The organism is Streptomyces hiroshimensis (genome assembly GCF_014650335.1).
In the GTDB taxonomy this organism is placed as follows: Bacteria; Actinomycetota; Actinomycetes; order Streptomycetales; family Streptomycetaceae; genus Streptomyces; species Streptomyces hiroshimensis.
Genome location: NZ_BMUT01000006.1, coordinates 111414 through 166662 on the forward strand (window position 1 = coordinate 111414; position 55249 = coordinate 166662).

The 55249-nt window shown below is 71.3% G+C and carries 56 protein-coding genes, 1 tRNA gene, 2 pseudogenes and 1 riboswitch (1 of these 60 running past the window's edge); of the genes and pseudogenes, 26 read left to right on the forward strand and 33 right to left on the reverse strand.

All coding sequences use genetic code 11. The features are described 5' to 3' along the window. Nucleotides 1-45: 45 nt before the first annotated feature. Nucleotides 46-1320 carry an RNA-guided endonuclease InsQ/TnpB family protein gene (locus IE241_RS15520; RefSeq protein WP_229899295.1) on the reverse strand — a complete coding sequence of 425 codons (1275 nt, stop codon included), beginning with the start codon at nucleotides 1318-1320 and terminating at the stop codon, nucleotides 46-48. 168 nt (nucleotides 1321-1488) lie between these two features. Here IE241_RS15520 and IE241_RS15525 point away from each other — a divergent pair. Further along, nucleotides 1489-1561: transfer RNA gene (locus IE241_RS15525), tRNA-Thr, on the forward strand. 87 nt (nucleotides 1562-1648) lie between these two features. Here IE241_RS15525 and IE241_RS15530 read toward each other — a convergent pair. After that, nucleotides 1649-3823 (reverse strand): MMPL family transporter, encoded by a 2175-nt coding sequence (locus IE241_RS15530; RefSeq protein WP_190022320.1) that lies wholly within the window; start codon nucleotides 3821-3823, stop codon nucleotides 1649-1651. Between the two features lie 267 nt (nucleotides 3824-4090). On the opposite strand from IE241_RS15530, the gene IE241_RS15535 reads away from it, so the two are divergent. Further along, nucleotides 4091-5236 (forward strand): aminopeptidase P family protein, encoded by a 1146-nt coding sequence (locus IE241_RS15535; protein ID WP_190022321.1) that lies wholly within the window; start codon nucleotides 4091-4093, stop codon nucleotides 5234-5236. A gap of 44 nt (nucleotides 5237-5280) precedes the next feature. Here the strand turns inward: IE241_RS15535 and IE241_RS15540 are convergent, their stop codons facing one another. Beyond that, a complete protein-coding gene (locus tag IE241_RS15540) occupies nucleotides 5281-6909 on the reverse strand; it encodes an MFS transporter (RefSeq protein ID WP_190022322.1) in 1629 nt (542 codons plus the stop codon). A 209-nt stretch (nucleotides 6910-7118) separates the two neighbouring features. Here IE241_RS15540 and IE241_RS15545 point away from each other — a divergent pair, with 209 nt between their 5' ends. The 7 genes from IE241_RS15545 (at nucleotide 7119) to IE241_RS15575 (ending at nucleotide 13705) form a co-directional block, all read left to right on the forward strand. Beyond that, nucleotides 7119-7817: a pentapeptide repeat-containing protein gene (locus IE241_RS15545; RefSeq protein ID WP_190022323.1), complete on the forward strand. Its 699-nt coding sequence runs from the start codon at nucleotides 7119-7121 to the stop codon at nucleotides 7815-7817. Nucleotides 7818-8121: 304 nt separating this feature from the next. Continuing rightward, complete coding sequence (locus IE241_RS15550; protein ID WP_308433696.1) at nucleotides 8122-9018, forward strand: diiron oxygenase; 897 nt, start codon at nucleotides 8122-8124, stop codon at nucleotides 9016-9018. A gap of 132 nt (nucleotides 9019-9150) precedes the next feature. Further along, the gene (locus IE241_RS15555; RefSeq protein WP_190022324.1) at nucleotides 9151-10062 is read left to right on the forward strand and encodes a class-II aminoacyl-tRNA synthetase family protein; all 912 of its coding nucleotides are present in this window, start codon (nucleotides 9151-9153) and stop codon (nucleotides 10060-10062) included. Beyond that, nucleotides 10059-11114: an NAD(P)H-dependent flavin oxidoreductase gene (locus tag IE241_RS15560; RefSeq protein ID WP_190022325.1), complete on the forward strand. Its 1056-nt coding sequence runs from the start codon at nucleotides 10059-10061 to the stop codon at nucleotides 11112-11114. Before IE241_RS15555 ends, IE241_RS15560 begins: the two co-directional genes overlap by 4 nt. A 41-nt stretch (nucleotides 11115-11155) precedes the next feature. Continuing rightward, entirely contained in the window at nucleotides 11156-12151 is a 996-nt protein-coding gene (locus IE241_RS15565) for a methyltransferase (protein WP_229899361.1), read from the forward strand. 5 nt (nucleotides 12152-12156) lie between these two features. Continuing rightward, on the forward strand, nucleotides 12157-12414 hold the full coding sequence (locus IE241_RS15570; RefSeq protein WP_190022327.1) for an acyl carrier protein: 258 nt from the start codon (nucleotides 12157-12159) through the stop codon (nucleotides 12412-12414). A 67-nt stretch (nucleotides 12415-12481) separates the two neighbouring features. Further along, a complete protein-coding gene (locus IE241_RS15575; RefSeq protein WP_190022328.1) occupies nucleotides 12482-13705 on the forward strand; it encodes an MFS transporter in 1224 nt (407 codons plus the stop codon). A gap of 202 nt (nucleotides 13706-13907) precedes the next feature. Here IE241_RS15575 and IE241_RS15580 read toward each other — a convergent pair whose 3' ends face one another. The 7 genes from IE241_RS15580 to IE241_RS15610 form a co-directional block, all read right to left on the reverse strand. Further along, entirely contained in the window at nucleotides 13908-14720 is an 813-nt protein-coding gene (locus tag IE241_RS15580) for an ABC transporter ATP-binding protein (RefSeq protein ID WP_190022329.1), read from the reverse strand. Between the two features lie 133 nt (nucleotides 14721-14853). Continuing rightward, nucleotides 14854-15489 (reverse strand): 4'-phosphopantetheinyl transferase family protein, encoded by a 636-nt coding sequence (locus IE241_RS15585; RefSeq protein WP_190022330.1) that lies wholly within the window; start codon nucleotides 15487-15489, stop codon nucleotides 14854-14856. Between the two features lie 169 nt (nucleotides 15490-15658). Then, on the reverse strand, nucleotides 15659-16501 hold the full coding sequence (locus tag IE241_RS15590) for an ABC transporter ATP-binding protein (RefSeq protein WP_373300680.1): 843 nt from the start codon (nucleotides 16499-16501) through the stop codon (nucleotides 15659-15661). A gap of 113 nt (nucleotides 16502-16614) precedes the next feature. Beyond that, on the reverse strand, nucleotides 16615-17112 hold the full coding sequence (locus IE241_RS15595) for a hypothetical protein (protein ID WP_190022331.1): 498 nt from the start codon (nucleotides 17110-17112) through the stop codon (nucleotides 16615-16617). Between the two features lie 140 nt (nucleotides 17113-17252). Then, nucleotides 17253-18872, reverse strand: a complete 1620-nt coding sequence (locus tag IE241_RS15600) for a M4 family metallopeptidase (protein ID WP_229899297.1) — start codon at nucleotides 18870-18872, stop codon at nucleotides 17253-17255. A gap of 401 nt (nucleotides 18873-19273) precedes the next feature. After that, nucleotides 19274-19954, reverse strand: a complete 681-nt coding sequence (locus IE241_RS15605) for a response regulator (protein ID WP_190022332.1) — start codon at nucleotides 19952-19954, stop codon at nucleotides 19274-19276. Next, nucleotides 19951-21180, reverse strand: a complete 1230-nt coding sequence (locus IE241_RS15610; protein ID WP_190022575.1) for a sensor histidine kinase — start codon at nucleotides 21178-21180, stop codon at nucleotides 19951-19953. The genes IE241_RS15605 and IE241_RS15610 overlap by 4 nt, the downstream gene beginning before the upstream one ends. A 210-nt stretch (nucleotides 21181-21390) precedes the next feature. Between IE241_RS15610 and IE241_RS15615 the strand changes: the two genes are divergently transcribed. Continuing rightward, a complete protein-coding gene (locus IE241_RS15615; RefSeq protein ID WP_190022333.1) occupies nucleotides 21391-21978 on the forward strand; it encodes a GlcG/HbpS family heme-binding protein in 588 nt (195 codons plus the stop codon). A gap of 122 nt (nucleotides 21979-22100) precedes the next feature. Further along, nucleotides 22101-22649, forward strand: a complete 549-nt coding sequence (locus IE241_RS15620; protein WP_229899299.1) for a GNAT family N-acetyltransferase — start codon at nucleotides 22101-22103, stop codon at nucleotides 22647-22649. Between the two features lie 14 nt (nucleotides 22650-22663). Here the strand turns inward: IE241_RS15620 and IE241_RS15625 are convergent, their stop codons facing one another. Continuing rightward, nucleotides 22664-22861 (reverse strand): antitoxin, encoded by a 198-nt coding sequence (locus IE241_RS15625; RefSeq protein WP_190022334.1) that lies wholly within the window; start codon nucleotides 22859-22861, stop codon nucleotides 22664-22666. 254 nt (nucleotides 22862-23115) lie between these two features. Beyond that, nucleotides 23116-23316: a hypothetical protein gene (locus tag IE241_RS15630; protein ID WP_190022335.1), complete on the reverse strand. Its 201-nt coding sequence runs from the start codon at nucleotides 23314-23316 to the stop codon at nucleotides 23116-23118. A 489-nt stretch (nucleotides 23317-23805) separates the two neighbouring features. Here IE241_RS15630 and IE241_RS15635 point away from each other — a divergent pair, with 489 nt between their 5' ends. Together IE241_RS15635 and IE241_RS15640 are read left to right on the forward strand one after the other, a co-directional pair. Then, nucleotides 23806-24621 (forward strand): helix-turn-helix domain-containing protein, encoded by an 816-nt coding sequence (locus IE241_RS15635; RefSeq protein WP_229899301.1) that lies wholly within the window; start codon nucleotides 23806-23808, stop codon nucleotides 24619-24621. Beyond that, entirely contained in the window at nucleotides 24611-24829 is a 219-nt protein-coding gene (locus IE241_RS15640) for a DUF397 domain-containing protein (protein WP_190022337.1), read from the forward strand. Before IE241_RS15635 ends, IE241_RS15640 begins: the two co-directional genes overlap by 11 nt. On the opposite strand, the gene IE241_RS15645 is transcribed toward IE241_RS15640, so the two are convergent. Further along, the gene (locus IE241_RS15645) at nucleotides 24810-25274 is read right to left on the reverse strand and encodes a 2-thiouracil desulfurase family protein (protein ID WP_190022338.1); all 465 of its coding nucleotides are present in this window, start codon (nucleotides 25272-25274) and stop codon (nucleotides 24810-24812) included. The genes IE241_RS15640 and IE241_RS15645 overlap by 20 nt on opposite strands. A 98-nt stretch (nucleotides 25275-25372) precedes the next feature. Continuing rightward, a complete protein-coding gene (locus IE241_RS15650) occupies nucleotides 25373-25948 on the reverse strand; it encodes a TerD family protein (protein ID WP_190022339.1) in 576 nt (191 codons plus the stop codon). Between the two features lie 237 nt (nucleotides 25949-26185). On the opposite strand from IE241_RS15650, the gene arfB reads away from it, so the two are divergent. Next, the gene (arfB, locus tag IE241_RS15655; protein ID WP_190022340.1) at nucleotides 26186-26614 is read left to right on the forward strand and encodes an alternative ribosome rescue aminoacyl-tRNA hydrolase ArfB; all 429 of its coding nucleotides are present in this window, start codon (nucleotides 26186-26188) and stop codon (nucleotides 26612-26614) included. Between the two features lie 16 nt (nucleotides 26615-26630). Here arfB and IE241_RS15660 read toward each other — a convergent pair whose 3' ends face one another. Together IE241_RS15660 and IE241_RS15665 are read right to left on the reverse strand one after the other, a co-directional pair. Further along, on the reverse strand, nucleotides 26631-27197 hold the full coding sequence (locus IE241_RS15660; RefSeq protein WP_190022341.1) for a MepB family protein: 567 nt from the start codon (nucleotides 27195-27197) through the stop codon (nucleotides 26631-26633). Between the two features lie 67 nt (nucleotides 27198-27264). Continuing rightward, the gene (locus IE241_RS15665; RefSeq protein WP_373300681.1) at nucleotides 27265-27825 is read right to left on the reverse strand and encodes a flavin reductase family protein; all 561 of its coding nucleotides are present in this window, start codon (nucleotides 27823-27825) and stop codon (nucleotides 27265-27267) included. Between the two features lie 331 nt (nucleotides 27826-28156). On the opposite strand from IE241_RS15665, the pseudogene cdgB reads away from it, so the two are divergent. From cdgB to IE241_RS15675, 3 genes and pseudogenes are all read left to right on the forward strand, one after another. Beyond that, nucleotides 28157-29284, forward strand: a pseudogene (gene cdgB, locus IE241_RS34960) (diguanylate cyclase CdgB); the annotation flags it as partial. A 102-nt stretch (nucleotides 29285-29386) separates the two neighbouring features. After that, a pseudogene (locus tag IE241_RS34965) lies at nucleotides 29387-29971 on the forward strand (GGDEF domain-containing protein); the annotation flags it as partial. 128 nt (nucleotides 29972-30099) lie between these two features. After that, nucleotides 30100-31038 (forward strand): carbohydrate-binding protein, encoded by a 939-nt coding sequence (locus IE241_RS15675; RefSeq protein WP_190022344.1) that lies wholly within the window; start codon nucleotides 30100-30102, stop codon nucleotides 31036-31038. A 230-nt stretch (nucleotides 31039-31268) separates the two neighbouring features. Here IE241_RS15675 and IE241_RS15680 read toward each other — a convergent pair whose 3' ends face one another. The 6 genes from IE241_RS15680 to IE241_RS15705 all read right to left on the reverse strand — a co-directional run bounded on the left by IE241_RS15680 (nucleotide 31269) and on the right by IE241_RS15705 (nucleotide 37387). Beyond that, complete coding sequence (locus IE241_RS15680) at nucleotides 31269-31700, reverse strand: RICIN domain-containing protein (protein ID WP_190022345.1); 432 nt, start codon at nucleotides 31698-31700, stop codon at nucleotides 31269-31271. Nucleotides 31701-31956: 256 nt separating this feature from the next. Next, nucleotides 31957-32784: a class II fructose-bisphosphate aldolase gene (locus tag IE241_RS15685; RefSeq protein ID WP_190022346.1), complete on the reverse strand. Its 828-nt coding sequence runs from the start codon at nucleotides 32782-32784 to the stop codon at nucleotides 31957-31959. Nucleotides 32785-32830: 46 nt separating this feature from the next. Beyond that, entirely contained in the window at nucleotides 32831-33763 is a 933-nt protein-coding gene (locus IE241_RS15690) for a 1-phosphofructokinase family hexose kinase (protein ID WP_190022347.1), read from the reverse strand. Nucleotides 33764-34010: 247 nt separating this feature from the next. Continuing rightward, nucleotides 34011-35213: an N-acetylglucosamine-6-phosphate deacetylase gene (nagA, locus tag IE241_RS15695; protein WP_190022348.1), complete on the reverse strand. Its 1203-nt coding sequence runs from the start codon at nucleotides 35211-35213 to the stop codon at nucleotides 34011-34013. Then, a complete protein-coding gene (locus IE241_RS15700; protein ID WP_190022349.1) occupies nucleotides 35213-36166 on the reverse strand; it encodes an ROK family protein in 954 nt (317 codons plus the stop codon). The genes nagA and IE241_RS15700 overlap by 1 nt, the downstream gene beginning before the upstream one ends. A gap of 273 nt (nucleotides 36167-36439) precedes the next feature. Next, nucleotides 36440-37387 carry an SIS domain-containing protein gene (locus tag IE241_RS15705; RefSeq protein ID WP_190022350.1) on the reverse strand — a complete coding sequence of 316 codons (948 nt, stop codon included), beginning with the start codon at nucleotides 37385-37387 and terminating at the stop codon, nucleotides 36440-36442. Nucleotides 37388-37573: 186 nt separating this feature from the next. Between IE241_RS15705 and IE241_RS15710 the strand changes: the two genes are divergently transcribed. The 3 genes from IE241_RS15710 to otsB are packed head-to-tail and all read left to right on the forward strand — an operon-like array spanning nucleotide 37574 to nucleotide 40064. Beyond that, entirely contained in the window at nucleotides 37574-38857 is a 1284-nt protein-coding gene (locus tag IE241_RS15710; protein ID WP_373300682.1) for an extracellular solute-binding protein, read from the forward strand. A gap of 10 nt (nucleotides 38858-38867) precedes the next feature. Continuing rightward, nucleotides 38868-39134, forward strand: coding sequence for a DUF3263 domain-containing protein (locus IE241_RS15715; protein ID WP_190022352.1), 267 nt, complete (start codon nucleotides 38868-38870; stop codon nucleotides 39132-39134). 30 nt (nucleotides 39135-39164) lie between these two features. After that, nucleotides 39165-40064, forward strand: a complete 900-nt coding sequence (gene otsB, locus IE241_RS15720) for a trehalose-phosphatase (protein ID WP_190022353.1) — start codon at nucleotides 39165-39167, stop codon at nucleotides 40062-40064. A gap of 9 nt (nucleotides 40065-40073) precedes the next feature. On the opposite strand, the gene IE241_RS15725 is transcribed toward otsB, so the two are convergent. The 3 genes from IE241_RS15725 to IE241_RS15735 all read right to left on the reverse strand — a co-directional run bounded on the left by IE241_RS15725 (nucleotide 40074) and on the right by IE241_RS15735 (nucleotide 43504). Further along, a complete protein-coding gene (locus IE241_RS15725; protein WP_190022354.1) occupies nucleotides 40074-40874 on the reverse strand; it encodes an RAD23 family protein in 801 nt (266 codons plus the stop codon). 111 nt (nucleotides 40875-40985) lie between these two features. Continuing rightward, nucleotides 40986-42488, reverse strand: a complete 1503-nt coding sequence (locus IE241_RS15730) for an alpha,alpha-trehalose-phosphate synthase (UDP-forming) (RefSeq protein WP_190022355.1) — start codon at nucleotides 42486-42488, stop codon at nucleotides 40986-40988. A 41-nt stretch (nucleotides 42489-42529) separates the two neighbouring features. After that, a complete protein-coding gene (locus IE241_RS15735) occupies nucleotides 42530-43504 on the reverse strand; it encodes a glucosyl-3-phosphoglycerate synthase (protein ID WP_190022356.1) in 975 nt (324 codons plus the stop codon). A 176-nt stretch (nucleotides 43505-43680) separates the two neighbouring features. Then, nucleotides 43681-43824, forward strand: a riboswitch (SAM riboswitch). Here IE241_RS15735 and thrC point away from each other — a divergent pair. From thrC to groL, 4 genes are all read left to right on the forward strand, one after another. Further along, nucleotides 43818-45134, forward strand: a complete 1317-nt coding sequence (thrC, locus tag IE241_RS15740) for a threonine synthase (protein WP_190022357.1) — start codon at nucleotides 43818-43820, stop codon at nucleotides 45132-45134. Its footprint overlaps the riboswitch before it by 7 nt. A gap of 101 nt (nucleotides 45135-45235) precedes the next feature. After that, complete coding sequence (locus IE241_RS15745; RefSeq protein ID WP_190022358.1) at nucleotides 45236-45511, forward strand: MoaD/ThiS family protein; 276 nt, start codon at nucleotides 45236-45238, stop codon at nucleotides 45509-45511. 424 nt (nucleotides 45512-45935) lie between these two features. Further along, nucleotides 45936-46142 (forward strand): cold-shock protein, encoded by a 207-nt coding sequence (locus tag IE241_RS15750; protein WP_030367227.1) that lies wholly within the window; start codon nucleotides 45936-45938, stop codon nucleotides 46140-46142. A 412-nt stretch (nucleotides 46143-46554) separates the two neighbouring features. Beyond that, nucleotides 46555-48177, forward strand: a complete 1623-nt coding sequence (groL, locus tag IE241_RS15755; RefSeq protein ID WP_058045776.1) for a chaperonin GroEL — start codon at nucleotides 46555-46557, stop codon at nucleotides 48175-48177. A 91-nt stretch (nucleotides 48178-48268) separates the two neighbouring features. On the opposite strand, the gene IE241_RS15760 is transcribed toward groL, so the two are convergent. The 3 genes from IE241_RS15760 to IE241_RS15770 are packed head-to-tail and all read right to left on the reverse strand — an operon-like array spanning nucleotide 48269 to nucleotide 51847. Continuing rightward, nucleotides 48269-49795 carry a PTS transporter subunit EIIC gene (locus IE241_RS15760; protein WP_190022577.1) on the reverse strand — a complete coding sequence of 509 codons (1527 nt, stop codon included), beginning with the start codon at nucleotides 49793-49795 and terminating at the stop codon, nucleotides 48269-48271. 7 nt (nucleotides 49796-49802) lie between these two features. After that, nucleotides 49803-50798, reverse strand: a complete 996-nt coding sequence (gene murQ / locus IE241_RS15765) for an N-acetylmuramic acid 6-phosphate etherase (RefSeq protein ID WP_190022359.1) — start codon at nucleotides 50796-50798, stop codon at nucleotides 49803-49805. A gap of 44 nt (nucleotides 50799-50842) precedes the next feature. Further along, on the reverse strand, nucleotides 50843-51847 hold the full coding sequence (locus tag IE241_RS15770; RefSeq protein ID WP_190022360.1) for a MurR/RpiR family transcriptional regulator: 1005 nt from the start codon (nucleotides 51845-51847) through the stop codon (nucleotides 50843-50845). A gap of 54 nt (nucleotides 51848-51901) precedes the next feature. On the opposite strand from IE241_RS15770, the gene IE241_RS15775 reads away from it, so the two are divergent. Both IE241_RS15775 and IE241_RS15780 read left to right on the forward strand, forming a co-directional pair. Next, entirely contained in the window at nucleotides 51902-52270 is a 369-nt protein-coding gene (locus tag IE241_RS15775; protein ID WP_190022361.1) for a DUF8819 family protein, read from the forward strand. A 10-nt stretch (nucleotides 52271-52280) separates the two neighbouring features. Further along, nucleotides 52281-52547 carry a DUF4031 domain-containing protein gene (locus IE241_RS15780; protein WP_168091635.1) on the forward strand — a complete coding sequence of 89 codons (267 nt, stop codon included), beginning with the start codon at nucleotides 52281-52283 and terminating at the stop codon, nucleotides 52545-52547. 17 nt (nucleotides 52548-52564) lie between these two features. Here the strand turns inward: IE241_RS15780 and IE241_RS15785 are convergent, their stop codons facing one another. The 5 genes from IE241_RS15785 to IE241_RS15805 form a co-directional block, all read right to left on the reverse strand. Continuing rightward, on the reverse strand, nucleotides 52565-53239 hold the full coding sequence (locus IE241_RS15785) for an HD domain-containing protein (RefSeq protein WP_190022362.1): 675 nt from the start codon (nucleotides 53237-53239) through the stop codon (nucleotides 52565-52567). Nucleotides 53240-53304: 65 nt separating this feature from the next. Then, the gene (locus IE241_RS15790) at nucleotides 53305-53613 is read right to left on the reverse strand and encodes a hypothetical protein (protein ID WP_190022363.1); all 309 of its coding nucleotides are present in this window, start codon (nucleotides 53611-53613) and stop codon (nucleotides 53305-53307) included. 55 nt (nucleotides 53614-53668) lie between these two features. Next, on the reverse strand, nucleotides 53669-54145 hold the full coding sequence (locus tag IE241_RS15795) for a glycine-rich domain-containing protein (RefSeq protein ID WP_190022364.1): 477 nt from the start codon (nucleotides 54143-54145) through the stop codon (nucleotides 53669-53671). Nucleotides 54146-54315: 170 nt separating this feature from the next. After that, a complete protein-coding gene (locus IE241_RS15800) occupies nucleotides 54316-55164 on the reverse strand; it encodes a helix-turn-helix domain-containing protein (RefSeq protein WP_190022365.1) in 849 nt (282 codons plus the stop codon). A gap of 16 nt (nucleotides 55165-55180) precedes the next feature. Continuing rightward, a protein-coding gene (locus IE241_RS15805; protein ID WP_190022366.1) for a DUF6879 family protein crosses the window boundary here: on the reverse strand, nucleotides 55181-55249 show its 3' end. It continues 453 nt past the right edge of the window; 69 of the gene's 522 nt are visible here — the last part of the coding sequence; its start codon lies off the right edge, out of view; its stop codon occupies nucleotides 55181-55183.

Consider the following 55249-nt stretch of genomic DNA (forward strand, 5'->3'; position numbering starts at 1 on the left):
CAGGCTTACGGCCGACGGCCCGCCGGTCCGTATGGCATCGTCCGCTTATGCCGCCGTCGCGTATCCAGCGAATTCGGCAGCCCGGATCATTGGAGGCGGCGCCTTGCCCGCTGGTAGCTCCCCTGCCACCAGCTCGTACAGCCGCAGTCCCTCCTCGCGGAGGTTGACCGCCGCATTCACGTCCCGATCATGTTCCGCACCGCACATGGCGCAGGTCCAGACGCGCTCGGACAAGCCCTTCGGCCCACTGATGGTGTGGCAGGCGGAGCAGCGCTGGGTGGACGGGAAGTGGCGGTCCACGATGACGAGTGTGCGGCCGTACCATTCCGCCTTGTAGGTGAGCTGCCGCAGCAGTTCTCCCCACCCGCCGTCCGAGATCGCCTCATTGAGCCGGGCCCTCTTACGGGCCTGCATGCCGGACCGGTCACGCTTCATGCCCGCGATATCCAGATCTTCCACCACGAGCACTTGGTTCTCGCGCACGAGGCGGGTGGTGAGCTGGTCGAGCATGTCCTTGCGGACGTCACTTATGCGCGTATACAGCCGGGCTATCGCCAGCCTGACCTTGTTCCTGTTACTCGATCCCTTCTTCTTGCGGTGCAACTGCCTTTGCAGTGCGGCAAGGCGAGCCCGGTAGCGGCGCAGGAGGCGAGGGTGGGCGATCTTGCTGCCGTCGTCGAGCGTGACCAGGTGGGCTATGCCCAGATCGAGTCCGACGGCCTTCGATGTGGGCGTCACGGCCGGAGGTAAAGGGGCTATGCACTCCTCCACCAGAACGAGGAGGAAATAGCGTCCCGCCCGGTCGCGCGTCGCCGTCACCTTGACGGGAAGGGTCCCGGCGGGCAGAGCGCGCGACCAGCGCACATCCAGCGGCTCTGTCTGCTTGGCCAGATGGATCAGCCCGGTGCCGAGGCGCTCCGGGTCCTCGAACCACCGGAACCCGGTACGGACGTACGTCGCTGAGTCCTTCGCCCGGCCCTTCTTCTTCCGTTTCGGATGGCGCGCCCCGCCCCGGAAGAACCGGGAGAACGCCGTATCCAGATGCCGTAACGACTGCTGCAGCACGGCCGACGACACCTCCCGTAACCACGACGTCTCCTCCGCCCGCCGCCAGCCCGTCAGCGCCCGGCATGTCTCCGCGTACCCGATCGAGATCCGGTGCTGTTCCCAGCTTTGGTTCCGCAGGTCGAGGCCCTGGTTGTAGACCCAGCGGCACGCGCCGAAGGTCTTGGACAGTTGCTCGGCCTGGGCGTCGGTCGGATAGAAGCGGTAGCGGTAGGTGCGCTCGCGCGGCCCCGCTTCCTTGGCGCGGCTCTTCATCACCCCTCCCCCTGTGCCGGCGATTGGACCAGCACACCAGTCTCAACGACTCCTATTCGAAAAGGTCACCGATGGCTTGCAGTGGTCCGGGTAACAAGCCTGTGGATGGCCGAACGGGCCGCTGTGTAGAGTGGTGCCGCGTTCGCGGGCAGTGTTCGCGCACGTCACGCCGCCTTAGCTCAGTTGGCAGAGCGCTCCACTTGTAATGGAACGGTCGTCGGTTCGATTCCGACAGGCGGCTCAAGAAAGCGCAGGTCAGCGCACCAACGGCCCTCCGTGAGAGATCGCGGAGGGCCGTTGTCGTTTGCGCTTGCGTACAGCTAACGCCTCAGCGACGGACCTCCTCGCCCGCGCCCAGCTGCCGCCCCGGCTCCCCGTACGGAAGGGCTTCCGTCGCCGGGTCCGGGCGCGGGGCGTCCTGGTGGCCGGGCCACCAGGCCTTGTGGCCCAGGAGGGACGTGATGGTCGGGACGAGGAGCATGGCCATCACGAAGGCCGTGAGCAGGATGCCGAAGGCGACCGCGAAGCCCATCTGCTGGAGCATCGAGTTGTCGGCCAGCAGGAGGACGCCGAAGGTGCCGGCGAGGATGATCGCGGCGGAGGCGATGGTGGGTGCCGAGCGGGCGACGGCGGTGTGGATCGCCTCGCGGGCGGGGACGCCGCGCCGGACCTCCTCGCGCAGCCGGGCGACCATGAGGATGTTGTAGTCGGTGCCGATGGCGACGACGAAGAGGTAGACGATGACCGGCAGCATGAACAGCAGGCCGTTCTTGTGCTGGAGGTCCTGGAAGAGCCAGACCGTGGAGCCGAGCGTGGCACCGAAGCCCAGGGCGACGGAGACCATCAGGTAGAGCGGGGCGACGATGCTGCGGAGCAGCAGGCCCAGGATGATCATGATCGCGAGGCCGGCGATGGGGAAGACGAGCTTGTAGTCGTGGCTGACGGCGTTCTCCACGTCGGCGAGGACGGCCGACGTACCGCCGACGTAGGCCTTGCTGCCGTCGGGTGCGGCCTTGTGAGCGGTGTCGCGCAGGGTGCCGCCGGCGAGCTCGATGGCCTTGTCCTCGGTGGGGCGGTACTTGAGGACGACGCTGTACTGGGCGACGGTGCCGTCGGGGCTCACGACGGGGTCGGAGACCGCGCCGACGCCGTTGACCCCGGCGAGTTCCTTCTTGTACGTGCCGAGGGCGCCCTTGTCGAGGGCGGTGCCGCCGGGTGACTCGACGTAGACCATGGCGGGGTCGGACTGGCCGGCGGAGAAGCCGCGCTGGAGGTCCTTCATGGCCTGGACGGATTCGAGCTTCTGCGGGAGCTGGCTGTCGGTGTCGAATTCGGCCTTGAAGCTGAAGGTGCCGATGGCGAGGACGGCCAGGACGGCGGCGGAGAGCGTGGCGATGGCGGCGGGGCGGCGGGCGACGAGCGCGCCGAGGCCGTTGGAGAGGCGGTTGCGGGGGCGCTTCTTCCAGGCCTTGGAGGGCCAGAAGGCCTTGGTGCCGAGGAGGGAGAAGACGGCCGGTACGAGGGTGAGGGCGGCCACCAGGGTCACGCCGACGGCGATGGCGAGCGAGGGGCCCATGGCCCGCATCATGCCCATGGTGGACAGCAGGAGGGCGAGGAAGGCGACGATGACGGCGCCTGCCGCGGAGGCGATGGTCTCGCCGACGCGGGCGACGGCGTTGGTGAGGGCTTCCTTGGGCTGCTGCCCGGCGCGCAGCTCTTCGCGGTAGCGGAAGAGGAGGAAGAGGATGTAGTCGGTGCCGACGCCGAAGAGGACGACGATGAGGATGGCGGAGATGGAGTTGTCGGCCTTGAGCCCGCCGAGTTCGGCGGCGGTGCCGATGAGGCCGAGGGCGACGGCGAAGACGAGCGCGATGATGAGGACGGGCATCAGCGCTATCAGCGGGCTGCGGAAGATGACCAGCAGCAGGATGATGATCAGCAGGAGCGTGGCCGACATGATCATCGAGTCGGTGTCGCCGGAGGACTCCTGGGCGTCCAGGTTGGTGGCGGCCTGGCCGGTGAAGCCGGCCTTCAAGTGGGTGCCGTCCAGCAGGCCCTTGGCGTCCTGACGCAGATCCTTGACGGCGTTGGGCAGGGTCTGGTCCTGCGCGTTCTTGTTGACGGCGATGAGGTTGGCCAGGGCGATCTCGCCGTTGGGGGAGACGGCCTGGGGGTTCGTCTCGATGCGGGCGACGCCCTTGCGGTGCTTGTCGTTCAGCCCGCTGGTCACCTTGGCGACGTCGGCGCGGTCGGCGGCGGTGAGCTTTCCGCCGTCGGAGCGCTGGAAGACGACGATGGCGGAGGGCTGTTCGGTCTTGGGAAAGGCCTTTTCCTGGAGCTTGCCCGCCTGTACGGATTCATAATGTGAAGGAAGGAATTCCGTTTCATCGGTCGTGGACTTCAGCCCGGGGGCCAGCAGGCTGAGGGCCACCGCGGCGATGATCCAGCCGGCGATGGTGAGCCAAGGTCGGTGGACGGCGAACCGCCCGACTCGTCGGAACATGGTGCTCCTAGCTAGGCGAGCATGAACTGCAGCAGGAAACCGCAGCGCGAACTACAGGCATGAACACGGGCGTGCGCACGGACGTGAAGAACACAGGCGTGCACACCGGGATGCACACGCTAGACATCCCTGAATTGTCCCCACAACGGAATCGCTGGGAAATCGGTCCTGGGTCGGGGTCTCTCTCATCCGGCCGGATGAGGGAGCATCACCCGTGAGGTAGAGAATCACGTCGCCGACCGCCTTCGTCCGGATTACTCTGCCCCCATGAGCGATGCTGGCGCCTCCTCCCCGACCACGCCCGGTGGACCGAAGGGCGGTCCGGCCTATGCCGGCCGTCTGGAACGTGCCGCAGTGGCGGCCGCAGACTCCGGCCTGGCCGGTCTGATCGTCACACCGGGCCCGGACTTGGACTGGCTGACGGGCTACCGCCCGCCCATGACCGAGCGGTTGACCGCCCTGCTGATCTCACCCGGCGCCCGGCCGCAGCTGCTGGTGCCCTCCTTGGAGCGGCCGGATGCCGAAAAGGCCCCGGCGGCCCACTTCTTGTCCGTCACCGGCTGGAGCGACGGCCAGGATCCGTACGCGGCCCTGGCCCCGCTGCTCGACCCCAAGGGCCGCTACGGCGTCTCCGACAACGCCTGGGCGCTGCATGTGCTGGCGCTGCAACGCGCTTGCCCGGGCGTGTCGTACGGGGCGTTCACCGAAGTCATGCCGATGTTGCGGGCGGTGAAGGACGCCTACGAGGTGGACCGGCTCGCGGCTGCGGGCGCAGCGGCGGATGCGACGTACGAGCAGGTCGTGGGGCTGCGGTTCGCGGGGCGGCGGGAGAGCGAGGTGGCGGCGGACCTGGCGCGGCTGCTGCGTGAACACGGCCATAGCCAGGTTGATTTCACGATTGTCGGGTCGGGTCCGAACGGCGCTAATCCGCATCACGAGGCGGGCGACCGCGTCATTGCCTTGGGCGACATGGTCGTCATGGACTTCGGCGGCCTGAAGGACGGTTACGGCTCGGACACCACGCGTACGGTGCATGTGGGCGAGCCGACGGCCGAGGAGCACAAGGTGCACGATGTGGTGCGCGAGGCGCAGCAGGCGGCGTTCGAGGCGGTGCGGCCGGGCGTGGCGTGTCAGGAAATCGACCGGGTGGCGCGTCAGGTCATCCGTGCCGCGGGCTATGGGGAATATTTCATTCACCGTACGGGCCACGGGATCGGGGTGACGACGCATGAGCCGCCGTACCTGGTGGAGGGCGAACATCTGCCGCTGGTACCGGGGATGTGCTTCTCGATCGAGCCGGGGATTTATCTTCCGGGGCGCTTCGGGGTGCGCATCGAGGACATTGTGGTGTGCACGGAATCGGGCGGCCGGCGGCTGAACAATACGTCGCACGGGATGCGGGTGGTGGCCTGAAAGGCGGCGCGGTCCGTCATCCGCGGTCCGTCATCCGCCGTCCGTCATCCGTCTCCGGATTCGGGTTCGGATTCGGGTTCGCGCATGTGGTGCCGTTCCTCGGCTTCCCTTGCGGCTCGCGTGTCTTCGGGAGCGGCCTCGGCGTCGCCGGCAGGGTGCGATTGTCCGGGCGCGCGGGCGGTGACCAGGATCCAGCCGGTGACGCCGGCGAGGAGCATGATGCCCGCCCCCCACCCGATGGCGATCCGGAAGCCGTGGACGATGCCGGTCTTGATCACGCCGGCCCGGGTGGCGGGGGTGAGGATCCCGCCGGCGGCTGCGGTCTTCAGGTGCGCGGTGATGTAGGTGGCGCTGGTGGACGTGGCGATGGTGTTGAGGAGTGCGGTGCCGATGGAGCCGCCCACCTGCTGAGCGGTGTTGACCGTGGCGGAGGTGACGCCGGAGTCGTGCGGGGCGACGCCGGCGGTGGCGGTGGCCATGACGGGCATGAAGATCAGGCCCATGCCGAGGCCGACGAGCAGTTCGGCGGGCAGGACGTGGCTGACGTACGCGGGCTCGACGGGCAGGAAGGTCAGCAGGAACAGCCCTCCGGCGGCGAAGAGCGTGCCGGGCACCATCAGGGCGCGCGGGGGCACGTGGGTCATGAGGCGTGCGGAGATCTGGGTGGAGCTGACGACGATGGCCGCGGTCATCGGGAGGAAGGCGAGACCGGTCTTGACGGGGGAGTAGCCGAGGACGACCTGCAGGTAGTAGGTCATGAACAGGAACATGCCGAACATGGCGATGACGGCCAGGCCCATCACCAGGAAGGCTCCGGCGCGGTTGCGGTCGCGGACGATGTGCAGGGGCAGCAGGGGGTGCGGGGCGCGGCTCTGCCACCAGGCGAAGGCGCCCAGGAGGGCCGTGCCGCCGCTCAGCAGCCCGAGGACGAGCGGGTCGTCCCAGCCGCGCGGCTGGGCCTCGCTGCAGGCGTAGACGATGGCGACGAGGCCGCTGCAGCCCAGCAGGACCCCGGGGATGTCCAGGCGGGGCCGTTCCCCGCGCCGGCGCCGGTCGTCGTGGAGGAAGACCAGGGCGCCGAGCAGTGCGATCAGGGCGATGGGCACGTTCACGTAGAGGCACCAGCGCCAGTCGAGGTATTCGGTGATCAGGCCGCCCGCGATCAGGCCGATGGCGGCGCCGCCGCCGGCGATGGCGCCGTAGATGCCGAAGGCTTTCGCGCGTTCCCTGCCGACGGTGAAGGTGGTGGTGAGGAGGGAGAGCGCGGAGGGGGCCAGGAGCGCGCCGAAGGCGCCCTGGAGGGCCCGGGCGATGAACAGCAGGCCGGAGGTGTGGGCGGCGCCGCCGAGGGCGGACGCGGCGGCGAAGCCGACGAGGCCGGTCATGAAGGTCAGCTTGCGGCCGACGAGGTCGGCGATGCGGCCGCCGAGCAGCAGGAGGCCGCCGAAGGCCAGGGTGTAGGCGGTGATCACCCATTGCCGGTTGCCGTCCGACATGTGGAGGTCACGCTGTGCGGACGGCAGGGCGATGTTCACGATGGTCGCGTCGAGGACGACCATCAGCTGGGCGACGGCGATGACGACCAGGCCCCACCAGCGGCGGGGGTCGGGTTCGGACGCGGGTGTGGTCGCGGCGGTTGCGGGGGGTATGGGGCCCGTGTTCGTCGAGCTCATGGGACCTGCTCTCGCGGCCGTGGCGTGCGGCGGGTACGCGTGTCTGCGCGCGTAACGCGTGGCACGTAACGCGTGGCACGTAACGCGTGGCGCGTGGCATGTAGCGCATGGCGGCGCAGGGCGCGTAGAAGCCGCAATCCAGCGTAGGCCTGCCGGGTGACGGGCGCCTGTCGGGACGGGATGTCAGTGGCGTGTGCCACGGTGGTCGCATGACGACGCACGACAGGAAGCGGGGCGGTACGAAGCGTCCCGTGGTGAAGGTCCCGGAGGTGCGGCTGCCCGGGCTGCGGCCGTACGGCGGCGCGGAGCTGGAGCCGGAGGGGGACTACGACGGCCTCGCGTTCACGGAGGCCGATCTCGCGGGGCAGTCGGGGATAGGCGCCCGCTTCCTGGACTGCGGGCTGTACGCCTGTGGGCTGGACGGGACGGAGCTGGTGGCGGCCCGCTTCACGGACTGCGTGCTGGACGGCGTCCGCGGCGTGGGCACGGACCTGTCGAAGGCGGGCCTTCGGGATGTGGAGATCCGCGACGCCCGGCTCGGCGGGACGCAGCTGCACGGCGCGGCGCTGGAGCGGGTCGTCTTCCGCGGCGGCAAGATCGACTATCTGAATCTGCGCGGCGCGGCGCTGAAGGACGTCACCTTCGAGAGCGTCGTGCTCTCCGAGGCGGACTTCGGCGGGGCGAAGCTGGAGCGCGTCGTCTTCCGTGACTGTGCGCTGCGCCGCGCCGACTTCACGGGGGCCCGGATGAAGGATGTGGATCTGCGGGCGGTGACGGAGCTCGACGTCGCCCGCGGCATCGAGCACCTGTCGGGTGCGGTGATCAGCCCGTCCCAACTCCTGGATCTTGCTCCGGCGTTCGCTGCGCAGATAGGCGTACGCGTGGAGAGTTCGCCCGTGGAGGGGTGAAGCCGCCTCGCCCGCTGCGAATGGCGGGAAACAGGTGTTGCATCCCTCAAGCGGACGCTGGGATTCTGGCAGAACGCCATGCCGTCGGCGCCGGAGAACCGGCGCCTCTTACACCCCCCACCGTGTGCCCCGTGATGCGGCCCGGCATCGGCCCGTCCGGGCAACGCACACATACACAACACACAGGCAGCGCAGAGAACGCAGCGCCACTGACGACGCGTTGCGCGCCGAATATCCGGGCACCGGACATCGGACCCGGACATCGGACATCGCCGAGGAGTCGAGAAGCCGAGAAGGAGATCCTGTGAGTGTGCTCACGCGGGCTCTGGACACGCCGGAGCTTCGTGAACTGCTGGACCGTCTGTCGGAAAAAGCCGCCGCCGACTACTACAACCCCTACCGGACCTTCGACTGGCCCGAATCCCTGCCGTCGGACCGTCTGTGGATGTCGCCGGACCTGCTCTCCGTCCAGGGCACGCCGTACGGAGAGTCCCTGTCCGGGGAGCAGTTGTGCGCGCTCAGCCGCTGGGAGAGCATCAACTTCTACAGCCTCAACGTCCATGGGATCCGGGAACTGCTGATCGAGGTCACGCGCCGTATCCACCGGCCGGGTTTCGAGCCGACCTCGGAGTTCTTCCACCATTTCATCGGTGAGGAGAACGAGCACATGTGGTTCTTCGCCCGTTTCTGTCTCAACTACGGCGGGAAGATCTATCCGGACCGGAGCCTGGATCTGGGACAGGCGACCGGCGGGAGCGGAAGCGACCCCGCGGTGGCGGACTTCCTGGTCTTCGCGCGGATCCTCATCTTCGAGCAGATCGTCGACTACTACAACATGCGGATGGCCGCGGACGAGGATCTCGCGCCGACCATCCGCGCGGTGAACCGCGTCCACCACCAGGACGAGTCCCGGCACATCGCCTGCGGCAGCAGGATCGTGGAATTGCTGTGGCGCTCGCTGGAGGAATCGGAGAGGCCTGCGGAGCAGCTGGACGCCCTGCGGGCGTACCTCCGGCGGTACATCGCGACCAGCGTCGAGAACTTCTACAACCCCGCCTGCTACCGGGATGCAGGCATTCCCGACGGCTTCGCGCTGCGCAGCCGGCTGCTCGCCGATCCCGCGCGGCAGGAGGCGCACCGCCGGCTTCTGAGCAGGACGAACTCCTTCCTCCGGCGCACCGGAATTCTCGCCGACTGCTGACGGGCACCGGATTCCCGCCTACCCGGATTCCCGACTGCCCGGAGTCCGGCTGCCCGGATACCCGCGTCCCCGCATACCGCGTACGCGCCCGCCCCCCCCCACGCACCACCTCTGGCCGAGGAGGACATTCCTGTGACCACGAAGGCCGGCATGCCCTGGGTCGTCAAGGACGGCCTGGCGACCCTGGGACACGAGGCCACCGCATTGCTGCACGCGCTCGACGCCGTTTTCGCCTCCTGGGGTACGGGGGCGGGAGCCAGGGCCATGGAATTCCCGCCGCTGCTGGCGGTGGCCGACCTCAGCAGGCTCGACTACTTCCGCAACTTCCCTCACCTGGTCTCCGCCGTGGGGCGCCTGGAGCCCGACCGCCGGGCCGGGTATGCCGAGCAGTCCGAGGTGACGACGGTACGGCCGGGCGACCTCGCCGAGATCGGTCATCTCCTGCCGTCCGCGGCCTGTTACGGCGCCTATCTGCATTTCTCCGGTGCGGAGCTGCCGGTCCCGCTGCAGGTCACCACGGTGGCGACCTGCCACCGGGCCGAGGAGGAATACCACGGCCTGCAACGGCTCGGCGCCTTCCGTATGCGCGAGGTGATCTGCATCGGCGGGGCCGAGGACGTACGGGGTCACCTCGCCGCCTTCCGGCAGCGGATTCACGACTTCTCCCGGCGCCTGGGCCTCGGACTCGTGAAGGAACAGGCGTCCGACCCGTTCTTCCGCAGGCAGGACGACGCCCGTCTTTTCTTCCAGGCGCTGGAGCCGGTGAAGGAGGAGTTCACGTACCACGACGGCACGGCCGTGGCCTCGACGAATTACCACCTCAACTTCTTCGGGGAGCGGTGCGGCATCACCTTCGCCGGCAAACCGGCGTTCACCGGCTGCGCCGCATTCGGGCTGGAAAGGTGGGTGCACGCGCTCTCCGACCGCCACGCGGGCGATATCGACCGGGCCCGTGAGGCGGTGGAGGACGCGGCCTCCGCCATGGGCACCTCCGTCGTGGGCGCCCCCGCCACGGGCACCCCCGCCGCGGACGGCCGGGGGTGAGCCCGCGCCTGTGCGACGCCCTGGGCATCGACGTCCCGCTGCTGCAGGCGGGCATGGGCGGGGTGGCCGGGCCCGAGCTGGCAGCGGCCGTGTCGGAAGCCGGAGCCGGAGGCTGCCTGGCGCTCTACAAGGAACTGCCCGAGCACATCCCCGCGCTGGTCGAACGCGTACGGCAGCGCACCGGCAGGGCATTCGGCATCAACATCATCCCGGAGGTCGTCGGCGACGCCCGTGCCGAGGAACAGCTGCGCGCCGCCCTCGATGCACTGCCGGAGCGCGCCTTCCTCACCTTCTTCGGCCTTCCCGGACCGCGCTGCCTGGCACTGCTGCGCCGCGTGGGCCACATGGGCCGCGTAGGCCGCACCGCCGCCCGCCCGGTGGTCGTCCAGGTGGGCAGCCCGGACGATGCCGGCAGGGCGGCCGACCAGGGAGCCGACGTGGTCGTCCTGCAGAACAGAAGCGCAGGCGGGCACCTGCTCGGCGACCAGGAGGCGGACGAACTGCTGGAGGGCGTACGCCGCAGCCGTCCGCACCTCCCGCTCGTCACGGCGGGCGGCATCGGCGACGGGCGCGACCTCGCCGCGGCCGAGGCGCGGGGCACCGACGGGGCCCTGTGCGGCACGCTTTTCGTACCGGCCCACGAGTCCGACGCGCACCGGGTGTTCAAGGAACGGGTGCTGCGCGCCACCTCCGCCGAGACCGTCGTCACCGGCCTCTATCGCGTCGGCTGGCCCGGCCGGCGCCACCGCGTCCTGCGCACCGCCGTGACCGACGCGGGCCCCGGTCTGCCGGAGGCCTTCATCTCCACCGCGGAACACCACGGCCGACGGCACCCGATTCCCCGCTACAGCGCCGCCGCTCCCACCCGGCACTGCACCGGTCGGATCGAGGAAATGGCCATGTACTGCGGGGAGTCCGTCGACCGGGTGCACAGCGGTGCCACGGCGGCGGCGATCGTCACCGAATTCCGCCGCCAGTACGAACAGGGCGAACAGGGCGAACAGCGTGAACAGCGTGAACAGCGTGAAGAGTCCGACCAGTACGGACCGTGAAGGGAGCCCGGATGGATTTCGGTGCCGCACATGTGACCCAGATGGCTCTGGGGGCCTGGCAGGCGCAGGTGCTCTACACCCTGACCGAACTCGGCATCTTCGAACTCCTGGCCGAAAAGCCGTTGCCCGCACAGGAGGTGGCCCGGCGCAGCGGCACCCACCCCCTCGCCGCCGAGGGGCTGCTGAACGCCGGTGTCGCCCTCAAGCTCCTCGCCAAGGACGGAGAGGAGTACGCCGATACGGATCTCGCCCTGCGGCTGCTGTGCGAGGAGTCCCCGGAGAGCCTGGCCCGCTGGGTGCGCGTCATGGGCCGCTGGTCCCGGCCCTGGAACGACCTGGCCGAGGTCGTCCGCACCGGGCAGCCGGCAGAAGGGCGCGAGGCCCGGCTGTGGCAGGACCCGCGCTACGTGGCCGATTTCGTGCTCGGCATGCACGAGTACGCCCGCAGGATCGCGGACGAGGTGGCGGAACACGTCGACCTGCCCGCCGGGGCGCGGGTCACCGACGTCGGCGGCGGCGCGGGTACGTATGCCATCGCCCTGTGCCGCCGTCACCCGGACGTCACCGTGCGGATCCTGGAGCTGGCGAGCGTCGTCCCGCTCGCCGAGAGCACCGTGGCGGAGGCGGGGCTGGCCGACCGGATCGCCGTGGCACCCGGCGACTATCTGGCGGACCCCTTCGGCGCGGGCGTCTCCGCCGTCCTGCTGTCCAACGTCCTGCACCAGGAGAGCCGCGAGGCGGGCGAGTCCATCGTCGCCCGGGCGCACCGGGCCCTGCGCGCGGGAGGCAAGGTCGTCGTGAACGGCTACTTCCTCGACGAGACCCGCACCCGGCCGTCGTTCACCACGCTGCACAACCTCTCCGCGTTCACCTTGTGGGGCGGGGGCCGCAGTTACACCGTCGGTGAGGCCGCCCGGCTGCTGCAGGACGCGGGTTTCACCGAACCCGTGGTGCACCAGGTGGCACAGGGGGCGTCGACGGTGCTCGTCGCGCAGAAGGGCGCGGACGGGCAACCCTCCGCCGATCGAGGGGAGTAGAGTGCATGCCGCATCCATTGGACCCCATCCGTGCCTGGCTCGCTGAGAAGAACCCCACCGTGGGCGAGATCCCGCCCGACACCGATCTGATCGAGAACCGGCTGATCGACTCTCTCAGCTTCATGGAGTTCGTCATGCTCCTCGAATCCGTGACCGGCCGGGATCTCCCGGTGGAGACGATGGAGCTGAGCCAGTTCCGCACGCTCGCAGCGATCGAGAAGAACTTCCTGCCGGGTACGCCGGGCACACCGTGCGCGTCCTAGCCGCGCCGCGTCCGGCCCGTGCCCGTGCCCGACCCCGGACCTCCGGGTCCGCGAGGGAGCCGCCGCCGTGTCCGCCCCCGCCCCTGCCCCCGCCGAAGAGTCCCGGAAGCCGGCTCAAGAGGCGCCGGTCGTACGCCTCTGGCTGGCCGCCTTCTGCGGTTACCTCTCCCTGGGCGCGACCTTGCAGACCTTGCCGTCCTTCACCGAGGACCGCTTCCACGCCGTCCCCTGGGCGGTGGCCGCCGTCGTGGGCATCGCCTCGCTCGCCGCCGCCGTCTGCCGGCCCTTCGCCGGGCGGGCCGTGGACGCCGGGCAGCCCCGCCGGACCGTCGTGCTGGGCGCCGCCTGCGGCGCGCTCGGCGGGCTCGGGCACCTGTGGTCGCCCAGCCTCCCCGTCCTGGTGCTGGCGCGGCTCCTGCTCGGGGCGGGAGAGGGCATCCTGTTCACCTCGGCCGTCTCCTGGGTCATGCGCGGCAGCGCGGACGGCCGCAGGGCGCGGGTGGCCGGATGGTTCGGGCTGTCCATGTGGGGCGGCCTGTCGGCCGGGCCGGTCCTGGCCGGGCTGCTGCACGCCTGGCACGGCGACTCCGCCGTCTGGGGCGCCGTCACGCTCCTGCCCCTCGTCGGAATGGCCCTGGCGATCTCCACGCGCAACCCGCCCCGGCAACCCGCCGCCCCCGCCCGCGGAGCCCTCCTTCCCCGCGGCTCACGGCTCCCCGGCCTCGCCTACCTGCTCACCAGCTACGGGTACGGCGCGATCAGCACCGTCCTGCTCCTGTACCTCCAGCACGCGCACATCGGCGGCGGCCAGGCCGCGCTCGCGGTCTTCGCCGTCGCCTTCCTGGTCGCCCGGGCCGTCGGCAGCCCCATGGTCGACCGGCTCGGCGGCGTCCCGGCCTTCGTCGTGGCCGCGGTCGCCGAAGCCTGCGGACTGCTGATCCTCGGCTGCCGGGCCGACGTCGTCGGGGCCCTGCTCGGCACGGCGGTCACGGGCGCGGGCGTCGCCCTGCTCTATCCGGCCATGATCGCCGTCATCGTCGGCCGCTCCCCGCAAGGGCAGCAGGGTGCGGCGGTGGGCGTCATGATCTCCTTCTGGGACCTGGGGATCACGGTGTCCGGGTTCATCAGCGGGACGGTCGCGGGAGCGCTCGGCTACGGGTGGAGCTTCGTGCTCTCGGCCGGGCTGTCGGTGGCCGGGGCGGCGATCACGGTGTGCTTCCTGCGGGCGGGGCGGCGCACGCCGGAGCGCCCGGCGCCCGCGCGGGACGCCGAACCGACCGCGCCGAGGTGACGCCGGGCGAGTGTCGGTGACGGCGGCGGCATCGGCTCCCGGTCATTGGGCGCGCCAACGGTGACCGTTGGGTGCACCGACAGCGACCGTTGGGCGCACCAATGGCGGCCGTTGGTCGTACCCACGGCGATCGTTGGCTGCACCCACGACGGCCTTGGCCGCACCAACGGCGATCGTCGGCCGCACCCACGGCGGCCGCCGGTCAGCCCCTCGCCGACGTGGCCAGCCACCGGTGCCCCTGCCGGACCACGGTGATCGGCCGGCCGAAGCACCGCGTCAGCGCGGCGCTGTCGAGCACCTCGCCCACGGCACCGGCCGCCACGACGGCTCCGTCACGCAACAGCAGCGCGTGATCCACGGCAGGCGGCAGCTCCTCCACGTGATGGGTGACGGTCACCGTCGCCAGGTGCGGCTGCCGCGCCGCCAGCGTGTGCAGAGCCTCCACCAGATCTTCCCGGGACGGCAGGTCCAGCGCGTTGAACGGCTCGTCCAGCAGCAACAGCGACGGCTGCGTCATCAGCGCCCGCGCGATACGGATACGGGCCTTCTCGCCCTCCGAGCACACGCCCACCTCGCGGTCCGCCAGCCCCGCGCAGCCCAGCTCCTCCAGCAGCTCGTCCGCCCGCCTGCGGTCGGCGTCGTCGTACATCTTCCACAGGGGCTGCGCCGTGCCGCTCGCCCCGGTGAGGACGGCGGTGCGCGCGGTCAGCGACTCCGGCAGGCGGTGCCCGGATGCCACCGAACCCACCATGGCCCGCAGCTCGCGTACGTCGATCCGCCCCACGCGACGGCCGAGCACGTCCACCGTGCCCTCCGTCGGGAAGCCGAGGCCGCTGGCCAGCCGCAGGGCCGAGGTCTTCCCCGCCCCGTTGGGGCCGAGCACGGCCCAGTGCTCGCCCGCCCGTACGGTCCAGCTGACGTCGCGCAGCACGAGGTGCCCGGCGGGCGGCCTGCGCACGCTCACCCGGTCGAACCGCAGCACAGCCGCCTCGGTGGCCTCCGACGTCACGCGCATCGCCCTCCTCCGTACGTCCTCCGTACGGCGAACACAGCCGCCGTGTCCCCGTTCCTATCCCATCGGCGGACGGCACCGTCTGCAACCGGCCATGCCGCTGCCGGCCACGTCACCGCCGGCCATGTCACTGCGATCAGGCGCACCAGTCCCAGGCACGCACCCGCACCGGACGCCGCGGCACCGCGAACGCGGCGACGTGCTCAGGAGTGGGGTGGAAGGTCTCGACGTGCCACGCCGCCGCGCTCCCGCTCATGCTCCCGCTGCCGTCGCCCCGGCCGACCGACGCCTCGTTCCTGGCGGGATGCACCTCGACCGCGTCGAGCGGCGCGCTCAGGCCCACCCCCAGCGCCTTGAGGCAGCTCTCCTTGCACGTCCAGTGCCGCAGGAATGCCTCCGTGGCGAGGCGGGGCGACCGCCGGGCCGCACGGGAGATCCGTTCCGTTTCCCGGGGAGTGAAGAACCGCCGCGCCAGGGCGTCGTGCCGCCGGCAGGCGGCCCCGACGTGCTCGACGTGCTCGACATCGACCCCGACCGGGTGGCCGGACGTCACCGCGACCAGGGCGAGCCCGCGCGTGTGCGACACATTGAATTCGAGGGATTCGGCGGATTCGGCGGATTTGATGCATCCGATCCCGCCGAGGGACGGCTTGCCGTGCGCCCCGGTCGTGAACTCCAGCGTGCTCGGCGCGCGGCCGAGGTAGCGCCCCAGGATCGCCCGCACAGCGGCCCGTACGACGACGAACTCGGAGCGGCCGGACGGCGACAACATGCCCTGCGCAAGATCACGTTCGGCCGCGGACAGCGTCTCCCAGGGCAGAGGGACCCCGGACGCGGACGTCTCCAACCGCCAGAGCTGGACCTCCCCGCGGACGGTCCTGGGACGCGAAGGCCCCGGCCGCCACGCCGCAGCACGGTTCGACGCCATGCCGCGGCACGCTCTACGGACGGACGGTACGCGCATGCCACCGCGCACCGTTACGGACCAGCTCGATCGGCCGCCCGAAGCACGCGGACAGCGATGCGCCGCCGAGCACGTCGGACACCCGCCCCTGCGCCAGCGGACGGCCGTCCCTGAGCAGCAGCACATGGCTCACGCTCGACGGCAGCTCCTCCAGGTGGTGGCTCACCGTGACCGTGGCCAGCTCCGGCCGGGACCGGGCCAGGTCCTCCAAGGAGTCCACCAGATCCTCCCGGGCGGGAAGGTCGAGGCCCGAGAACGGCTCGTCCAGCAGCAGCAACCGCGGTTCGGGCATCAGCGCGCGGGCGATCCGGATACGGGCCTGCTCGCCTTGCGAACACTCTCCGAACCGGCGCTCCCGCAGGGCGTCGCAGCCGAACTCCTTCAGCAGGGCGCTCGCCCGCTCGCGCGTCGCGTCCCCGTAGCGGTCCCACAAGGGCTGGACCGTTCCCGTGGCCCCGGTCAGGACCACCGTGTGGGCGCTGCAGTGCGGCGGTACGCGCTGCGCCGGATTGACGTGCCCGACGTGGGCGCGCAGCTCTCTGACGTCGACCGTGCCCAGCCGGTGTCCCAGCAGGTCCACCGTCCCGGTGGTCGGGAACATCACCGCCCCGGCGAGCCGCAGCAGCGTCGTCTTCCCCGCGCCGTTGGGCCCGAGCAGCGCCCAGTGCTCACCGGCCCGTACGGTCCAGGACAGCGTGGCCAGTGGTTCGGCGCGGGCGGAGCGCCGGGAGACCGAGACATCGCGGAGGCGGAGGACCGTCCCGGCCTCGTCACCCCGCGCCGGACCGTCACCGGAACTATCGCAGTCACCCGTGGCCACAGGTTAACTCCCTTGCTCTCCAAGACGGTTGAAGGGAAAACTCTCTGTCGAGGATATGAGGCCGCGCGCGATCAGGTCTACAGATCAGGTCTGCAGGTGAGGTCTGCAGAGGCCTACACGCGGGGGAAGCGCGCCTGCAGGTCCCAGATCGCCGGGTTGTCGGCGAGGCCCTCGTGCATGTCGCACAGGTCCGCGATCAGGTCGTGCAGGAAGTCACGGGCCTCGCGGCGCAGGGCGCGGTGGTCGAAGGTGAGCGCGGGCTCGTCGGCCGGCATCCAGTCGGCGGAGACCTCCACCCAGCCGAAGCGGCGCTCGAAGAGCATGCAGTCGGTGGATTCGGTGAAGTCCAGCTCGGCGAACTGGGTGGTCGCCGAGCGCCGGCCCCGCGGGTCGCGGTCGATCTGCTCCATGATGTCGCACAGCGCCCACGCGAAGTCGAGCACCGGCACCCATCCCCAGGCTGTGGACAGCTCGCGGTCCTTCTTCACGTCCGCGATGTAGACGTCTCCGCAGAAGAGATCATGCCGGAGGGCCCGCACGTCCGCGGTGCGGTAGTCCGTCTGCGGAGGGTCGGGGAAGCGGCGCGAGAGCGAGTAGCCGAGGTCGATCACGCTTCGATGGTGACACGGCGACGGGGCGGAAGCGTAAACGCGTACGAGCGGGCCGGGTGAACGCGTACGAGTCCGGGGTGCCCCGCGTCGGCGGCGGGGCACCCCGGACTCGTCCGAGGCTGATCGTTACTTCTTGATCGTTACTTCACGTTGATCGCGGTCCAGGCGTTGGCGACCGCCTTGTACTCCGCGCTGGAGGAGCCGTAGAGGTCCGCGGTGGCCTTCAGGGTGCCGGTGCGGGCGGCCTTGTAGTTGGTGGTGGAGGTGAAGTACGTGGTCAGGGCCTTGTACCAGATCTTGGTGGCCTTGTCCCGGCCGATCCCGGCGACCTTGACGTTGTTGGCGGTCGGGCTGTCGTACGACACGCCGTTGATCGTCTTCGCGCCGCTGCCCTCGGACAGCAGGTAGAAGAAGTGGTTGGCCGGGCCCGAGGAGTAGTGGACGTCCAGGCGGCCGAGCGAGGAGGACCAGGAGTCCTTGGACTTGCCGTCCTTGCTGGGCTTGTCCATGTAGCGCAGCGGCGAGCCGTCGCCGCGGATGTTGATGGCCTCGCCGATCAGGTAGTCGCCCTTGTCGGTGCCGTTGTTGGCGTAGAACTCGGCGGCGGTGCCGAAGATGTCCGAGGTGGCCTCGTTGAGGCCGCCGGACTCGCCGCTGTAGTTCAGGCCGGCCGTGGCGGAGGTGACGCCGTGGCTCATCTCGTGCGCGGCCACGTCGAGCGAGGTCAGCGGGTTCTTGTTGCCCTCACCGTCGCCGTAGGTCATGCAGAAGCACTCGTCGTCCCAGAAGGCGTTGACGTAGTTGTCGCCGTAGTGGACGCGGGAGTACGCGGCGACGCCGTCGTTCTTGATGCCGGTGCGGCCGAGCACGTTCTTGTAGAAGTCCCAGGTCACGGCCGCGCCGTAGTGCGCGTCGACGGCGGCCTTCTGGTCGCCCTCGCCCCAGCTGTCGGTGGAGTTGGTGAAGAGGTCGCCGGTGCCGTCGGTGCCCTGCGCCAGGTTGTAGGTCTTGTGGCCGCCGCGCTCGCCGTCGACGAGCTGGTAGCCCGAGCCGCCCTTGGTGGTGGACAGCGGGACGGTGCCGCTGTAGGTGCTGGTGCCCGAGCCGGTCTCGATGGCCTCGCGCTGGAAGAGCTTCTTGCCGGTGTTGGCGTCGGTGATCACGTGCAGCTTGCTGGGCGTGCCGTCCTTCTGGACGCCGGTGACCACGGTCTCGTAGGCCAGGACGGGCTTGCCGGAGGCCGCCCAGACGACCTTGCGCGGCGCCTGCTCGGCACCGGCCTTGGCGGTCTTCTCCTCCGCGGCAGCGCTGAGGGCGCTCTTCTTCGCGGCGGCCGGGGCCTGGGCGGGGGTGGTGCTGGGCACGGATATCTCGGAGTCGGTCGCCTTGTCGACGCTGCGCGAGCCGCTCTTCGCCTCGTGCACGACGAGGTCGCCGCCGAGCACCGGCAGACCGTCGAAGGTGCGCTCGTAGCGGGTGTGGACCGTGCCGTTCGCGTCCTTGATCACGTCACGGACGACGAGCTTCTCCTTGCCGCCGAGGCCGAGCTTCGCGGCAGTGGAGGGGGCCGCGGACTGCGCGTCCTTGATCGCTGCGACCCGCTGACCCGCGGACACCGCAAGGGCCTTGCCCTCGCTCGCCTTGTCGGCGGTGGCGCTCGCCGAGCCGGTCTGCACGCCGACGACGACCATGGCGGCGGAGGCGACGAGGGCGGCGGCGCGAACGGTGTTCTTGCGGGAGGTGGAGGTGACGCTTCTCAACTCTGTCTCCTATGTGCGGGCCGTGAAATCACGTCCCTGTGAGGGGGGTTCAGACAGCACGGGGTACGGCTGTCCGGTGGTGCAGGAGTGGTGCATGAGTGGATTGAGGAGAGCGTGCCATCCCCTGAGCGACATTGACAGGGGCGCAACAAGGATTTGATCTGTCGTTCTCCGAAACGCGGTTGTTTGGTTCCGCTATGCGGTGAACTGCACAAGGCTGGTCCGGACTTGAAGCCGGTCGCATCTCAGTGCGAGGACAGTGATTGCATGCGATCGGATGAGATTGCATGCAATCCGGCGGCGGCGCGGCCCCCGCCGGCTGCCGGGCGGGGTGAAGCGTTGGTTCCGCTATCGGTCCGGCGCCGCCAGGCTAGGGCCGGCGACATCAAGGCGGGGTGAAGTCACGGCAAAAGGCGCTGTTCTTTCGCCACGGCTACGGCCCCGGCCCGCGTGTCCACGCCCAACTTGTCGTAGATCCGCCCCAGATGAGTCTTCACCGTCGCCTCGCTGATGAACAGAGCGCGTGCAATCTCCCGGTTGCCGAGCCCGCGGGCGAGCTGCCCCAGGATGTCCCGCTCGCGGTCGGTGAGCCCCGGCCGCCCCGAGCCGCGCATCCGCGCCATGACCCGGCCCGCGACGGGCGGCGACAGCGCCGTACGGCCTTCGGCGGCCGCCCGGATGGCCGAGAACAGCTCTTCCGGGCGCTCGGCCTTCAGCAGGTATCCCGTGGCGCCGGCGTCGATGGCTCGCGTGATGTCGGCGTCCGTGTCGTAGGTGGTGAGGACGAGGACGTACGGACCGTTGCGTTCCGGTTCTGCGGCTCCCGTCCGGGCCGCGGCATCCGCGACGATGCGGCGCGTGGCCTCGATCCCGTCCATGCCCGGACCCAGCTGAAGGTCCATCAGGACGACGTCCGGCCGCAGCCGGGCGGCCAGCGCGACCGCCTCCTCGCCGCCGCCCGCCTCGCCGACGACCTCGATGCCGGGCGCGCTGGACAGCAGGGCCAGCAGCCCGGCCCGGACGACGGCGTGGTCGTCGCAGAGGAGGATGCGGATGAGGCTGGTGGGACCCGTGCTGGTCACTGAGGCTCCAGGGGCAGGGGGATGCAGGCGGAGACGACGGTGCCCTCGCCGGGCGCCGACTCGATGGTCAGGGAGCCGCCGAGCTGCCGCACCCGGGCCCGCATCGCGGGCAGCCCGTGGCCGCGCCCGCCGGCGGGGCCGGTCGGCGCGCCGGTCGGCCCGGCGGGTGCTGCGCCGGGTGGTGCGCCGGGCGTGAAGCCGCGCCCGTCGTCGGCGATGTCGAGAACGACCTGGTCGCCGAGATAGCTCAGAGTGAGGGCGGCCGTGGCGGCACCGGCGTGCTCGCGGACGTTCGCGAGGGCGCCCTGGGCGATACGGAGCAGCGCGGCCCGTACCCCGTCGGGGAGCGGGACGGGCGCGCCGTCGACGTGGAACAGCACCGGCATCCCGGTCCCCTCGGCCGTGCCGGAGGCGGCCAGTGCCCGCAGGGCGTCCTCCAGCCGCGCGCCTCCGTCGAACTGCGGCGGCGCCAGGTCGTCGACGAACCGCCTGGTTTCGGCCAGGCCGCGCGCCGCGACGTCCGCGGCGGTCCGTACGTGCCGGCGGGCCGCCTCCGGGTCCGACTCCCAGGTGCGGTCCGCGGCCTGCAACAGCATCCGCTGGCTCGACAGGCCCTGGGCGAGGGTGTCGTGGATCTCCATCGACAGCCGCTGCCGCTCGGCGAGGGCGCCTTCGCGCCGCTCGGTGGCCGCCAGCTCGCGGCGCGTGCGGACCAGGTCCTCGATCAGGGCGCGCTGCCGCTCCGTCTGCCGCTGCGTGTGGACGAAGACGGCCGTGGCGACGGCGGCCACGGCGGGCGGGGCGAGCACGAGCGTGGGGTCGAAGCCGTGGGAGAGCCGGAGCTGGGCCACGACGACCAGGCCGGTCAGGAACGTGACCAGGAGGAGAGCGGCGCGCGTGGGCAGCGTACGCAGGCCCGTATAGAGCAGCGGGACCGAACACCAGGCGAAGCTCGGCGCGAGGACGACGAGCACGACCCAGGTCGCGACGACGGCCGCGAGCCAGGAGAGCCGGGTGTGCCGGGCGTGCCGGGGGCGTCGGGGGCGCGGACGGGTGACCGCCGGGCTCGGGACGCAAGGTCGACGGGTGAGCGCGGAGCCCAGGACGTAGAGCAGGGCGAGCAGCACGCTGAGGGCGACGATCCACGGCGTGCGGGGCTCGCCGGGGTGCCGGATGAGGAAGCGGGCGAAGGATGCGGAGAGGAGCAGGAAGAAGGCGGCGTGCATGACGAGGGCGAGGCGCCGCGCGCCGGGTTCGTCATCGTCAATGGGGGTCACCCCCTGTTCCTAACCCGTGCGGGGGGCCGCCGCATCAGCCGATCGGTTGACCCCGGGGACAGCCGGGACGTCGATCCCGGCGCCGGATCCGGCGCGAAGGATGGAGAGCGCAAGAAACCACCGGCTTGTTGAGCTGTTGACCTGTTGAGGAGCCGAAGAATGAAGACTGCGTTCGGGAAGACTGTGCTGGGAAAGCCTGGGCTCGGGAAGTTCTCCGTCCGGACTCGTGTTCTCGTGGGCGCCGCAGCGGCGGGCGTCGTGGCGGCCGGTACGTTCGGGGCGGTCACGGCGACGGCCTCGCCCGCGGCGGAGCGCCAGGCTCCGGTGTCCGTGGCCGGCAACGGCGTGACCGAGTCGTCGCACCTGTCGGTGGACGCGGCGGCGCGCGCCGCCCAGGCCGCGCTGGCCGCGGCGAAGAAGGAGGGCCAGAAGGTCTCCGTCGCGGTGATCGACCGCAACGGCAACACGCTGGTGACGCTGCGCGGCGACGGCGCGGGCCCGCAGTCGTACGAGTCGGCCGTACGGAAGGGCTTCACGGCCGTCTCCTGGAACGCGCCCACCTCGGAGCTCGTCAAGCGCCTCCAGAGCACCCCGAACCTCAAGGACATCCCCGGCACCCTGTTCCTGCCCGGCGGCACGCCGGTCCAGGTCAAGGGCGCGCCGGTGGCCGGCATCGGCGTCGCGGGCGCACCGAGCGGCGACCTGGACGAGAAGTTCGCCAAGGCGGGCGCGGCGGCGCTCGGCTAGCCTGCGAGGCCAGAGGCCGGCGAGGGGTGCGGCCGGACGGGGGAGGGGGACGCGTGGGGCACGCGGAACGCGCAGGGCGCGCAGGGTGCACGGAACCGACGGGGCGCCTGCGGATCGTCACGATGGCGGAGCCGGAGATCCCGCCGGAGCTGCGCGCCCAGGTCGAGGCCCTGCAGGAGCAGGCCTGGCCCGGCGGCGGCCCCCACGACCCGGCCCTGCTGCCCGTGGCCGTGATCCTCGTCGCCCCGGACGGCGGCGTACGGGCCGCGCTCGACATCCTGTCGAAGGAGATCACCCACGGGGGCCGGAGCTACCGGGCCTCCGGCCTCAGCGCGGTCGTCACGGACACGGCACACCGCGGCAAGGGATACGGGCGGCAGCTGGTGGCCGCCGCCCGTGAGCTGATCGCCGCGAGCGGCGCCGACGTGGGACTGTTCACGTGCGACCGCCCGCTGCAGGGGTTCTACGAAAGCGCCGGATGGGCCGCCCTGCCCGGCACCGTCCTGATCGGCGGCACCCCGCAGGACCCGTTCCCCAGCGACTCGCCCGGCTTCGACAAGGTCACCATGGCCGCGTTCTTCACGGCACGGGCACGCGCGGGTGCGGGTGCGGGTGCCTTCGAAGAGAGCCGCATCGGGCTCTACCCGGGCGAGATCGACCGCTTGTGGTGATCAGGCGGATGTGATCAGGTCGGCGGCCGGTCCTCGGGCCGCTGCTCCTGCGACCCCAGCTGCTCGTTGAGCTTCTGCTGGGCGGTGTCGACCTGGCTCTGGTACTTGTTCTGGGTCTTGGCGTCGAACGCGTCGCCCGCCTTCTCGACACCCTGCCGAGCGGTGTCCTCATGGCCCTTGAGCAGACCTTTGAGCTTGTCGAGCATGGACATGGCCGTCCTCCTCACGGAACGCTGACGGAACCAGCATCTCCGTAATCCACCCGGCCCGCATCCTCGCCGGGCCGCGCGGCGGGCGGCGCGCGGAGGCCACCGGACGGCGCACGGTGCTGCGGCCCGCCGGTGCCGTGCCCCCTCGGCCTCCGCTCAGCCCGTGCTGGTGTATCCGCAGCTCCAGCACTTGTACACACCGTTGCCCATCTGCTGCATCATGTTCTGGCAGTTGGGGCAGGCCAGCGCCAGGTGTTTCAGGGGGCCGCGGCGCCCAGCCCCTTCGGGCACGCGGGGCAGACGCCCCGCACGATCACCGGCGACGTGGCGTCGCCGGGGCTCTCCGCCACGACGATCACCCGCAGCGGGCGCCCGCATTCCGGGCAGAGCTCGGGCTCGCGGTCCCGGTCGCCGATCGCTGCGGCAAGAATGCGTTCGAGTGAATCGCCGTCGTCCATGGTGCGTGTGTCCTGTCTCCACGGGTTCCCCTCCTTGGGTACTACGTACCCGCCCCGGTGAACCCCAACTCCGCTGCTCAGCAGCTGGTTACGGAGTGTGCGCAACCGGTCGGCCGTGTGGTATGGCGGGCCGCTCTCCTGGGTTCTACCCACATTGAGGGGACTGCCAGCCGCCCGTCTGGTGCGCGGTACGCCAGTGGCGCCGGAGGAGAACGAGCGCGTCCACGGCGGCGGAACGATCGCCGCGGAGCTCGGCCTGATGCCGCTCGCGGTTGAGCCGCGTGCAGTGATCGCAAGCGCTGGCCGCTGCGCGGGGCACGGGGGTGGTGTTCGTTTCCGTCACTACGGGTCCCTCTCGTATCGCCTCTTACTGACTGTGCGGATAGCTTCGCGTGGCGGGGCTAGGCTCAGAAGGGGGTGAAGCCCTACAACAAGCAGGTAAAGCAAGGGAGTTAACCTGTGGCCAGGGGTGAGGGGTCGGGGAAGTTCGTGAGCCAGTCGAAGTTCGGCTGGGGGTTCTTCGGAACGGAGCTGAGGCGGCGCCGCGAGGCGGCGGAGCTGACGCAGCAGGAACTGGGCAGGCGGGTGTTCTGCTCGGGCGCGTACATCGGCCAGTTCGAGACGGGCATCCGTAAGCCGCAGCCGGACATCGCGGCACGGATCGATGCGGAGCTGGGGACCGACGGCTACTTCGCCCGTATGTGCGAGGAGCTGATCAACAACTCGCCCTACGCCAGTTGCTTTGTTGAGGCGGCGTACCTTGAGGGCCTGGCGGTCACCATCCGGGAGTACGCGCCAACGTTCATGCCGGGGGTCTTGCAGACGGCGGCTTACGCCCGTGCGGTCTTTCTAGGATTCCACCCCTTCGTACAGGAGGACGCGCTCAAGTCGTGGGTGGATGCGCGTCTGGAACGGGCGCGAATCCTCGACCGCTCAACAGATCCGTTGTTCTGGGCGGTTCTCGACGAAGGTGTGATCCGGCGGCGGGTCGGCGGGACTGCCGTGATGCACGAGCAGCTGATGCACGTGATCTCGCTGGTCAGGAAGCGCCGGATCGGCGTGCAAGTGCTGCCCTACGAGGCGGGCGTTCCGGCTCTCGGCGGAATGGTCTCTTTCATGACCTTCGATGATTCGCCACCGGTCGTGTACGAGGAGGGCCACCAGTCCGGCAGTCTCTTGGACGACCCGGTACGAGTGGCTCAAAGCGAGCGTTCCTATGGTCTGGTCAGGTCGGCTGCACTGTCACCAGAAGCATCCTTGTTCCTGATCGAATCGGCAGCACGGGAGTACGCAGATGACCACTAGCCACAACCTGGATGCGGCAGCATGGCGGAAGAGCAGTCACAGCGGAGGAGGTGGGGAGGGAGCCGGGGGCAACAGCTGCTTGGAAGTCGCCGACGATATACCCGGCGTGGTCCCGGTCAGGGACTCCAAGGCCCAGGGACCCCACGGCCCGGTGGTCGTCTTCCCGGCCGCCGCCTGGAGCGCATTCATCAACCGCCTGAAGGCGTAATCCCGGGCGCGGGCCGTACCCGGATCCCGTTCCGCTCGAACAGCGCCGCCGTTACGCCGTCCCCCGGCACCAGTGCGCCGCTGAACGACCCGTCGTACACCACACCCCGCCCGCACGAGGGGCTGCGCGGCATCAGCAGGGCCTCCGTGCAGCCGGCGTGCCGGGCAGCGGCAAGTGCGCGCTGTGCGCCGTCCACGAACTCCGCGGTCACATCGCGCCCGGTGTCCTCGATGACCCGCGCCGTCCCGTCGAGCACGTCATGCCCGTCGCCGCCGACCAGCTCGGCGGGGCGCCGCGGAGTGGCGAGCCCGCCCGCGACTTCCGGGCAGAAGGGCACCACATCACGGCCGTCGACAGCAGCCGCGATCTCCGGCGATGCTTTGTGCTGCCCGTCGAACCGGCACGGCACCCCACGCAGACATGCGCTGACCAGGATTGGCGTCATACCGCCAGTCTGGGGTGCGGGTCAGGGCAGGCCGGCAGCGGGGGGCTGAGGTGAAGAGGGCCACCCCTGCCCGGGGTGGCCCCTTCTGTGCGTCAGTCTCAGACGTTGACGCCGAAGTCCTGCGCGATGCCCTGCAGGCCCGACGCGTAGCCCTGGCCGACCGCGCGGAACTTCCAGTCCGCGCCGTTGCGGTAGAGCTCGCCGAAGACCATGGCGGTCTCCGTGGCGGCGTCCTCGCTGAGGTCGTAGCGGGCGATCTCGGCGCCGCCGGCCTGGTTGACGATGCGGATGTAGGCGTTGCGGACCTGGCCGAAGTTCTGGCTGCGGGCCACCGCGTCGTAGATGGAGACCGGGAAGACGATCTTGTCGACGTCGGCCGGCAGGGCGGCGAGGTTGACGTTGATCGACTCGTCGTCGCCCTCGCCCTGGCCGGTGGTGTTGTCACCGGTGTGGACGATCGACTGGTCCGGCGTGGACTTGTTGTTGAAGAAGACGAAGTGGGCGTCGGAGTAGACCTTGCCCGTGGGGTTCACGGCGATCGCGCTCGCGTCGAGGTCGAAGTCCGTGCCGGTGGTGGTGCGGACGTCCCAGCCGAGGCCGACCGTGACGGCCGTCAGGCCCGGGGCCTCCTTGGTGAGGGAGACGTTGCCGCCCTTGGACAGGCTTACAGCCATGGGAATTGTCCCTTTCTGGTCAGGTCTGCGTCGGATCTGCAGCGCACCGCGGCACGCGGGTCACCGTCACCCTTGTTAACGCCGACCAGGGGGCCCCGGGTTCCAGCACCCTTTACCTTCTTTGCCAATCCCTGACGCGGGCTCCGGTCACCGGCTCCGCCGACCGCCTTCGTCACCGGCTCCGGTCCTGGCGCAAAACGGCGTGACGTGTACCCGTCTACGCGAGATCATGGGTGCATGTCCGGCCCCTACGTCATCCGCGGTTCGGTCTCCCTGCCGGAGGCCGAGCTCCAGTGGCGTTTCTCCCGTTCCTCCGGCCCCGGCGGCCAGCACGTCAACACCAGCGACAGCCAGGTCGAGCTGCGCTTCGACCTCGCCCGCACCGAAGCGCTGCCCGAGGTCTGGAAGGAGCGCGCCCTGGCCAAGCTCGCCGGGCGGCTCGTCGGCGGCGTCGTGGTCGTGCGCGCCTCGGAGCACCGCTCGCAGTGGCGCAACCGCGAGACCGCCGCCGTCCGGCTCGCCTCGCTGCTCGCCGAGGCGAGCGCCCCGCCGCCCCGCCCGCGCCGCGCCACGAAGATCCCGCGCGGCATCAACGAGCGGCGCCTGCGGCAGAAGAAGCAGCGCGCCGAGACCAAGCGCGGCCGCACCGGGAAGGACTGGGGTTAGGCACGGAAGGCGGCGCCTACGGGTGGTACAGGGCCTTGGCCCGCGCCGCGTCGGCAGGCCCGTCCTCCCCGAGGTGCAGGAAGTAGCGCACCTGCCACGCCTGAGTGCTGCCCGCCTGACGGCTGGTCGTGGTCGCCCACGGCGGATAGACGCGGAACCCCCGCTTCCCGCCGACGCCTCCCCGGGACACGATGCCGCGCTCGCACAGCACCTCCCGCGGGAACACGAACTGTCCGAACCTGCCGCTCTCTCCGGAGCCGCCGTCGTCACGGCTGCTGATGACGAAGAGGTCGACCCCGTCGTCGGCGTCGAAAGGCCGGATCGGGCCCTCTGCGGACCGCTGCCACACGGTGACGAACTGGCCGGCCTTCGTCGGGGTGGTCTTGCCCACGCGGAAGGCGACCGACAACCCGTCGAGCGTGAAGCGGTGAGCCGCGTACTCGGCGCTCTCCTGCTCGGGCACCGGCTGTGAGCAGGCGAAACCACCTGTGTCGTACACCAGTGTCTTCGCCGCCAGCAGGTCGCCGTGGAGGTCGCCGTGCAGGTCGCCATGGACTCCTGCCCACGGCTGATTCGTCACCATTCCCTCATCCTGCCATCGCGGCCCGCCGCGCCCTCCCGGGCGATCCCGCCCGGGCGGCCGCGCCCCCTCACCCCAGCTGCCGGTACTTCCCCTTGAAGTACGTCAGCGGGCCGCTCTCCGTGCTCGGCGCCGTCGCCGTGAGCACCCTGCCGATCACCAGCGTGTGGTCCCCGGCCGTCACCCGCTGCTCCGTGCGGCACTCCAGCGTCGACAGAGCCCCCCGTACGAGGGGAGCGCCCGTCGCCGTCCCCGAGGCGTAGGGGATGTCCTCGAAGAGCAGCCGGTCGCTGATCCTGCCCTTCATCGCGAACCGTCCGGCGATGTGCCGCTGGCTCTCGGAGAGGACGGACACCGCCCACAGCGGCTGCCGCTCCAGGAGGTCGTCCATCCGTGAATCGTTGCGAACGCTCACCATGACGAGCGGCGGGTCGAGCGAGACGGACAGGAAGGCGGTCGCCGTCATTCCGACGTCCTCGCCGCGCGGGCCGTGCTCCGCGTCGTGCGCGGTCACCAGCACCACGCCGGCGGCGAGGCGGGCGAGGGCGGCACGGAACTCATCGGCGCTCACCCCTTCAGAATGGGCTATGGCGGTCTCGTGGGGCTGGGTCGTCTGCAACACGCTGTGCACGCTAGCCCGCCCGTAGCGCCCTCGCATCGGGCTGCAGGACCAGGCGGGTCCTAGGTCGGAAGGGTGCCGGAACGGTTCCGAAAGTTGTCCGCATCGGTTCGGGAAGGCGTCCGGATGGGTGTCCGGACGGTTCCGGATTTGCGTTCACGAAGCATAAGAGCTTCCAAGCCCGCCAGTAGCGGGACCTCATCACGCATTGTGACATGAGTCACAGAGGGCCGTAATTGTTGACCCTGTGTACCGAGTGGTCAGCTCGCTGTGATTCAGTGGCCGTGGTAAACGGACGACAAGAAGCCTGGAGTTGCTGTCGAGGTCTCGGGGGAGAGCGAAGATGGAGACCGAGTCGGAGCCGTATGTCCGCCTGGCCACCTTGCGCGGGTTGCATCAGGTGGTGGCCGATCTGAACACGGCGCGAAGTCTCGCGGACACCTTGCAGACCGTCGCGGACGGCATCGTCACCGGGCTCGGGTACGAGCTCTCCGCCGTCAATCTCGTACGGCCCGACGGTGACCTCGTCGTGGCCGCCGTCGCCGGCAGCGCGGGCGCCGAAGCCCTGATGGCCGGGCGGGTCGGCTCGCGCGTCTCCTGGGAGCGGCGGCTGGCCATGGCCGACCAGTGGGGCTCGCTGCGCTTCATCCCGTACACCGAGGGCTGGGTCCTCGACAACGACGACGTGCCCCAGTGGCACACCGCCGGCCCGGCGCCCCGCTTCCCGGACGAGTGGCATCCCATGGACCGCCTCTTCGCCCCCATGTACACCGCGGGCACCGCGGGCGGCGAGCTCCTGGGTGTCATATCCGTCGACAAGCCGCGCAACGGCCGCCGCCCGGGCGCGTGGGGCCGCGAGGCGCTGCAGATGTACGCCTTCCAGGCCGCCATCGCCATCAGCAACGCCCGCCTGCGGGCCAATATGCAGCGCGCCCTCGTCCGCCTGGAGCGGGAGCAGCAGGCTCTGCGGGCCAGTGAGGAAAGCTTCCGCCAGGCGTTTGAGTACGCCCCGAGCGGCATGGCCATCGCCGAGATGGGCGGCGATCAGCACGGCCGTCTGCACCGCACCAACGACGCCCTGTGCCGACTCCTCGGCCGCTCCGCGTCCCAGATGCGCCGCTATTCGTTCTCCGACCTCGTCCACCCGGAGGACATCGGCACGCTCCTGCGCACCTCCGCCGAGGGCGGCCGCGCCGAGCTGCGCCTCGCCCGCCGCGACGGCACGTACGTGTGGGTCTCGCTGCGCAACTCCGTCGTGGCCGACGCCGCCGACGGGCCGCGCTTCCTGCTCACCCACGTCGAGGACATCGAGGAGCGCAAGCGGCACGAGCTGCAGTTGGCCCACCGCGCCAGCCACGACTCGCTGACCGGCCTGCCCAACAGCGCGGAGCTGCGCGCCCGGCTCAGCAGCCGGCTGTGCAACCGCCCGCCCGGCAGCGAGCCGCACGCGGCGGCCGTGGCCGCGCCCTACGGCTGTCTCGACGGCTTCGCGGAGGTGGAGGGCGTGGACGGGCCGGCCGGGATGCCGGGGCCTGCCGGGCTGCCGGGGATGGTCGGGAGCGGTGTGTACGGGGGAGCGGCGGCGGCCGGGCAGAGCGGGCCGTACGCGCACGGCTTCGGCTCCGAGCAAGGCCCCGAGCACGCGCCGGACTGCGGGCCCGACTACGCCCCGGACGAGATCGGCTGCGGCGACCACGACGGCGCCTACCCCGGGCATGTCCACGCCATAGCCCCGTCCGAGGGCGGGGAGGACGACGGGACCAAGGGCCTGGCCGTCCTCTTCTGCGACCTCGACGGCTTCAAGGCGATCAACGACCGCTTCGGGCACCACACGGGTGACGCCGTCCTCATAGAGGTCGCCCGCCGGCTCAGCAACGGCGTGCGCGAGGGCGACACCGTCGCCCGCCTCGGCGGTGACGAATTCGTCGTCCTCGCGGACGGCCTCGCCCAGGCCGACGCGGAGGACCTCGCGGTACGGCTGCGCAGCGCCATCCTCCCGCCGATAAGGGTTGACGGCCGGGCGGTCCGGGTAGGCGCGAGTTTCGGCATCGGCTGGGCAGGCTGCGGCATGTCCGTCGATGAGGTGCTGCACTCTGCTGACCAGCTGATGTACGTCGAAAAGCGGTCACGGGCCAAGGCCGGTCGGCGGGCGGGCTGAGGCCGTCCACCACGAGGTGTCGCTGCGTCGCGGTAGGCTGCGCCAACGCGGCACCGCCGCCTACCGTGAAATCGAACGCAAAGATTTGGCCAGTGGGCGATGGGCCCACAGCTTGGGAGTGACAGGGGATGACGGCCGGTAATAACGGCACGGGTACGCCGGAGAACGACGACCCGTTCGCGCACCTGTACCGCTCGGAGGGCGGCGAGGGGCCTCACGACAGCGCCCCGGCCGCGCCGCAGCCGGGCGTCCCCCGCACTTCGTACAACCAGGTACGGACGGTCGGTTCACGCCAGTACGGCCCCCGCCAGCCGCAGCCGCAGCCGCCGCACGCGTCGCAGCCCGCGCCGCACTACGCGGCGCCGGAAACGCTGCCGGGCGGCGTGCCGCGACAGCCTGCGACCCACGGCGGCCACGGCAACCACGGCGGCGGCTCCCGCCCGAAGCGGACCGGGCTGCTGGTCGCGGCGATAGCCGTCGTCGCGGTGGTGGCGGGCGGCATCGCCGTGGCGATGCTGAACAACAGCGGCACGAGCGACGACCAGGGCAGTAACCAGGCGGCCTCCGGGGGCGAGGAGAAGCCGTCGTCCGAGCCGAAGGGCAAGGATCCCGAGCAGAAGAACGAGCCGAAGAACCCTTCGGCGGCCGGCCTGCAGAAGCGGGATGCGGCGAGCCTGCGGTTGCTCAACGGGGCAACGACGTCGAAGGACATCCCCAACGCCAAGGCTGACGGCGGCCTGTACATCACGAACCTGAACACCCCGGGTGCCGGCGTGGAGTGGGAGGTCGAGGTCAAGTCCGAAGGCCAGTACCGACTGGACGTCACGTACGGCGTGCCCGGCAAGGACGGCAACCTCACCGTCGCGACCAATGGTGCGCCCGGCAGGTCGATCCGCATGGACAACTTCGGCGGCACGTCGGAGGAGGACTGGAAGAAGGGCTACGGCTGGAAGAGCACGTGGTCCCTGATCGACCTGAAGAAGGGCAAGAACAAGATCAAGCTGTCCTGCGAGGCGGGGAACAAGTGCGATGTCTCCCTCGACCAGCTCTCCGTCAGGCAGGGCTGACGGCCCTCGGTGTGTTGACGGTGATCAGTCGTCAACACACCGGACAGAGCGGAACGTCGTCGACTTGCCGGGCGGGCAAGAAGGTCGGCGTTCAACTACCTTGAATGGCCGTCAGTGTTGAACGGACAAGCCAAGAGCTGAAGGCGTGCCTTCTTGCTCACTGCTGCTGCCATCCCGAGTGACGCGGTGATGGGTTTGGCGCAATGCGAAAAAATAGCGCCCTGGGCGTATCAGGCGCCGGGGTTTCGTCCGAACGACCACAGTTGGCCCGACACGTAGGGGTGGTAGTCCCACTGCTGAATCCGTGCGCCGTTCCGCGAGCTTGAGTTATCGACCTCGAGGACCTTGCCGGAGTGGTAATTCACGAACAGGTTCCCGTCACGGTTGACCTGGGACTGCTCGATGCGCCACTTCTGTGTGTCATTTCCGACGCAGTCCCACTGCTGGACGACGGCGCCGTTGTAGGTGCTGGAGTCGGCGACCTCCAGGCACTTCCCGCTGTTGTCGTTGACGATTTCGTACCAGCCGTTGCCGGCGGAGTTGAGGGTCCAGTAGGACCCCGCCTGCCCATTGCAGTCCCACTGCTGGGCCCGGGCTCCATTGCTACGGCTGGAACCGTCGATCTCCAGGCACTTACCGCTGCCGTTGTTCGATATGCCCATGTCGCCAGCGAAGCTCACACCCGGCGCCATAAGGATGATGGCGGCAGCCGATGCTGCTGCAAGCGAAAGCTTAGAAGTGGTCTTCATTCAGTACCTTCTTGAGGAAATGCCTTATGCGGGGAATAGGCGATATGCGCAATGTGAAGATCATATATAGATGATTGGAAGGGGGCAACGGGAATGAGGCGTTCCGGTTTGCATGCGCCTGGCCGAGCGAGACGCGGGCAGTGATGTGGCGGCGGAGCTGGAAGTCTGATCAGACGTTGGTCATGCGGAGGAATCCCGCCACCGTGTCCGTCATGGCGGCCCGCGCAGGGGTCAGGTACTTGCGTGGGTCGGTGGTGGAGGGGTGGGCCTCCAGGAAGGCTCTTACGGCGCCTGTGAAGGCCTTGTTCAGGGCCGTGCCCACGTTGATTTTCGTCATTCCCGCGGTGACCGCGCGGCGGAGTTCCGTATCCGGGACGCCCGACGAGCCGTGGAGGACCAGGGGGACGGGGACGGCGTCCCGTAGGGCCGCGATCAGAGAGTGGTCCAGGGTCGCCGTGCGTTCCGTCATCGCGTGGGTGCTGCCCACGGCCACCGCCAGGGCGTCCACGGCCGTGTCGGCCACGTAGGCCGCCGCTTCGGCCGGGTCGGTGCGTACGCCCGGCGTGTGCGCGTCGCCCGCCTTTCCGCCGACGCGGCCCAGCTCCGCTTCCACCCACATCTCGCGCTCGTGGCCCCAACGGGCCGCTTCGGCCGTCGCCTTGACGTTGTCTCCGTAGGGGAGTTTCGAGGCGTCGAACATCACCGAGGTGAAGCCGTGGGCGTGCGCCTGGCGTAGGAGGGACTCGTCCTCCACGTGGTCCAGGTGGAGGGACAGGCGCGCGGAGGAGGCGGTCGCCACCGCCGCGGTCGCGGCGGCGATGGGGCCCAGGCGGCCGCCGTGGAACTTCACGGCGTTCTCCGAGATCTGCAGGACGGCCGGGCGGTTCGCGGCCTCCGCGCCCGCCGCGATGGCCTCCGCGTGTTCGACCGTGATGACGTTGAACGCGCAAATGGCGCGGCCTGCAGTGATGAGTTCCCTGGTGTGGACGAGTGGCATGGCCGGGTGGTCCTTCCGTCGGGGCGCCCCCTCGGAGGGGGTGGGTTCAGGCCGCCGTGACCTTCACGTGCGGCAGCACGTCCTCGTACGTCGCAGGGTCGAATTCGCCTGCTGTGGGGGCCTTTACGGTTGCCGCTGCCAGGGCTACCGCTCGCGTCAGGCGCTCCGGCCAGGAGAGGCCTTCCAGGAGGGCCGACAGGAGGCCGGCCGCGGCGGAGTCGCCTGCGCCGGTCGGGTTTCCGGCGAGGCGCCGGGGCGGGGTCGCGCGCCAGCGGCCGTCGGGGGTCACGGCGAGCACGCCCTCCGGGCCGAGGGTCGTGGCGATGGCGTGGGCACCGCGGCGGCGGGCGTCCAGGGCGGCGCGCAGGGGCTCCGTGGAGCCGGTGAGGGCGGCGAGTTCGGCCGTGTTGGGGGTGACCAGGTCGGGGCGGGCGGCGATGCCGCGGCGCAGCGGTTCGCCGCTGGTGTCCAGCAGGACGGGGACGCGGGCGGCGCGCGCCTGCCGGACGAGGTGCGCGTACGCCCCGACCGGCACGCCGGGCGGCAGGCTGCCGCACAGGGCGACGGCACGGGCCCCGCGCAGCAGGCGCGCGTAGGTGTCCGTGAACGCCGCCCACTCCTCGGCGGTGACGTCGGGTCCGGCCTCGTTGAGCTGGGTGGTGTCGCCGGTGGAGGCGTCCACGACGGCGACGGTGCGGCGCGTGGTGCCGAGGATGGGGACGAGGGCGTCGACGAGCTCCGCCCCGCCGCCGGGGGCGTCCTCGGCGAGGTGGCGGCGCAGGGTCTCGCCCGTCGTACCGCCCGCGAAGCCGGTGACCACCGTGGCGTGGCCGAGGGCGGCGAGGACGCGGGCCACGTTGACGCCCTTGCCGCCGGCCCGTTCGGCGGCGGCCGTGACGTGGTGCGACGCGTGCGGCTGCAGCCGCGGAACGCGGTAGGTCAGATCGAGCGCTGCGTTGAGCGTGACCGTGAGGATCACCGGCGTCTCCCTCCCTTGACCGATGGCCAATGCCCAGTGGCCAATGACCCATGGGCAATGACCCATGGGCAATGACCGATGACCGATGACCAATGAACCGGACCGGCCCGCTGTGACCGTCCCGTCGTGACCGTCGACCGCCAGCGATCATGCCAAAACAGCGGCGGCAGGCCCAGACCTCGGGACTGCCGCCGCTGTTCCGGCCGGAGTGCGACCGTGCGTCAAGAGCGGGAGAAATCAGTGCACTTCAGGGCCTGAGCACCCATTCGCCCTTGCGCATGACGCCCACCAGGTCGTACGAGGCGTCGAAAACGACCAGATCCGCATCCTTGCCGGGCTCCAGGGAGCCGACCCGGTCGGCCACGCCCAGCAGCCGTGCCGGGTTCGCCGACAGGGCCCGTACCGCCTGCTCGACCGTCAGCTTGTCGATGGTGACAGCGCGCTTGAACGCCGTGTCCAGCGTGAGCGTCGAGCCCGCGATCGAACCCGCCGTCGGGCCGTCGGCGATCCGGGCCACGCCGTCCTTGACCTCGACGCTCATCGGACCGAGCGGGTACATGCCGTCGCTCATGCCGGCCGCGCCCATCGCGTCGGTGATGAACGCGACCCGGTCCGCGCCGGCGCGGGCGAACGCCAGCTCCAGGACGGCCGGGTGCAGGTGCGTGCCGTCGTTGATGAGCTCGACGGTGACCCGCTCGTCCTCCAGGAGGGCCGCGATCGGGCCGGGTGCGCGATGCAGCAGGGAAGGCATCGCGTTGAAGAGGTGGGTGGCGACGGTCGCGCCCGCCTCGATGGCGTCCAGGGTCGCCTCGTAGGACGAGTCCGTGTGGCCGACGGCGGCGACGACGCCGTGGTCGGCGAGGAGGCGGACCGAGTCGAGGCCGCCCGCCAGCTCCGGGGCCAGCGTCATCATGCGGGCCGCGCCGCGCGCCGCGTCGACCAGCTTGCGGACGTCCGCCGGGTGCGGGTCGCGCAGCAGCTCCGGCTGGTGGGCGCCGCAGCGGTGCGGGGAGATGAACGGGCCCTCGAAGTGGATGCCCGCCAGGTCGCCCTGCTCGGTCAGCTCGGAGAGGACGGCCGCCTGCCGGGCGAGGTCGTCCAGGTCGCCGGTGACGGTGGAGGCGACCATGGTCGTGGTGCCGTGCGCGCGGTGCGTACGGATGGCCGTGAGCGCCTCCTCGGGGTCGCCCGCGGAGAAGGACGCGCCGCCGCCGCCGTGGACGTGCATGTCCACGAAGCCGGGGACGATCCAGTGGCCGGAGAGGTCGAGCGTGGCGTGCTCGTCGCGTCCGCGTCCGCCTCCGCTCCCGGTCGCGCTCCCGGTCGCGGTCGCGTGCTCGCTGCTGTCGTTCGCGGCGATCCGCCGGCCCTCGACCGTCACCCGCCCGTCCTCGACCACGCCGGTCGGCAGCACCACGCGGGCGCCGGCGAGAACCGTTCGTTCGACCATCAGGCGGAAACCTCCGTGAGGTGGGTGGTGAGCAGGTCCCAGGCGAGCAGGCCCGCGCCCAGGCAGCCGGCGGTGTCCCCGAGGGCCGCCGGGACGATGCGGGGGAGCTGCTGGAACGTGATGCGCTCCGTGATCGCCGCGCGCAGCGGGGCGAAGAGGGTCTCGCCGGCCTCGGCGAGGCCGCCGCCGACGATCAGGGTGCGGGGGTCCAGCAGGGTGTGGGCGACGACGAGGCCGTCGGCGAGGGCGTCGACGGCCTCCTGCCAGACGGCGCGGGCGCGCGGGTCGCCGGCGTCGACGGCGCGCGCACAGTCCGCGGCGTCGGCGTCCGGGTCGCCGCTCGCCTCCGCCCAGGCGCGGCTGACCGCGGCGGCGGAGGCGAAGGTCTCCAGGCAGCCGCGGCCGCCGCAGCCGCACGGGCGGGCGTCGGGGCCGGAGCCGGGGCGTACGCGGATGTGGCCGATCTCGCCCGCGCCGCCGTGGGCGCCGGCCTCGATGCGGCCTTCCACGCCGATGGCGCCGGCGATGCCGGTGCCGAGGGCGACGAACAGAAAGCGGTCGGTGCCCTCGCCCGCGCCGATACGGCCCTCGGCGAGACCTCCGGTGCGGACGTCGTGGCCGAGGGCCACGGGGGTGCCTCCGAGGTGGCGGCTGAGCAGATCGCGCAGGGGGACGTCGCGCCAGCCGAGGTTGGCGGCGTAGACGGCGGTGCCGGCCGCGGCGTCCACGATGCCGGGCACGGCGATGCCCGCCGCGGCGGCGGGCTCGCCGAAGGCGGCCTCGCCGGTGGCCGCGAGCTCGGCGGCGAAGTCCAGGATGCCCGCTATGACGGCGTCCGGACCCCGCTCGCGGCCGGTCGGCCGACGGGCCTCGTGCAGCAGTTCGTGGTCCGGGCCGATCAGGGCGGCCTTGATGGCGGTGCCGCCTACGTCGAGCGCGATGACGTGTCTCACGGGGACAGTGTCGCGTGTCCGCGTATGAAAGGTCTAGTCCACTCGCCCGTGGGTGGGTGTTTCCCCGCCGGGCCGGCGTGGGCGGCACGGGGCGGCGTACGCGCCGGGTGGGGTGACGGCCGCGGCCGCAGAGGCCTACGGGTGCCGCCCCCGTGAATCCGTGAATCCGTGAATCCGCCGCGGCGGTACCGAGCCCTGGCCCGGGCCGGCTCGGCACAGCCGGGTGGCTTGGTGGTGGTTGCGCGCCGCGGCGGCGGGAGTGGGGTGGCCGGGTCACCCGTTCAAGATCACGCTTCGGGTCAGGCCCCTCGGGGTGTCCGGGTTCAGGGCTCGGGACTCCGCCACCGCCACCGCCAGGCGTTGTGCGCGGATCAGGTCCGCCATCGGGTCCAGCCTCGCGCCGTCCGCCACGAGCGTGCCGCCCGTGCCGGCGATGTCCGTCTCCAGGCCCTCGGGCGCCTCGCCGAGGATCCACGCCGCCCGGCCCGGGCCCGTGATCGCTATCGGGCCGTGGCGGTACTCCATCGCCGGGTACGACTCCGTCCAGGCGCCCGCCGCCTCCCGCATCTTCAGCGCCGCCTCCTGCGCGAGGCCGTACGACCAGCCCGCCCCCAGGAACGTCCACTGGTCGGCGGACAGCACCGCCTGCGGCAGCGGCTCGATCACCGCCGTCTCCGCGTCCGCCGCCGCCTCCGCCACCCGCTTCACCCCGTCCGGCAGCCGCCCGCTCGCCTCCAGGCCCGCCCGCAGGTACGCCAGCGCCGTCGTCGCGAAGCGCGTCTGGACGACGGACTCCTCGTCCGCCCAGTCCAGCACCGCCGTCCTGCCGGCCGCGCGGACCACCGGCGACGCCGGGTCGGCGGTCAGGGCGAAGACCTCCCGGCGCTCGCGCACCTCCTCGATCAGGTCGAGCACCTCGGTCGTCGTCCCCGACCGCGTGATCACCACGAGCCGGTCGTACGTCCGCGTCACCGGGAACTCCGACGCCGGGAACGCGTCCGTCTCCCCTTGTCCCGACGCCTCCCGCAGCGCCGCATACGCCTGGGCCATGAACCACGAGGTGCCGCAGCCGGTCACGGCCACCCGTTCCCCGGGCCGTGGGAGCCCGGTCGCGCTTGCTGCCGCGGCTTCGGCTGCGCGCCGCCAGCAGCCGGGCTGAGCAGTGATCTCCGTAGAGGTGAGAGAGGGGGTGCGAGAGGGCGTGAGAGAGGGCTCGGACATGCGCTTTCTTCTCCTTCCACCGGTGATCTCCGTGCATAGCAGCCCCCGCCCCGCACGGGAAGGGCGATACCGAAGCGAAACCGGAGTCGGCTGGACCGTATGGTGGCCCGCGGGGGAAACTCACGGTTCTTACGGTCCTCACGGTCTTCAGCGGACGAACACAAACCACGAAGGTGGGAAGCAGTAGTGCAGCGGCGGCGGTTCTTGGGTCTGACGGCGGCAGGTGCCGCCACGGCGGCGTTGGCGCCCGCACTGACGGCGTGCGGCAGCGACGGCGGCTCCGGCAGCAAGACGCTGCGCGTCGTCGCGGCCGACTACGGCGACAACGCGGCGAACGGCTCCCAGAAGTACTGGGACGCCCTCGCCCGCGCCTTCGAGGCCCAGAACAAGGGCGTCAAGGTCGAGGCCACGGTCCTGAGCTGGACCGAGGTCGACAAGAAGGTCGCCGAGATGGTCGCGGCCGGCAAGGCCCCGGACATCGCGCAGATCGGCGCGTACGCCGAGTTCGCCGCCGCCGGCAAGCTCTACAGCGCCGACCAGCTGCTGACCATCCCCACCCAGGCCGACATCATCGCCTCGATCGCCCGCGCGGGCGAGGTGGCCCACGTGCAGTACGGCCTGCCGTTCGTCGGCAGCACCCGGCTGCTCTTCTACAACAAGACCCTCTTCGCCAAGGCCGGCATAGCCAAGGCCCCCGAGAGCTGGGACGAGCTTCAGGCCGCGGCCAAGAAGCTCCAGACCGCGGGGGTCAAGGTCCCCTACGGGCTGCCGCTCGGCCCCGAGGAGGCGCCCGCCGAGACCATGATGTGGATGCTCAGCGGCGGCGGTGGCTACACCGACCACAACGGTACGTACACGATCCTCTCCGACCAGAACGTCGATACGTTCAAGTGGCTGCGCGACGAGCTCGTCGGCAAGGGCCTCACCGGCTCCCTCGACCCCGCCCGCACCAACCGCCAGACCGTCTTCGACGCCTTCTGCCGCGGTGAGGTCGGCATGCTCAACGGCCACCCCACGCTGATGAAGCAGGCCGAGGCCAAGGGCATCAAGTTCGGGACCGCCCCGCTGCCGGGCAAGTCCGGCAAGGCCAAGGCCACCATGGGCGTCGCCGACTGGATCATGGCGTTCAAGGCCGGCGGCCACCGCGAGGAGGTCGGCCGCTTCCTCGACTTCGTCTACAGCACCAAGAACGTCTCCGCCTTCACCAACCAGTACGACCTGCTGCCGGTGACCACCAGCGCCTCCGAGAAGATGGCCGCCGACAGCGCGAAGGACAAGCTGAAGCCCTTCCTGGCCCAGCTGGAGAACGCCGAGTTCTACCCCGTCGACAAGACCTCCTGGGCCAAGGTGAGCCAGGCCCTCAAGGAGAAGATCGGCTCGGTGGTCGTCAAGGGCGGCGACCCCGCGAGCGTCCTCGGCGAGATCCAGCGCGAGGCCGACTCCACGGACCTGGCCGCCCACGGTAAGTAGGCTGGGCGGCGTGAGCGGCGAACAGGGCGGGGGCGAACAGGGCGGGCAGGAGGGCGGGCTGTCGGAGCGCGACCTCGCCGTGCTCGCCCTGGAGCGGCGGCCCTTCTCCGGGCCCGGCGCCAAGGAGCGCGCCGTGCGGGAGCGGCTCGGCATGACCCCGACCCGCTACTACCAGCTGCTCAACGCCCTCCTGGACGACCCGCGGGCCCTGGCCCACGACCCGGTCACCGTCAACCGGCTGCGGCGCATCCGGGACGCCCGGCGCGAACGCCGGTAGACGGCGGGGCCCAGCCAGTAGGGTCGGCCCATGGGCAGCCACCCCCTCCCCGTTCCCGTCACCCCCGCCGGCCGCGACGGGCTCGCCGCCCTGCTGGCCGCGCCGCAACGCGCAGTCGTGGCGCTCGACTTCGACGGGACGCTCGCCGAGATCGTCCCCGACCCCGAGCAGGCCCGGGCCCACCCGGGCGCCGTGCCCGCACTGGCGCGGCTCGCCCCCCGGCTCGGTTCCGTCGCCGTGATCACCGGCCGCCCGGCCGAGGTCGCGGTCCGCTACGGCGGCTTCGCCGGGGCCCCGGGCCTGGAGCACCTCGTGGTCCTCGGGCACTACGGCGCCGAGCGCTGGGACGCCGCGACCGCCGCCGTGACGGCCCCCGAGCCGCCCCCGGGCGTCGCGGCCGCCCGGGCGGAGCTGCCGGGCATCCTGGCCGGTTCGGGCGTCGGTCAGGGCGTCTGGATCGAGGACAAGGGCCGGGCCGTCGCCGTCCACACCCGGCGTGCCCCCCACCCCCAGGCCGCCTTCGACGCCCTGTGTGAGCCCGTGTCCGCCCTCGCCGAGCGGCACGCACTGATCGTCGAGCCCGGCAGGCTCGTGCTGGAACTGCGCCCGCCGGGGGTCGACAAGGGCGCCGCCCTCGCGTCGTACGTGCGCGAGAGCGGCGCGGGCTGTGTCCTCTACGCCGGTGACGACCTCGGCGACCTCGCCGCCTTCGCGGCCGTGGAGCAGCTGCGCTCCGAGGGGCTTCCGGGCCTGCTGGTGTGCAGCGGAAGCTCCGAGGTCGCCGAGCTCGCGGAGCGGGCCGATCTGGTCGTCGACGGCCCGGCCGGGGTCGTGGAGCTGCTCACGGCCCTCGCCGACCGCCTTGCCGACCGCCTCGGCTCCGAGTCCGGGTCCGGCTCCGGGTCCGGGTCCGGACCAGGGCTCGGGTGACCCGGCCGTTCAGCCGTCGTCGTCCGGGTCGCTCGCCGTCTCGCCCTTGGCGGGCTTGCCCGGGATGCCGAGGGTGTCCAGCGCCGTCGTCCAGTCGCGCGCGATGGCCTGCTGCGCCTTGACCAGGTCCGTCTTTCCGCTGCAGATGGCGTTCTTGACCCTGGTCTCCACCGCGTCCTTGGGGTTGTTGGGCCCCTTGCCCTCCTTGTGGCCGGGGGAGGGCGGCTCCACCCACAGGTTGCGCGGGTCGTTGGGGTCGCCCCCGAGCTGCAGGCTGATCAGGTGGTCGTACTCGGCCTCCCGCAGCGAGCCCTTGTAGCCGTACGAGGCGGCGTTGGCGGTCTTCTCGCGGCCGGTGATGTTCGTGGGCGGCCGGATGCCGGCGGTGTAGCCACTGCGGCAGATCGTCGTCTTGAGCGTGGCCTGGGTGACCTTCGGGTTGGTCGCGCCGGGGGTGCACGCGGGGTCGGGGAGTGGTTCCTTGGCCGGGGTGAAGCGGTAGTGGCAGCTGCCGGGGGCGGGCTGCTTCTGGACGGTGTACGACGGCTGCGGCCCGGGGCCGGCGGGTATCGAACCGTCCGCGGGGACGGGGGAACCGGAGGGCGGTTTACCGGACGGCGTACCGGACGTCGTGCCGGACGGGACGCTTCCGGACGGGGTGGCTCCGGACGAGGCGCCCCCCGGCGGTCCGGAGGACGCCTGCTTCTTGGCGTCGTCGCTCTTGGAGGAGTCCGAGGAGCAGCCGCCGACCGCGGCCACGACAGCGGCGCACGCCGCGGCAAGTACGGCCCAACGTGGGACATTTGACATGAATCATGGCTACCCGGGGCCGGAGGAGGGCAGCCCGGGGCGCCGAAGCACCGGCCGCTCGGACCGCGGCCGGGGGCGCACGGTCCGTGCTCCGGCGCGGAAGCCGGGAGGCTAGAGCGCCCGCAGCTGGTCCGTGAACCACCGCGCCGGCGGCAGCGCCGTCGCCGCCGCGGCCAGCCGCTTGGTGCGCTCCGCCCGCTCCCCGGGATCCATCAGCAGCGCCAGGTGCAGCGCGCGGGCCGTGGCCTCCACGTCGTACGGGTTGACGGTGATCGCCTCGTCGCCCAGCTCGGCCGCCGCGCCCGCCTCGCGCGAGAGCACCAGCACGCAGCCGTGGTCGGAGACCACCGGCACCTCCTTGGCCACGAGGTTCATGCCGTCCCGGATGGGGTTGACCAGGGCCACGTCCGCGAGCCGGTACGCGGCCAGCGAGCGCGCGAAGTCGTCCTTGACGTGCAGGGCGACCGGCTCCCAGCCCTCCGTGCCGAACTCGGCGTTGATCTCCCGGGCGACCCGCTCCACCTCCGCGGTGTAGTCGCGGTAGACGGCGAGATCCTGCCGGGAGGGGTAGGCGAACGCGACGTGCACGACCCTGCCGCGCCACTGCGGGTGCTCCTCCAGCAGCCGCCGGTACGCGTACAGCCCGCGCACGATGTTCTTGGACAGCTCCGTGCGGTCCACGCGCACGATCGTCTTGCGGTCCGGCCCGCCGATCTGCGCCCTCAGCGCCGCCATGCGCTCCTCGACGTCCGCCCGGTGCGCCCGCTCGCGCAGGAAGTCCGCGTCGGCGCCGAGGCCGTGCACGCCCAGCCGCGTCGTCCGCCCCTCGAAGCGCACCTCGGCGGCCCGCCCCTCGCCGTCCCGTACGACCTCCGCGCCCAGCACGTCCGCGCAGCACGCGGCGAACGCCTCGGCCCAGCGCAGGGTCAGGAAGCCGGCCCGGTCACCGCCGAGGACACCGCGCAGCAGCTGCCCGGCCACATCGTCGGGCAGCATCCGGAAGTAGTCCGGCGGGGCCCAGGGGGTGTGCGAGAAGTGGCCGATGCGCAGGTCGGGGCGGCGCGCCCGGAGCAGGCCCGGCACGAGCGCCAGGTGGTAGTCCTGCACGAGCACCGCGGCGCCCTGCGCTGCCTCCTCGGCGATGGCGTCCGCGAACGCCGTGTCGTACTCCTCGTAGGCCGCCCACTGCGCCCGGAAGTGCTGGTCGAAGACGGGCTCCAGGGGCGTCTGGTAGAGCATGTGGTGGACGAACCACAGCACCGAGTTGGCGATGCCGTTGTACGCGGCGGCGAAGGTGTCCGGCGGGATGTCGAGCATGCGTACGTGATGGCCGCCGGTGTCGTCCGTGGAGAGTCTCCGGCCGGCGGCGCGGGCCGCCTCGCGGTCGCCCTCGCCCAGCGCCGCGCACACCCACACCGCGGCCCCGCCCTCGCCCTCGCTCCCGCCGTCGCCTTCGCGCCGGATCGAGCTGAGCCCGGAGACCAGGCCGCCGCCGCCCCGCCCGGCCACGAGGCTGCCGTCCTCGCGGCGCCGGTACGAGACCGGGCCGCGGTTGGAGGCGACGACGACCGGCGCGGCGGCGACCGATGCGGGGTGCACGTGCTCAGCGACCATGTGGCCAGCCTTGCCGCGGGAAGAACCGCTCAAACGTACGCTTACGCGGCGTGCCGCTGCGCGTACTCGGGTATTCCGGCCATCGGCGGCCGCTCCTCCGTGTCCACCGCGTACGTCCGCGGAGCGAAGCCCTCCGCGGTCCGTTCGAACTGCGTCAGCGCAGGTCGCACCAGGTGCCCCCGGGCCAGCCGGAGCTGCGCGGTGCGGTAGATGGCGGCGGCCATCCGGCCCAGCGCCTGCCCGTCCTGGTGGCGGTGCTTGCGCACGCCCACGTCCACCTGGGCCAGCGCCCCCAGCCCGACGGTGTGCAGCGCGTCCACCAGAAGGCCCAGCTCCACGCCGTAGCCGACGGGGAACGGCAGCCGTTCGAGGAGGGACCGGCGGGCCGCGTACTCGCCGCCGAGCGGCTGTACGAAACCGGCCAGCTGCGGCCAGTGCAGATTCAGCAGCGGGCGGGCCACGAGCTCGGTCACGCGGCCGCCCTGGCCCACGGTCCCGGCGGAGCCGGGCACATCGAACTCCGCGCCCAGCGGGCGGTCGTACATCGCCTTGACGAAGTGCACGCCCGGGTCGGTCAGCAGCGGGCCCACGATCCCCGACACGAAGTCCGCCGAGAACTCGCGCAGGTCGGCGTCCACGAAGCAGACGATGTCGCCGGTCGTCGCCAGCAGGGAGCGCCACAGCACCTCGCCCTTGCCCGGCAGCGCGGGCAGGCTCGGCAGCACCTCGTCCCGGTGCACCACGCGCGCCCCGGCCGCCGCGGCGACCTCGGCCGTACGGTCCGTGGAACCCGAGTCGATCACCACCAGCTCGTCCACCAGCGGCACCGCGTCCGACATCAGCTCGCGGCGGATCGTCGCCACGATGGTGCCGACCGTCGGCTCCTCGTTCAGCGCGGGGAGGACGACGCTCACCGTGGTGCCGGAGTCCCGTTTGGCGGCCAGAAGGACGTCGAGCGGACGATCAGCAGCGGACCAGGACCGCTCGGCCAGCCAGCGCTCCACCTCTTCCAGCACGTGTACGACTCCCTGTCTCACAGACGTTCTGCGACGCGTTCTGTGACGCATCTCGCGGTGCGGACGCCCCTCTCAACGGGCCGTCCCTTCCGTTACAGTCTTGAACAACGCGGACCGCCGTCCTATGTCGGGGGTCGCCGCGTGCACAAACGCCTGGGCCTCGCCCAGTGCCATACCGCTCATCCAGAGGGGCAGAGGGACACGGCCCGTTGAAGCCCCGGCAACCCTCCAGCCGGTCTCACCGTTTACGCGGCGAGGCTCCCGGCGGGGAAGGTGCCAATTCCGTCTCGTGGCGACGTTCGCCGCGAGGAAGATGAGGAGAAAGGGCCTCGCCTCCATGGCTGTGCAGTCTGTTGAACCCTCTACCACTTCTGTGGACCTCGGACCCGCCGTGGCACTCTCCTGCCGCGAGTGCGGAGAGCGCTTCGACCTCGGTCCCATCTTCGCCTGCGCCCTGTGCTTCGGCCCCCTCGAAGTCGCCTACGAACTGCCCGCCGGCGGGCCCCGTCAAGCCGCTGACCTGCGCAAGCGCATCGAGGCCGGCCCCGCGAACATCTGGCGCTACGCCCCCCTGCTGCCCGTCCCCGCCGACGTCGCGGACAAGCCGAACCTCAACCCCGGCCTCACCAAGCTCGTCAAGGCCGACAACCTGGCGCGCGAGCTGGGCGTGACCGGCGGCCTGTACGTCAAGGACGACTCCGGCAACCCGACGCACTCCTTCAAGGACCGGGTCGTCGCGATCGCCGTCGAGGCCGCCCGCGCCTTCGGTTTCACGACGCTGTCGTGCTCCTCGACCGGCAACCTCGCGGGGGCGGTCGGGGCCGCGGCCGCCCGGGCCGGGTTCAAGTCGTGCGTCTTCATCCCGCACGACCTGGAGGCCGGGAAGGTCGTGATGGCCGCGGTCTACGGCGGCGACCTCGTCGGCATCGAGGGCACGTACGACGACGTCAACCGCTTCTGCAGCGAGCTGATCGGCGACCCGCTGGGGGAGGGCTGGGGCTTCGTCAACGTCAACCTCCGGCCGTACTACGGCGAAGGGTCGAAGACGCTCGCCTACGAGATCTGCGAGCAGCTGGGCTGGCGGCTGCCGGACCAGATCGTCGTGCCGATCGCCTCGGGCTCGCAGCTCACGAAGATCGACAAGGGGCTGAAGGAGCTCGTCGCGCTGGGGCTGGTCGAGGACCGCCCGTACAAGATCTTCGGGGCGCAGGCGGAGGGGTGCTCGCCGGTGTCGCGCGCCTTCAAGGACGGGCACGACGTGGTGCGGCCGGTGAAGCCGGACACGATCGCGAAGTCCCTCGCCATCGGCAACCCGGCCGACGGGCCGTACGTGCTGGATATTGCGCGGCGGACGGGTGGCGCCGTCGAGGACGTCACCGATGAGCAGATCGTGGATGCGATCCGGCTGCTCGCCCGCACGGAAGGGATCTTTGCGGAGACGGCGGGCGGGGTGACCGTCGGCGTGACGCGGAAGCTGATCGAGAGCGGGCTGCTCGACCCCTCCCTCACGACCGTCGTGCTCAATACGGGGGACGGGCTGAAGACGCTCGACGCGGTGGCGGCGGGGCCCACGGCGACGATCCGGCCGTCGTTGGAAGCGTTCCGCGCCGCCGGTCTTGCTGCCGTCTGACATCTGCGGGCCGGTTGTGCCCACCCTCCCCCAAACTTCGTCCGGGGGTGCCCCCAGCCCCTGCGGAACGACTGCCCACAACCTCTTCGGAAGGTTTTCCCGTGAGCGTTACCGTCCGTATCCCCACCATCCTGCGTACCTACACCGGCGGGAAGGCCGAGGTCTCCGCCGAGGGCGCGACCCTCTCCGAGGTGATCCAGTCCCTTGAGGCCAGCCACACCGGGATCGCGGCCCGCGTGCTCGATGACGCCGGCAAGCTGCGCCGGTTCGTGAACGTCTACGTCAACGACGACGACGTCCGCTTCGAGCAGGGGCTGCAGACGCCCACCCCCGACGGCTCCGCCGTCTCCGTCATCCCTGCCGTCGCCGGCGGCTGAGGTTTCACAGGCTTCTTCCGTAATTGCCGCACGACGTCCCCGGAATCGCCCCGACCGCAGAAGCGGACGGGGCGATTCCGGCTGTTGAGCGCGATACAGTTGAGGCGATCCCCGCCCGGCGTCAGTGCCGAACGCATATGAGAACCCGTCAAGTTGTGCGCGAAGTGTGTGCACGAAATGCCGGGTTGGTTGCGTTATTCCCGGCCCGACTTGCCCTGAAATACCCGGAGTTCAGCCGATTTACTCGATCGGCCATGCCCGGAATTCTCGTCCGAGTGACCTGTTGCAGACGGCATCCGTGCAGATACATTCAGCCGCGGTCGACGCGTTCCGGCGCACACCCACTGGGCTGCCAGGGGGTGAGGTCTGACCCGGGTCCGCGAAGTGCGGTCCTGCGCAAGGGCCAGTAATAGGGGAGTTAGGCATGGCTCAGGGCACCGTCAAGTGGTTCAACGCGGAGAAGGGCTACGGCTTCATCGCGGTCGACGGTGGTGCGGATGTATTCGTCCACTACAGCGCGATTCAGATGGACGGCTACCGCACCCTCGAGGAGGGTCAGCGGGTCGAGTTCGAGATCTCGCAGGGCCAGAAGGGGCCGCAGGCGGACATGGTGAAGCTGCAGCAGGTCTGATCGCGGCGCATCGACCACCGGCTCGCTCGGTTTGCAGAGGGGCTCGCACCCGACGGGGTGCGGGCCCCTCGCGCGTGTGCGGGACACGTGGGGTGGGTACGGCTGCCTGGGGCCCCTGCTCGGCGACCTCGTGGGCGTGACCGTCCCCCCGAGGCGCTTGCGCCCCCGGCTGGCGCCGGGAGGTGCCCCCCTGCCACTTGCGGAGGGTGTAGAGACTGAACCGCTTGCACTCGGGGTGGTCGAGTGCTAATCATTGGGCTTAGCACTCTCCGAGTGAGAGTGACAGATTTGGACCGTCGGTGAGGTCCGCATGCCAGGCGGGGCAAGGAACCGCAGGGTACGCAGGCCGTCCGTCGCGGGCGCCAGTGCGGTCCGGAGCAGTCTCCACCCCGTCCTGGGAGGACCACTTCACATGGCCAAGATCATCGCGTTCGACGAGGAGGCACGGCGCGGTCTCGAGCGCGGGATGAACCAGCTCGCCGACGCCGTCAAGGTCACCCTCGGCCCCAAGGGCCGCAACGTCGTCCTCGAGAAGAAGTGGGGCGCCCCCACGATCACCAACGATGGTGTCTCCATCGCCAAGGAGATCGAGCTCGAGGACCCGTACGAGAAGATCGGCGCCGAGCTGGTCAAGGAGGTCGCGAAGAAGACGGACGACGTCGCCGGTGACGGCACGACGACCGCGACCGTCCTGGCCCAGGCCCTGGTCCGCGAGGGCCTGCGCAACGTCGCCGCGGGTGCCAACCCGATGGCGCTGAAGCGCGGTATCGAGAAGGCCGTCGAGGCCGTCTCCGGTGCCCTGCTCGAGCAGGCCAAGGACGTGGAGACCAAGGAGCAGATCGCCTCCACCGCCTCCATCTCCGCCGCCGACACCCAGATCGGCGAGCTCATCGCCGAGGCCATGGACAAGGTCGGCAAGGAAGGCGTCATCACCGTCGAGGAGTCCCAGACCTTCGGTCTGGAGCTGGAGCTCACCGAGGGTATGCGCTTCGACAAGGGCTACATCTCGGCGTACTTCGCCACCGACATGGAGCGTATGGAGGCGTCCCTCGACGACCCGTACATCCTGATCGTCAACTCCAAGATCGGCTCGGTCAAGGACCTGCTGCCGCTCCTGGAGAAGGTCATGCAGTCCGGCAAGCCGCTGCTGATCATCGCCGAGGACGTCGAGGGCGAGGCCCTGTCCACGCTCGTCGTGAACAAGATCCGCGGCACCTTCAAGTCCGTCGCCGTCAAGGCCCCGGGCTTCGGCGACCGCCGCAAGGCCATGCTCGGTGACATCGCCATCCTCACCGGTGGCACCGTCATCTCCGAGGAGGTCGGCCTCAAGCTGGAGAACGCCGGTCTCGACCTGCTCGGCCGCGCCCGCAAGGTCGTCATCACCAAGGACGAGACGACCATCGTCGACGGTGCCGGTGACAGCGACCAGGTCCAGGGCCGCGTCAACCAGATCCGCGCCGAGATCGAGAACAGCGACTCGGACTACGACCGCGAGAAGCTCCAGGAGCGCCTCGCGAAGCTGGCCGGCGGCGTGGCCGTCATCAAGGCCGGTGCCGCGACCGAGGTCGAGCTCAAGGAGCGCAAGCACCGCATCGAGGACGCCGTTCGCAACGCGAAGGCGGCCGTCGAGGAGGGCATCGTCGCCGGTGGTGGCGTGGCCCTGCTGCAGGCCTCCCAGGTGTTCGAGAAGCTGGAGCTCGAGGGCGACGAGGCCACCGGTGCCGCCGCCGTCAAGCTGGCCCTGGAGGCCCCGCTCAAGCAGATCGCGGTCAACGCCGGTCTCGAGGGCGGCGTCGTCGTGGAGAAGGTGCGCAACCTGACCCCGGGTCACGGCCTCAACGCCGCCACGGGCGAGTACGTCGACCTGGTCGCCGAGGGCATCATCGACCCGGCCAAGGTCACCCGCTCCGCCCTGCAGAACGCCGCGTCCATCGCTGCGCTCTTCCTCACCACCGAGGCCGTCATCGCCGACAAGCCGGAGAAGGCCGCCGCGGCCGCTCCGGGCGGCATGCCGGGCGGTGACATGGACTTCTGATCCGCACCGGATCACTTGTCCTGAACGCTGTACGCCGAGGGCGGCACCCCCTGCGAAGGGGGTGCCGCCCTCGGGCGTACCGCCTTTGTCCTCAGTCGCCGGACGGGCTTTTCTCCCCACCGGCGTTCAGCTCGCGCAGCGACTCGCGGCTCAGGCCGAACGCGTACGTCGCCACGAACCCCGCCGCGTAGCCCACCAGCAGGCCCGCCCCGTAGACCGCCACCGCCCGGCCCAGGCCGTGGCCGCCCTGCAGCAGCGGGAACAGGGCCCAGCCCGACGGGCCGATGGCCGTCGAGCCGACCGTGTCGCCCAGCTGCCCGAGCAGTCCCACGAACGCGCCCCCGAACGCGCCGCCGACGCACGCCGTGACGAACGGGCGGCCCAGTGGGAGCGAGACACCGTAGATCAGGGGTTCGCCGATGCCCAGGAGGCCGGCCGGCATCGCGGAGCGGATCGTCCGGCGCACCGAGGCGTTGTGCGACAGGCGGACGTAGACCGCGAGGGCCGCGCCCACCTGGCCTGCGCCCGCCATCGCGAGGATCGGCAGGAGCACCGTGTGGCCCTGCTGCTGGATCAGGGTCGCGTGGATGGGGATGAGGGCCTGGTGCAGGCCCAGCATCACCAGGGGCAGGAACAGCCCGCCCAGGACGAAGCCGGCCGCCGTCCCGCCGTTCGCGAGCAGCCGGTCGGCGAAGTGGCCGATGGCCGTGGCGGCCTTGCCTGCCGCGTACATCAGCCCGTACAGCGTGACCAGGCCCGCCACCAGGACCGTCACCGTCGGGGTGACCAGCACGTCCAGGGCCTCGGGGACGCGGCGCCGGCACCACCGTTCGACGCGGGTGGCGAGCAGGGCCGCGGCCAGCGCACCGAGCACCCCGCCCTGGCCGGGCATGAGCTTCTCGCCGAACGCCGTCACCCGGTCCACGCCGGGGAAGACGATGATCGCCGCGACGGCCCCGCCCAGGACGGGGGTGCCGCCGAACTCCTTCGCCGTGTTGTAGCCGACGAAGACCGCGATCAGGGACATGAAGCCCGACGCGCACGCGGTCAGCGCGGGGGCCAGCGCGGGCAGCCAGTGGAGGTTGGCGAGCAGCCCGGCCAGGCCCGCCACGATGCCGCAGCCGATCAGGGCAGGGATCAGCGGGACGAAGATCTGGGCGATCCGGCGCAGGAACTCCCTGGCCGGGGTGGCGTTGCGGGCCTTGCGCTCGGCCCGGATCGCCGCGCCGCGCTCGGCCAGCGCCTCGGCGGTGACGGCCCCCGCGGGGACGGCCTCCGCGGGGACGGATTCCGTGGTGACGGCCTCCGCGGTGACGGATTCCGCAGGGCCCGGCTCCATGTGCCGCGCGAGCTCCGGCGCGACCTTGGCCACCGTGCCCGGGCCGAGCACGATCTGGAGGGCCGGGCCGTCCTCGACGACGCCCAGTACGCCCGGAAGGGCCCGCAGTTCGCCGCGCCGGACGGCCGAGGGGTCCCGGACGGTCACCCGCAGCCGCGTCATGCAGTTCTCGACGGACGCGAGGTTGGCGGCGCCGCCGAGGAGGGGGAGGAGCGCGGCCGCGACGGCGCCGCGGCCGCGCTCCCCTCTCGGGCCGTCGTCCGGCGGGTCCGGCGCCATGGTGCGGCTACTCATGTGCCGCGTGGAGCGCCGTGCGCAGATGGCCGCCCGACTCGTCCAGGAGGCGCGCGGCCGTACGCCCGTCGACCCCGCCCAGGACGACGAGGATGGCGTTCTTCACCTCTCCGCCGGTCTCCGTCAGCGCGGCCTCTATCTCCTGCTCGGAGGCGCCGGTGGCCAGGGCGACGATCTGCCGGGAGCGGGCGCGCAGCTTCTCGTTGGTGGCCCGCACGTCGACCATCAGGTTCCCGTACGTCTTGCCGAGCCGGATCATGGTGATCGTCGAGAGCATGTTGAGGACGAGCTTCTGGGCGGTGCCGGCCTTGAGCCGGGTCGAGCCGGTGAGCAGCTCGGGTCCGACGACGACCTCGATGGCGTGGTCGGCGGCCAGGGCGAGGGGCGAACCGGCGTTGCAGGACACCCCGATGGTCAGTGCCCCGGCGGCGCGGGCGTGCTCGACGGCGCCGACCGCGTAAGGGGTGCGGCCGGAGGCGGAGACGCCGACGACGGTGTCGGACGGGCCGACACCGAGCGCCGCCAGGTCGCCCGCGGCCAGCTCCCGGTTGTCCTCGGCGCCTTCGACGGCGGTCACGAGCGCCGTGGCACCGCCCGCGATCACGCCCATGACCTGCGAGGGGTCGGTGTTGAAGGTCGGCGGGCACTCGCTGGCGTCCAGCACGCCGAGGCGGCCGGCGGTGCCCGCGCCCGCGTAGACGAGCCGCCCGCCGCGGGCCATCCGGGCGGCGGTCGCGTCGATGGCGGCGGCGATCTCGGGCAGCCGGGCGGCGACGGCGGCGGGCACGCCCGCGTCCTCGCCGTTCATGATCCTGGCGATGTCGAGGGTGGGCAGCCGGTCGATCTCCGCGAGGTCGGGGCGGAAGGCCTCGGTGGTGAGGGCGGCGAGCTCGGCGCGCAGTGCGCTGCGCGCTTGCGAGGGCGCTGGTGCGGACGGGCCCGTCGGGGTGGCGGCGGATGCGGATGACGACGAAGCAGAAGAGGCCATGGGCGGACGGCTCTTTCCATGCGGGCCGGGCGGGCCGGCTTCGGTCAGCGCGGGGAGCGCGGGGCGTGGCGGTGGGCGAGCGCTTCGTACGAGGCGGACAGGGCCGGCGCCGCGGACTCGTACGTCCGCTGGGCGACGCCGATGAACAGGCAGTCCACCACGAGGAGCTGGCTGGTGCGGCTCGACATGGCCGCGGGGCGCAGCTCGCTCTCCCGGGCGGAGGACGTGGTGAGCACGTGGTCCGCGTACTGGGCGATCCCGCCTTCCGGGCGGCCGGTGATCGCGAGCGTCGTCGCGCCGTGCTCGAAGGCGACGCGCAGCGGTTCGATGACGTCGGTGGTCCGGCCGGAGTGGGTGATGGCGACGGCGACGTCGCCGGCGCGCAGCTGGACGGCGTTGGTGACGGCCAGGTGGGGGTCGGCGGGGGCGTGGGCGATCAGGCCGATGCGGAGCAGCTTCTGGACGAGGTCCTGGCCGACGAGGTTGGAGGCGCCGATGCCGTAGACGTCGATGCGCCGGGCGCCGGCGAGGGCGGTCACCGCGGCCTCCAGCTGCGCGGTGTCGAGGGCGGCGGCGGTGTCCGCCAGGCACTGCGCCTCCTCCTGGGCGAGCTTGGCGACGACGGCGGGCAGCGGGTCGTCGACCGCGATGTCGGCGGTGACGGCCGGGGCGCGGCCGGCCGCCTGTTCCGCGGCGAGCGCGGCGAGGGCCAGCCGCAGGTCGCGGTAGCCCGGATAGCCCAGGATGCGGGCGGTGCGCACGACGGTGGCCTCGCTCGTGCCCGTGCGCTCCGCGAGGCCGGTGACGGTGAGCGCGGCGGAGCCCGCGGGATCGCCCGCCACGGCCTCGGCGACGCGCTGCATCGAGCGGGTCATGGAGGGCGCGAGCGTACGGACCTTGGCGGCGAGGGCGCCGGGGGCGGGCGCGCTGCGGGCGGGCGGCGCGACGGGCGGCGCGACGGGTGGCGTGGCGGCGGGCGCGGTGGGGGCGTCGGCCGGCGCGGGGACGGGACGGTCGCCTCCGGCGGTTTCTTTCAATTTGCTGCTCACCTTTTGAAAGGTATTTTCAGGGTGGTGAGCCGTCAACCGCCCCCGTCCGGGACAATGGACCGTATGGAGCTCGAACAAACGCTGCACACGGCGCGCGCCCTGATCCTCGCCGACCTGGTCGCGGGTGATGTGGCGGAGGCCGACGTCGTCTCGCTCGTCGAGGACGCGGTGGCGCAGCGGCGGTGGTGGGTCGAGCAGTGGCCGGAGGGCGCCGGGTTCGTGGTCGGGCTCATAGCCCAGGACGTCCAGGACGCCCTGCTGGAGCGGTACGGGCGCTGGCCGCTGTGCCCGGTCTGCACCGAATCCGGTGACCTGCACGCCCTGGAGGTCGAGCCGGAGCTGGGGCCCGACCCGCACTGGGCCTGCACCAAGCAGACGGTCCTGGTCGCACCCGTCGGCTCGCTCGCCGACGCCCTGCGGTGAGGCGCCGCCGATGACGCTCTACATCGACCCGCCCGTCTGGCCCGGGCACGGCCGCATGTGGTCGCACCTGATCAGCGATGTGTCGTACGACGAGCTGCACGCCTTCGCGGCGCGGCTCGGCGCTCCCGCCCGCGCGTTCGACCGCGATCACTACGACGTGCCGTCGACGTCCTACGGGGACGCCGTGCGGCTGGGCGCGGTGGAGGCGAGCAGCAAGGAGCTGGTGCGGCTGCTGGTGGGTGCGGGGTTGCGGCGGCCGAAGCACGAGCGGCCGTAGTCCATGCGGCTGCGCGGTCAGCCGGCCAGCAGGTCCAGTTCGGTGCCGAGGTTGTGGCGCGCGACCGCCTCCCAGCGGTCGTAGCCCAGCGGCGTGCGGAAGAGCCGCGGCAGTTCCAGGAGCTGCCGCAGCACGGCCGAGCGCCCCTCGCGGAAGGCGGCGTCCGGCACGAAGCCGTACTCCTCGCGGACGGCGGCGGCGTAGGCCGCGTACTCCTGCGGGGAGCCCGCGAGCACGGCCAGGTCGGCGTCGGAGAGCACTTCGCCGTCCCGGTCGCCGGTGGCGGGGTCGTGGCCCACGGTCAGCCGCACCAGCCGGGCGACCTCGGCCGTACGGGCCGCGCCGACACCCAGCTCGGGCAGGGCGCGCTCGGCCAGGAGCGCGCTGCGCTCCTCGTTCTCGGAGCGGTCCGGGCGGTAGACCGCGTCGTGGAACCAGGCGGCGAGGCGCACGGCGTCCGCGTCGTCGGCGTGCGCGGCCAGCTCGTCGACCCGGTCCAGGACCGCCACGAGATGATCGACGGTGTGATAGCGCCGCTGCGGCTCCGACCAGCGCCGCAGCAGGTCATCGGCGTACGGCCCGGGGTCCGGGGCGCCCTCCGGTGCGGCGGTGCCGCCGCGGGCGCGGTCGACGGTCTCCTGCCAGCGGGTACGCAGGGCGGGGCCGGACGGGTGCTCGATCGTGGCTGCCATGGGGCCAATTGTGGAGCACCGCCTGCCCGCTCGGAGCGGGGGCGGGGTCGGGGGCGGGGGCGGGCTCAGGCGCCGGCTGCCCGGGCACGGGCGCCGGGTGTCAGGGCGCGCACCAGGAGCGTGCCGGTCTTCCATCCGCCGGGCGGGCCGATCTCGTTCGCCAGGGGGTGGCGGAACCCGTGCCGCTTCAGCCGGTCGGCCCACATCTCGGGGGTGTAGTCCCAGCGCTTGACGACGAGCGGGTTCGGGTCGTCGGCCTGGGTGATGTAGGACGCCTGGCAGCCGTAGCAGCCTTCGACTGCAGGGCGCTGGGAGAAGGCCAGCACCCCGCCGGGCTTCCTGCGGGCGTAGGTGTCCCACGCCGTCGTGTTCATGGGCGCGGCCGGCCGCACCACGCGGGTACGGCCGGCCTGGATGCCTGGGCGCTGATCAGCCGGTCTCGGCGGCGTTGTGCTTCGGGCTGTTGTGGCAGTTCGCGTGACACTGCGAGCAGTCGGCGATGTCCAGCTCCGGCCAGAACTCCAGGTCGACGGCGTACCCGGCCGCCCGGATGGCGTCCACGGTCCGGGCCCGAAGACCCTTGCCCCCGCCGTGCTCCTCACGGTCGAGGTAGCCGGGCTGGTGGTGGACGAACTTCCCGAACGTCTCCTGGCAGAAGTCGGCGTACGCCTTGGTCCGCAGGACGAACGCGTGCCAGAAGTCGTCCACCAGCGGGGAGGGGCTGAGCGGCTTCTCACTGGCCGCGCCGGCGGCAACGAACGCGAGCATCTGGCCCACGCCCGGGTGGGCCATGCCCGCCGGGATGTGGTCGTACTTGGCTCGCACGTCGGCGGCGATGGTCTCCCGCAGCTCCGCGCTGACCAGGGTTCCCGCGTCGATCGCGGGCCGTTCCTCGACGATGATCACGTCTTGCCTCCTCGGAAGGGTGGTGCGTGGACGTGAGCCCTCTCCGGTCACTCGACCCGGCCATGGGTGAGGACACCGACCGGGCATCGGCTCTCTGCTGCTTGCCATGCCGACACGCTAGGAAGCCGGGCCCACCGGCCCCAACAAAGTTCTATGAAGTTCCACGCGAGCTACCCGAGCGCGTCAACGGCGGCGGTGATGAGCGCACGGGCCTTGGCGCCGTACACCGCCAGCTCCGCCATCTCTCCGAACGCCTTGAGGTACTGCCCCACCTCGGACGGCGCCGTCACGTTCACCTGCGCCGTGAGCAATTCGACCTGCGCCATTTCCTCGTCGTAGATGCTGAATGTCTCGATCATCCACATCCGGCGAGAGGCGGAGAACGGGATCACGCCCAGGGAGACCGACGGATACGCCATCACGGACAGCAGGTATCCGAGCTGGCCCGCCATCGTCTCGGCGTCGCCGACGCGGTGCCGCAGGACCGACTCCTCCATCAGCAACGCGAAACGGTGATTGCCTTCGCGAACGACGTGTGACCGGGTCAGCCGCGCTTCGACGGCCTCGGCCACGTCATCGGGTGTGCCGTGGAAATCGGTGATCGCGCTCAGCAAGGCTGTGGCATAGGCGTGAGTCTGAAGAACGCCGGGCACGACGTTGGAGCAGTAGACGCGGAAGGCCCGCGTGCGCTCAAAAAGCGGCACGTAGGACTCTTGGAGCCGGCGCAGGCCGGTGCGCTGAACCCGCCTCCACTCCACGTACATGTTGTCAGCGAAGCGGGAGGCGGCGATCAGGTCAGCGGCTGCGTCGTCGACTCCGCATGCGGCGCACCATGCGCGTATGTCGGCGTCGGACGGTGGCGTGACGGCGTTCTCCAGGCGCGAGGCTTTGGAGGGGTACCAACCGGCCCGCTGGGCAACCTCCTTGGCTGTCAGGCCCGCGTCGCGGCGGATCTCCCGGAGGCGGTCACCAACGGCCTTCCGCGCCGCCGCGACGCTGCTGGATGGGGGTGTAGGCATGATCTAGCTGTGCCGCTCAGACCCGGTACTCCTCGTGGGGCGTCGCCCGGTTCCACACCGAGTCGAACGCCGTGGCGCACAGCTT

Coding starts and splice junctions, on each gene's coding strand:
- IE241_RS15750 (WP_030367227.1), top strand. CDS start 45,936: ATGGCTCAGGGCACCGTCAAGTGGTTCAACGCGGAGAAGGGCTACGGC.
- IE241_RS15565 (WP_229899361.1), top strand. CDS start 11,156: ATGGCTCTGGGGGCCTGGCAGGCGCAGGTGCTCTACACCCTGACCGAA.
- IE241_RS15540 (WP_190022322.1), bottom strand. CDS start 6,909: ATGAGCTCGACGAACACGGGCCCCATACCCCCCGCAACCGCCGCGACC.
- IE241_RS15650 (WP_190022339.1), bottom strand. CDS start 25,948: ATGGCTGTAAGCCTGTCCAAGGGCGGCAACGTCTCCCTCACCAAGGAG.
- otsB (WP_190022353.1), top strand. CDS start 39,165: ATGGGCAGCCACCCCCTCCCCGTTCCCGTCACCCCCGCCGGCCGCGAC.
- IE241_RS15520 (WP_229899295.1), bottom strand. CDS start 1,320: ATGAAGAGCCGCGCCAAGGAAGCGGGGCCGCGCGAGCGCACCTACCGC.
- IE241_RS15535 (WP_190022321.1), top strand. CDS start 4,091: ATGAGCGATGCTGGCGCCTCCTCCCCGACCACGCCCGGTGGACCGAAG.
- IE241_RS15660 (WP_190022341.1), bottom strand. CDS start 27,197: ATGGTGACGAATCAGCCGTGGGCAGGAGTCCATGGCGACCTGCACGGC.
- IE241_RS15730 (WP_190022355.1), bottom strand. CDS start 42,488: ATGGTCGCTGAGCACGTGCACCCCGCATCGGTCGCCGCCGCGCCGGTC.
- IE241_RS15760 (WP_190022577.1), bottom strand. CDS start 49,795: ATGGCGCCGGACCCGCCGGACGACGGCCCGAGAGGGGAGCGCGGCCGC.
- arfB (WP_190022340.1), top strand. CDS start 26,186: ATGTCCGGCCCCTACGTCATCCGCGGTTCGGTCTCCCTGCCGGAGGCC.
- groL (WP_058045776.1), top strand. CDS start 46,555: ATGGCCAAGATCATCGCGTTCGACGAGGAGGCACGGCGCGGTCTCGAG.
- IE241_RS15685 (WP_190022346.1), bottom strand. CDS start 32,784: ATGCCACTCGTCCACACCAGGGAACTCATCACTGCAGGCCGCGCCATT.
- IE241_RS15640 (WP_190022337.1), top strand. CDS start 24,611: ATGACCACTAGCCACAACCTGGATGCGGCAGCATGGCGGAAGAGCAGT.
- IE241_RS15545 (WP_190022323.1), top strand. CDS start 7,119: ATGACGACGCACGACAGGAAGCGGGGCGGTACGAAGCGTCCCGTGGTG.
- IE241_RS15580 (WP_190022329.1), bottom strand. CDS start 14,720: ATGCGCGTGACGTCGGAGGCCACCGAGGCGGCTGTGCTGCGGTTCGAC.
- IE241_RS15775 (WP_190022361.1), top strand. CDS start 51,902: ATGGACCGTATGGAGCTCGAACAAACGCTGCACACGGCGCGCGCCCTG.
- IE241_RS15790 (WP_190022363.1), bottom strand. CDS start 53,613: ATGAACACGACGGCGTGGGACACCTACGCCCGCAGGAAGCCCGGCGGG.
- IE241_RS15800 (WP_190022365.1), bottom strand. CDS start 55,164: ATGCCTACACCCCCATCCAGCAGCGTCGCGGCGGCGCGGAAGGCCGTT.
- IE241_RS15725 (WP_190022354.1), bottom strand. CDS start 40,874: ATGTCAAATGTCCCACGTTGGGCCGTACTTGCCGCGGCGTGCGCCGCT.
- IE241_RS15625 (WP_190022334.1), bottom strand. CDS start 22,861: ATGTCCATGCTCGACAAGCTCAAAGGTCTGCTCAAGGGCCATGAGGAC.
- murQ (WP_190022359.1), bottom strand. CDS start 50,798: ATGGCCTCTTCTGCTTCGTCGTCATCCGCATCCGCCGCCACCCCGACG.
- IE241_RS15705 (WP_190022350.1), bottom strand. CDS start 37,387: ATGTCCGAGCCCTCTCTCACGCCCTCTCGCACCCCCTCTCTCACCTCT.
- IE241_RS15780 (WP_168091635.1), top strand. CDS start 52,281: ATGACGCTCTACATCGACCCGCCCGTCTGGCCCGGGCACGGCCGCATG.
- IE241_RS15645 (WP_190022338.1), bottom strand. CDS start 25,274: ATGACGCCAATCCTGGTCAGCGCATGTCTGCGTGGGGTGCCGTGCCGG.
- IE241_RS15585 (WP_190022330.1), bottom strand. CDS start 15,489: ATGTTGTCGCCGTCCGGCCGCTCCGAGTTCGTCGTCGTACGGGCCGCT.
- IE241_RS15610 (WP_190022575.1), bottom strand. CDS start 21,180: ATGCACGCCGCCTTCTTCCTGCTCCTCTCCGCATCCTTCGCCCGCTTC.
- IE241_RS15530 (WP_190022320.1), bottom strand. CDS start 3,823: ATGTTCCGACGAGTCGGGCGGTTCGCCGTCCACCGACCTTGGCTCACC.
- IE241_RS15680 (WP_190022345.1), bottom strand. CDS start 31,700: ATGGGCATATCGAACAACGGCAGCGGTAAGTGCCTGGAGATCGACGGT.
- thrC (WP_190022357.1), top strand. CDS start 43,818: ATGAGGAGAAAGGGCCTCGCCTCCATGGCTGTGCAGTCTGTTGAACCC.
- IE241_RS15620 (WP_229899299.1), top strand. CDS start 22,101: ATGGCGGAGCCGGAGATCCCGCCGGAGCTGCGCGCCCAGGTCGAGGCC.
- IE241_RS15615 (WP_190022333.1), top strand. CDS start 21,391: ATGAAGACTGCGTTCGGGAAGACTGTGCTGGGAAAGCCTGGGCTCGGG.
- IE241_RS15570 (WP_190022327.1), top strand. CDS start 12,157: ATGCCGCATCCATTGGACCCCATCCGTGCCTGGCTCGCTGAGAAGAAC.
- IE241_RS15630 (WP_190022335.1), bottom strand. CDS start 23,316: ATGGACGACGGCGATTCACTCGAACGCATTCTTGCCGCAGCGATCGGC.
- nagA (WP_190022348.1), bottom strand. CDS start 35,213: ATGGTCGAACGAACGGTTCTCGCCGGCGCCCGCGTGGTGCTGCCGACC.
- IE241_RS15785 (WP_190022362.1), bottom strand. CDS start 53,239: ATGGCAGCCACGATCGAGCACCCGTCCGGCCCCGCCCTGCGTACCCGC.
- IE241_RS15675 (WP_190022344.1), top strand. CDS start 30,100: ATGACGGCCGGTAATAACGGCACGGGTACGCCGGAGAACGACGACCCG.